The organism is Cupriavidus sp. 2SB (assembly GCF_005503625.1).
Lineage (GTDB): Bacteria > Pseudomonadota > Gammaproteobacteria > Burkholderiales > Burkholderiaceae > Cupriavidus.
Window position 1 is genome coordinate 1 of sequence record NZ_SCMX01000014.1, and the last position, 57671, is coordinate 57671.

The window sequence follows — 57671 nt, forward strand, 5'->3', positions numbered from 1 at the left end:
CCCCTCTCCCACTGCGCGGGAGAGGGGAGAAAACAAGCGGGTATTCAGCGTCCAGCCACCGCCCCCACCACCATCTGCCCCAGCATCCGCAACGCCGTCAAATCCTCACCCGTCCAAGCGTCCACGCCAGCCAGGTAATTGAACGTCCCGATCACCCGGCCACCATGACACAGCGGCACATTCACCACGCCGTTCAACCCCAGCTCCCGGATGACCGCGATGTCGTCGAAGACAGCAGCCAGCGCCTCGTCGCCCTCACCAACAAAGACCTCGCCACGCACCAGCAACTGACGCGTCCAGGCCGTGTCACCCTTGATCTTCTTGCCGCCGACCGGATAGGCAAGCGGGTCAGACGACCACAGCCGTTCGATTTCGTGACTCTCGGCGTGCCATGCATTGATCGTCAACAATCCCGGCCCGACGATCTCCAGCGTGGCCTGCCCCACTGCATCCATCACGGCCTCGGGCGTGGCCGCACCGCGCAGGCGATCGAACAGCGGATGCAGATGCGTCTGCCAATGGCCCAGCGTATCGACGCTTGCCATCATTCCCCCTGGATGCCGAGTTCCTTGATCAGCTTGCCGTAGCGCACGGCATCGTGGCGCAGGATCTTGCCGAATTCCTGCGGCGTCGATGTCGCGGTTTCCACGCCGATACCATCCATCTTGGCCTTGACCTCGGGCAGCGACATCACGCGGTTGATCTCCGAATTCAACTTTGCCACCAGCGGGGCGGGCATGTTCTTAGGACCAAATGCGCCGTACCAGACTGCCAGTTCATAGCCGGGAATCGTTTCGCCAACCGTCGGCACGTTCGGCAGCAGCGGCGAACGCTTGGCCTCCGTCACGGCCAGCAGCTTGAGCTTGCCGGCCTTCACGTGCGGCAGCGTCTGCGTGCCGGCCGAGAACAGCAGTTGCGTCTGGCCCGCCACCGTATCCACTACAGCGGGCGCGCCGCCCTTGTACGGTACGTGCAGCATCTGCACGCCAGCCATCTTCTCGAACAGCACCGCGCTCAGGTGATTGGTCGAACCAGGACCGGCGCTCGCATAGGCCAGCTTGCCGGGATTCGCCTTGGCATAGGCGATCAGTTCCTTGACGTTGTTCGCCGGCACCGACGGGTTCACGACCATCGTGTTAGTCACGTAGGCCAGCAGACCCAGCGGCGTGAAATCGTCCACGCCCTTGAACGGCATGTTGGCCATCAGCGCCGGGTTCATCGCGTGTGTGCTCATCGAACCGACGAGCAGCGTGTAGCCATCGGGCAGCGCACGCGCGACCATGGCCGAACCGATGTTGCCCGAGGCACCAGGCTTGTTGTCGACGATCACCGGCTGGCCCAGCGATTTGGTCAGGTGCTCGGACAGCACGCGCGCCAGGATGTCGGTGGAGCCGCCGGCCGCCCAGGGCACGATCAGCGTGATGGGCTTGGTGGGATACGCATCGGCGGCCCCGGCGAGGCTGGCAAACGATGCGGACAAAGCAGTCACGCCGCACAGCAGCGCCTTGAATACGGACTTCATGATGCAACTCCCCTTCTGTCTTCAGCGTTGTAGTAATCCTTCAGCGGCCCACGGCATAGCCCTGCATGCCGCGCGCATTGGCACCGGCGCGCAGCACCAGCCGGCCCTTTGCATCGCGCTCGCGCGTGCACGCAGACATGCGGCCTTCGGACCAGTCTTCTCCTACGCGAACTTCGTGCCCGCGTGCGCGCAGCGCATCGATGGTCTGCGCTGGCATGCGGCCTTCGACGGTGATGCGGTTCAGCGTGGTCTGGCGCGGCCAGAACGATTGCGGGAAGTGGTCCACGTGCCAGGCCGGTGCGTCGATGGCTTCCTGCAGGTTCATGCCGTGTACCGCGTGGCGCATGAAGAAAGCCAGCGACCATTGGTCCTGCTGGTCGCCGCCGGGCGTGCCGAACACCATGTACGGTTCGCCATCGCGCAGGCACATCGATGGCGACAACGTGGTGCACGGACGCTTGCCCGGTGCCAGCGTATTGGGCAGACCCGGTTCGAGCCAGGTCATCTGCAGCCGCGTGTTCAACGCGAAGCCGAGCGACGGAATCGTCGGGCTCGACGACAGCCAGCCGCCTGACGGCGTGGCCGCCACCATGTTGCCGTGTCGGTCGATCACGTCGATATGGCAGGTATCGCCGACAAAGACTTCACGCTCCGCCCATTCCGCCACCGGTGGCAGCGCGGCGAAAGTCGGCTCACCAATGCCGAAGCGCGTATCGGCAGCCGCCAGCGTGCGCTCGGCCACGGCAAGATCCGGCATGCGCGGTGCTTTGCCACCCAGCGTACCGGGCTGCATCGTCGGTATGGCGCGGTCACCGATCAACGCGGCGCGCGACGCCAGATAGTGCGGATTCAGCAGTGCGCCAAGGTGACTATCCTCGAACAGCGGATCGCCATACCACGCGGCGCGGTCGGCCATGGCCAGCTTGGCAGCCTCCGCGATCTTGTGGACGAACTCGGGCGACGTGGGTGCGTGGGCTTCAAGACCTGCGTGGCGCAGCATGCCGAGTTGCTGCAGGAAGACCGGGCCCTGGCTCCAGATATCGCACTTCGCCACGGTGTAGCGGCCGAAGTCGAGCGTGGGCGGCGTTTCCACCACGGGCCGCCAGTTCGCCATGTCGTCATAGCGCAGCAGGCCGGTGTGCTTCTCGCCCGTGGTGTCGCGCACGGGCGTGTCCTTGCAATAGGCGTCGATGGCTTCGGCCACGAAACCGCGATACCAGCCATCCATCGCGGCTTCGATCTGGCCGGTACGGGTATCGCTCTTGGACTGCGCGATCTCGACAATACGCGTGTAGGTATCGGCCAGCACCGGCAGCGTGTGCAGTGCGCCGGGGCGCGGCACCTTGCCATCGGGCAGCCAGGTTTGCGCGGAACTGTGCCACTCGTCACGGAACAGCGACTGCACGGCGAGGATGGCTTGCGAGATGCGCGGCACCAGTGGAAAGCCGTCTCGCGCATAGCCGATGGCCGGTGCCAGCACATCGGCCACGGACCACGTACCGTGATCGCGCAACATCGTCATCCATGCGCCAAACGCGCCGGGCACCGTGGCGGGCATCAGGCCGATGCCGGGCATCATCTCCATGCCCTGCGCGAGGAGCGCTGCCGGATCGGCCAGCGCCGGCGCCGGACCCTGGCCGCAGACCGATCGCATCGCGCGCTCGCGCTCGCTCCAGAACAGGATCGGCACTTCGCCGCCCGGACCGTTCAGGTGCGGCTCCACCACTTGCAGCACGAAACCAGCCGCCACGGCGGCGTCGAAGGCATTGCCGCCCTTCTCCAGCACACCCATCGCGGTTTGCGTGGCCAGCCAGTGCGTGGAGGCAGCAACGCCGAACGTGCCGACGATCTCGGGGCGTGTCGTGAACATGGGTGAATGACTCCTGTTGCAGGCAATTGACTTGTGATTCGAGTATAGGCAGGGAAAATAACTGCCAAGATCGAATAACTTATCGTTGCATTACCATTCGGTTATACGACTTTGCTGATTCGCGCCCCTATGCCCATCGCTACTGACAAGCTGCTGCATCAGATTGTGTCGCGCCTGCGCCTGCGGCATTTGCCGTTGCTGCTGGCGCTGGAGCGTCAACGTTCGATCTCGCGCGTCGCCGCCGAGCTCAATTTGTCGCAGCCCGCCGTAACCAAGGCGTTGCGCGAGATCGAAGACATCTTCATGACGCCGCTGTTCACGCGCACGCGCAACGGACTGGAGCCGACCGCCACGGGCGACGCGGTCCTCGCTCATGCGCGCACGACATTGGCCGATGCCGATGCACTGGGCCGCCAACTGGCCGTGATCGAGGCGGGCGGGCGCGGACGGCTGCGGCTCGGCGTGATCCCCTACACGGCCCGCGCGGTACTCGATGCCGCGCTGGCCTATGGGCTGGGACAGTCGCCGCGTATCTCGGTGCTGGTGCGCGAAGGCACCACCGACGAACTCGTCAACGCGCTGCGCGGCCACGAACTCGATTGCGTGATCGCGCGCTCGTTCTACGTGACCGGCGAGGACATCATGCAGCAGCCGCTGTATCGGGAAGAACCCGTGCTCGTGGTACCGTCGCAGGCGCAAGCGCGGCTGACGCGCGCTGGACTCGACTGGAAACGGCTGGCCGAACTCGACTGGATTTTGCCGCCGCCCCATACGCCGGTCCGCCGCACCATCAACACGATGTTCGCAGTAGCTGGTGTTGCACCACCGCTGCCCATCGTCGAAACCTACTCGATCAAGCCGATGGCGACGCTGCTACGCAGCCAGCCGGACACCATTACCATCGTGCCGCGTGCCGTGGCGGCGGAACTGGCTGAATTGGGCGACGCGGCGACGCTGCCGTTTTCGCTGAGCTGGGATTTGCCGTCGGTGGGGGTGATGTGGCGAAGAGAAGCCGAGGTGAATGAGATGGTGGCGGGGATGGTGGCGGCGTTGCGCGGAGTTTCGCTCCCCTCTTCTCCTTAGCTCCCCTCTCCCGCAGGGCGGGAGAGGGGTTGGGGGAGAGGGCTGGAGGTTCTGCTTGCCGACCACTTCGCAATTTAAACGGCTGGCCCTCTCCCCCGCAACGGGAGAGGCGCTCTCTCCCACGAACCTACTTCCAGTTCGCAGCCAATGTCGCCCCGAGCGCGGCCTGATACTCCTCGCTGAGCGTGGTCTGCCCCGGCGCGGGCGGTGCGAACTGCGCCATGGCCGACACCAGAGAATTGACCTGCGAGTCCAGCAACTGCTTGCCGTCCGACATGACGAACTTCTCGACGTGATTCGCGCTCGACGAGAACCATCCCACGATCGTCATGCTGTCCGAGGTGCCGATCTGGCCCACTACAAGGTCAGACCCGGATTGGCTGAACCAGACTTGATCGTAAGAGGTGTTCTGGTCGAACGACAGCGCATCCGCGTTGCCGGCAGTGCTGTCGTTTTCGACGACGCGATCCGCGCCACTACCTCGAACGAAGCGATACGTATCGTTGCCGGTGCCCCCCGTCAGCGTGTCCGCGCCTGAGCCGCCCGTCAGGAAGTCCCCGCCGCCACCGCCAAACAGCAGATCATTGCCCTCGCCGCCGTCCAGCTTGTCGCTGAAGATTCCGCCCGTAAGGCTGTCGTTGCCCAGCCCGCCTCCGATATTCACTCCGTAGAGGCTGCTGTTGCTTACGAAGACGTCATCGGCAGAGCTAAGCATGGTGAAGGCGCCCATCAGGTCCGCACGGGTCCAGATTGTGCCGTCGGCGAACGTGACCTGATCGATCTTGCGTTCAGGGTAACTATCGGAGTAGTAGAAGTCCTTCAGGGTGACACTGTCACCGCTGTTAAACGACAGCACCAGGTCCGATCCCGATCGACTGACGCTATCGACATCCGATGTGTTGAGATCGGTGAATTGCAGTTGATCGACGCGGCCAACGGCCGAGTCGCTCTGAACGACGGTGTCTTGTCCGAACCCCTTGCTGAAGACAAATGTGTCACTGCCGGCACCTCCATCAAGCGTATCGTCTCCGATGCCACCAATCAGGATGTCATTGCCACTCCCTCCCTTGAGGGTGTCGTTGCCTTCGCCACCATCGAGACGGTCATTGAGGTTGCCACCGGTCAGATTGTCATTGCCGCCCAGGCCCGCGATATTCGCACCGACGAGGTTGGATGCCGTCACGGTGTCGGCGCCCGCGCTCAAATTGGTCAATGCTGCCATCAGGCCGCTGCGGGTCCAGGTGGCATCAGTGAAGACCAGCTTGTCGATCTTGTACTCGGGATAGCTGTCGCTGTTGTAGAAGTCCTTCAATGTCACGCTGTCGCCGCTGGCGAAGGCAAGCACCACGTTAAAACCACTGCGTGTGATGCTGAGCAGATCGGTGCTGGCGAGGTCCGTGAACTGCAACTGGTCGACGCGACCCGAGCTCGAGTCGCTCTGGGTGATGGTGTCCTGACCGAAGCCCTTGCTAAAGACGAAGGTGTCGCTGCCCGACCCGCCATTGAGCAAATCATTGCCGACGCCCCCGATCAGCGTGTCGTCACCCGCGCCCCCGTTCAACGTATCGTTGCCCTCGCCACCGTCGAGGCGGTCATTGAGGTTGCCACCGGTCAGGCTGTCGTTGCCACCGAGACCCCGGATGGTGTTGGCCATTCCCGGCAGGGCAACAATGACGTTATCGTTTTCGTCGCCGTAGGTCACGACGTTCGCACGGATCGCCGCAGCATCCCATATCGTGCCATCGGGGAACTTCAGATTTTTGACCGTGCTAACGGTACCCGACTGGGTAAAGTAGGCGTTGATGGTCAAGGCATCTTGTCCATTCGCGTGCACCAGCACGAGGGCGTCGCCGACACGTCGCACGCTGAGGTCTGCTACGTTGATGTCGGTCAGCTCTACGGTATCGAGCTGGGCGCCCGAACTGTCTGCGCTACCAATGGTGTCACGCCCATAACCCGTACCGAAACGGAATACGTCGATACCGGCTCCCCCGTATAGCGTATCGTTGCCCGCACCGCCATCAATGATGTCGGCTCCATCATCGCCATAGAGCGTATCGTCCCCGGCATCGCCGAACAGCACATCATTGCCGCCAGCACCGTAGATGGTGTCATTGCCGGTGTCGCCGTGGAGCGTGTCGTTGGCGCTGCCAGCTACGATCACGTCGTCTCCGGGAGTACTGGCGATCGATTTGGCTAAAACCGTATCGAGCGTCCAGGTTGTGCCGTCCACGAACTTCAGTTGCTCAATGCCATAGTAGGCACCGTTATTGTTATAGAAGTATTTGTCGATGCGCAGCGTGCTGTTGGAACCGGCAATCGACAGGATGAGATCGTCCGTGCCGGCAACGCGACGCACGGTGATGTCTTCCGGTTGAATGTCGGTATCGAACAGGACGACATCGGTATTGGCGAGGCCATCGGACGACTCAGCGATGCGATCGTTGCCGGAGTTGCGGCCGAACAAATAGGTATCGCTGCCCGCGCCACCATTGAGCGTGTCGTTGCCGGAGCCGCCGTCCAATACATCGTTGCCACCACGGCCGTCCAGCAGGTCGTCTCCGTCGCCACCCGCAAGGGTGTTTGCAGCACCGCTGCCGATCAGAACATCGTTCCCCTCCGTGCCCTGGTTCACCTGGTTCAGTATGGCGTTGAAGTCCCAGACAGTACCGTCCGCGAACTTCAACTGTTCAATACCGTAGTAATAGCCGTCGTTGTAGAAGAATTTCTCGATACGCAAGGTGCTCGTACTGCCTTGGATCGAGATCAGCAGATCGTCGGTTGTGCCATCCCGCTTGACGATGATGTCGGCAGGGACAATATCTGCGTCGAACCGCACGACGTCAGTATTCGCGCCGCCGTCGCCGGATTCTGCGATACGGTCGTTACCTGAATTGCGGCCGAATAGGTATACGTCGCTGCCGGTGTTGCCGTTAAGCGTGTCGTTACCAGTACCGCCGTCCAGCACGTCATTGCCAGCCCGCCCGTCAAGCTTGTCATCGCCATCGCCGCCCGCGAGCGTGTTCGCCGCACCGCTACCGATGAGAATGTCGTTACTAGCAGTACCCTGGTTCACTTGGTTCAGCACCACGTTGAAGTCCCAGACGGTACCGTCCGCAAACTTCAACTGTTCAATGCCGTAGTAGTAGCCGTCGCTATAGAAGTAGTTGTCGATGCGAAGCGTGCTGTCGCTGCCGGCAATCGAAATCAGCAGCGTATCGGTGGTGCCGTCTCGCCTGACGATGACGTCCCCGGGTGCGATGTCTGCGTCGAACTGCACGATGTCAGTATTGGCGCTGCCATCGCCGGATTCGGCAATACGGTCGTTTCCGGAGTTGCGCCCGAAGAGATAGGTATCGTTGCCCGTATTGCCATTGAGCGTGTCGTTGCCCGCGCCACCATCGATCAGGTCATTGCCGCCACGACCATCGATCGTGTCGTTGCCCGCGCCGCCGCGTAGCGTATTGGCTCCGCCATTGCCGACCAGTACATCGTTGCCGTCGGTTCCAGCTAATGTCATGCCGAAGACGGTCTGATAGTCCAGCACAGTTCCATCGGCAAACTTCAATTGCTCGATGCCATAGTACGCGCCATCGCTATAGAAGTACTTCGAGATGCGCAGCGTGCTGGTAGAGCCAGCAATCGTGATGAGCAGGTCGTCGGTCGTGCCGTCCCGCTTCAGGATCACATCGGAGGGCAGTACATCGGCGTCGAACAGCACTACATCGGTATTGGCTCCGCTGTCGCCCGATTCGACAATGCGATCGCTGCCGGAATTGCGGCCGAACAGGTAATTGTCGCTGCCGATGCCGCCGTCAAGGTAGTCATTGCCCTCTCCACCGTCGAGCACGTCGTTACCGCCACGGCCCTCGAGACGGTCATCGCCCGCGCCACCATTCAGCACGTTCGCGCCACTGGAGCCGACGATCGTGTCACTACCCGCCGTACTCGCAAGCGTCTGGTTCAGCACGGTGTTGAAATCCCATACCGTACCATCTGCGAACTTCAGTTGCTCGATGCCGTAGTAGGCGCCGTCGCTATAGAAGTAGTTGGTAATGCGCAGCGTGCTGCTGGAGCCTGCGATCGAGATCAGGAGATCGTCGGTAACGCCGTCACGCTTCAGGACGATGTCCGTTGGCAGGATATCTGCGTCGAACTTTACGATATCCGTGTTGGCAGTGCTGTCAGCCGACTCAGAAATCGTGTCGTTGCCCGAGTTGCGGCCGAACAGGTATGTGTCGCTGCCTGCGCCCCCGTTGAGCGTATCGTTGCCGCCGCCACCATCGAGAATGTCGTTTCCACCGCGGCCCTCGATGCGGTCGTTGCCCCCAAGACCGTTCAGTACATCATTGGTGGCATAACCGTAGATTACGTCCGACACGTCGCGACCGAGAATGACCTGAGCTTTGACATCCGCGATGCCAAGCACGTCGCCATTGGCAAACTGGATTTGTCCTACTGCGGCTGAAGTGCCAGCGTCCTGCAGGAAATATCCCTTGATCAGCAGGAGGTCGCTGGTGCCGTTGATCGAGATGTATAGATCATCATTGGAACGCGTAAGCGTGACATCGTCCTTGCCAAGGCCGCCACCGATAACGACGGCATCCGATCCCACTGCGTCTGAGGACGTGTTGTCGATGGTGTCGTAGCCTGCGCCCGGCCCGAACAGGTACTTGTCGTTGCCTTTGCCGCCAGTGAGAGTGTCGTTACCAGCGCCGCCGTCGAGCACGTCGTCACCGTCGCCGCCCGAGAGCTTGTCGTCGCCACCGTTGCCAAGAAGAATATCGTTGCCGCCCATGCCGCTGATGGTTTCCGCGATAGCGTCTCCAGTGATGCGGTTGGCCGTGTCGTCTCCGGTAATGGCGGTTCCCTGAACAAAGCCAATCTGCGAGAGTAAGGCGCCGAATCCGTCGCCTGACTGAGCATCTGACGAAGTGCGCAGCGCTTTAAGTATTTCGTCGCCGATGAATCCGTTCTGACCGAGTGCTTGGCCGAACTCGATGATGTCCGCCCTGGCACCGTTTGGATCGCTCGCATAGCGCGCTTTCAACAGCGCCACGATGTCGCTCACGTCAAACTTCGGGGTGCTGTCTACCTCGGAAAACGTGAGGTCAAGTGCGTCCATGTAGTCGGCATATCGAGTCTGCAGAATCAGCTCGCCATACACGAAGTTTCGAAGATCCTGGTACATGCCGTTGATCTGGGCTGAGGCGTTGGGCCCAGGATTCCCAGTCCCAGCATTGGTGCCGGCTCCTTGTATGAACGACTCACCCAAGTAGTTCTCCAGCGCAACGAGCTTGCGTGCATCGTCCAGGTACTCGCCCCGGCTATGGGGATCTACCAACGCGGCACCCATCCATTTGTAGATGATCGCGTCAACGAGATCCCAGCGTGCAGGAGCTTCGGCGTTTGCAGCAAACTGGCTAACGAGTGCCAACAGTGTGCCACCAGTGTCCTTGAGTATCGCCTGATGGAGACTGCTGACTCGTCCCGATCCTTCAACGTCCGGCATCCCTGCGAGGGTCGACTCGTTGTCTTCTTCAGTATTGAGGTCTATCGTATCCGTGGGGTCGACATGGAACCAGACGTCCGTTACGGCGCCGATATGACCATCCGTGCCGGTATAGGAGCCCAGCAAACCATGCTGATTCTGGTTGCCGTCAACTTGGTTACTGGCAATTGCATCGAGCGAAATGGACGCCACGTTGGCGGCACCGAGCGACATGAGCTCGCCATCTTGCACGTTTCCGTCCTGGTTCTTATCTTGCCAGACGAGCACCTTGTCAAAGTCTACGTCGGCGGCATCAAACTTCCCATCGTGATTCGAGTCGAGTGCGCGCAATGCATCGAATCCATTGGGCGCGTTCCCATCGCCGCCTGGCGTGAACTGGCCAAATAGCTCGGCGCCGCTATCGATCTTGCCATCGCCATTGCGATCCATGACGAGGAGGCCGTCGTCCTTCCCTACCCATCCAGTACTTTCGGCGAATCCATCGCCGTCGTGGTCGAAGTAGATGCCATCTGCGCTGGATACAGTTTCCACGCCATCTCCGTCCAGATCGATGATAAGTGGGCTGACTGTCTGCGCATTGTTGTTCCATTTGTCCCTGAGGGAGCTGGAGATCGCGTCTTTGCCAGTTGGGGCATTGATGCCCAAGGCCTTATAGACTTCGGCTAAGGCGTCCGATGGCAGCATATCGTCGACGACATCACGGTGTCTCCATGCCGTAAGCAAAATTCCGAGACCAGCGACCAACACCGCTGCTTGAGGTGCCAGCGTTGCGCCAACGACCACACCGTATGCAGCAATCAAAGCTTCGGTCTTAAGTACGACTTCAGCAACATCTTCCCACTTGGCAGTACCCTGGTCCGTCTTGTCGAGCAGGTCGGCCATAGCTGCCACCCAAGCGGGCTGCCCGGTCAGGATTGTCGTATACGCGCCTGCCCACGGATTGCTCTTGGCCGCGATTTTCACAAGTAAAGTGCCGGCAATTCCAATTGCTCCAGCGATTGTCTCTAGTTTCTCAGCTGTGGATGACTTTGTTCCCGTCATGATTAACCTCTTATTTTATTAATAAAATATACGAACAGTAATCCCAAAAATTACTAGAAAAATACCTATTAATATTGAAGCAATACATATCCTGAACATGAATATCTCGATCATCGATGTTTCAGCTATCTGTCTCTCCTCGAATGACAAATCTTTCCTTGTGCGACGATCTCGGTATCTCTTTGTCATATCGCGACATCGCTTTGGAATATAGAAAACGCCGGTTCCAACAAGGACAAATATCGCGAAATAAATAATGCGTATGCCGATTGTCAGGAGTTCATCAGACATCATAGATTTAGCTATCGTTAAGGATAAGCCGCGTGCTGCTCAGCGCTCCCGCAGACTCTCACTCGTATGCTGGATAAGCGGCGACAGAAAGTATTCGATCAGCCGACGTTTGCCGGTCTTGATCTCCGCGGTGACGAGCATGCCCGGTGAAATAGCCACCTGCTTGCCATCCACATCGATCGTGTTCTGCTTCAACCGAATCCGAGCCGCATAGATCAGCCCGCGTTTTTCATCCTGAATTGCGTCATCGGACACTGTGGTCACGGTTCCGTCGATCGTGCCGTACTTCGTGTAGAGGAATGTTTCCACCTTCACGATCGCCGACTGGCCCGGTTTGACGAAGCCAATGTCCTTGTTCTCGAGCATTGCTTCGATCTCGACCGCGTTCTCGCTTGGCACCACCACCATGAGCGCCTGCGCTTCAGTGACGACGCCGCCGACCGTATGGACCGCGAGCTGCTGCACCTTGCCATCGACCGGGGCGATCAGGCTTTGCTGCTTGACGCGGACCGATGCTTTCGTGACCTCCTGCGTCAGCTCGGCTTCCTTCTGCTTGCCTTCATTGAGTAGTTCAAGATTGGTACGGCGCGTCTCCGCAACCAACGCGTTCATCCCGGCCTTGCCTTCGCGCAACGCCGCCTCCTGCTCCTTCAGGCGGCTGCGTTGGGTGGCGAGGTCCGCTTCCTGCTCGATGCGGATCTGTTCCTTTTCGAGATAACCGTGCTTGGAGACGAAGTTGCGATCTGCAAGATCCTTGAAGTCTTGCGCGCGCTGCTGCGCGAGGGGCAGCGTACGCTCCAGCTTGCGGACCATTTCGCGGGTGGATTGGGCTTCCGCCTCGCGTTTGGCCATATCGGCTTCGATGCGCGCGACCTTGGCCTGGTAGTCGCGATACTGTCCGTCGAGCCAGCCCTGGGCCTGCCGAAAGGCCGATTCGGACACACTCTCGATGTGCACGAGCTGCGGCGTGTGTCCCCGCTCGATGGTGTCGAGTATGGCCTGCGCACGTGCGACCTGCAGCCTTGCGAGTGCGAGGTCGTGGCTTAATCGCGCCTGATCGGCCTTGCTCGCGGTGGGATCCAGTTCGATCAGCGTTTCGCCGGCTCGCACGAATTGCCCATCGGTGACGTGGATTCCGGTAATTGTGGCAACTTCGACCGGCTGGATTACCTTCGTCCGGTCGTTCGGCACGATCTTGCCTTGCGCGGTGGCAACGATATCGATCTGCCCGAAGATCGCCCAGGTCAACGCTATCACCAGAAACGAGATCAGCAGCCACAGGGTGACGCGCGGGATAGGCGATGGCGGGCTCGCGGTCAGCGCTAGCGCTGCCGGGAGGAATGCGGCTTCATCGCGCCGGTAGGCGGGGCCGTCAAGGACCTTGCGGTCCCGCCATGCCAGGCTGAAGATCTTGCCGTAGTGTGCGAGCAGGTCGCCAAGGCCGCAGAGTTGCTGGGAAATGGTCATGACATTAACCCGTCTGGATTGCGTGGAGTTGCGCGTACTGACTGCCACGTTGTGCCAGCAACTCGGAATGCGAGCCGATCTCGACGATCTGTCCCTTGTCCATCACGACAATACGGTTGGCATCGCGGACTGCCGAGAGGCGGTGCGCGATGATGAGCACGGTACGCCCGTGACAGATGGCCTTCATGTTCTGCTGGATGACGCGTTCGGACTCGTAGTCCAGCGCGCTGGTCGCCTCATCAAAAATCAGAATGCGCGGGTTGCTCATGAGTGCACGCGCGATGGCGATGCGCTGGCGCTGTCCGCCAGACAACGTGGCACCGTGCTCGCCTACCTGCGTGTCATAGCCCTCCGGCAGTTCCGAGATGAACTCATGGGCACCGGCCAGTTGCGCGGCCTTCACGACGGCAGACAGTGGCGCGCCGGGATCGGTCAGGGCGATGTTCTCCCGGATCGTGCGGCTGAACAGCATGTTGTCCTGCAGCACCACGCCAATCTGCCGACGTAGTGATGATGCATCGGCCAGCGCGAGGTCGATATCGTCGATCAGCACGCGGCCACGCTCGGGCACGTAAAGGCGTTGCACGAGCTTGGTAAGCGTGCTTTTCCCGGAACCCGAACGTCCGACGATGCCGATGACTTCTCCTGGACGTACCGACAGCGATACGCCGCGCAACACCTCAGGCATGTCAGGGCGATAGCGAAATACGACCTCATCGAAGTTGATCGCGCCTTTCACTGAGGGCAGTGGCGATTTTGCGTTGGCGACCTCGGTGCGCGTATTGAGGATGTCGCCAAGTCGCTGGATCGATATGCCAGTCTGCTGGAAGTCGGTCCACAGTTGCGCAAGTCGCATCACGGGCGTGGCGACGTGGCTGGACAACATGTTGAAAGCGATGAGCTGACCGACGGTCAGGGCACCCTCAATGACCAGTTTGGCCCCGAAGTACATCGTGGCCACGGTGACGAGCTTGCTGATCAGCGTGACTCCGCCATTGGCGACAGTGCCGACGGTAGTGGTCTTAAAGCCCGCGCCGACATACTGGGCTAGTTGATCGTCCCACTTGCGGGTCCATTGCGGCTCTACAGCCATGGCCTTCACGGTCTGGATGCCGCTGATGGTTTCCACCAGAAACGCCTGGTTCTCTGCGCCACGGTTGAATTTCTCGTGCAGCCTGCCACGCAGCGTGGGTGTAAACAACAGCGACAGCAGGAAGTAACTCGGTAGCGATACCACTACGATCAGCGTTAGCCAGCCGCTGTAGTAGAACATCACCGCCAGGAAGACGAACGAAAAGACGAGGTCCAGCACCACCGTGATGGCGTTTCCGGTCAGGAATGAGCGAATGTTCTCGAGTTCCCGGATGCGCGCCACGGAGTCGCCGACGCGCCGCGCCTGGAAGTACGCGAGCGGCAGCGTCAGCAGATGGCGGAACAGTCGCGCCCCGAGTTCGACGTCCATGCGGCTCGTGGTGTGCGAAAACAGATAGGTGCGGAGTCCGGTCAGGCAGACCTCGAACAACGTGACGACCAGCAGCCCAATGGCGATGACGTCGAGTGTGGTGAAGCCGCGATGAACGAGCACCTTGTCCATCACCACCTGGAAGAACAGCGGCGTGACCAGTGCGATCAACTGCAGCACGAACGACACCACCAGTACCTCGAGCAGCAGCTTCCGGTACTTGACGACCGCAGGTATGAACCATGTGAAGTCAAACTTGGCGAGTTGTCCCGCAATCGATGCGCGGGAGCTGAACAGCATCAGCTCGCCTGACCAGCGGACCAGGAACTCGTCGTTGGTCAGGATTTGCGGACGACCTGTCAAGGGGTCTTGAATCAGGGCCTTGCCGTCATCGAATCGCGCGAGCACGAATGCCCTGCCGTCGCAGTCCAGCGCGACGGCGGGTAGCGGCTGCAGCGCGAGCCTTGCGGCAGGTGGCCGCGTGACCTTGGTAGTGAGTCCAAGGTGCTTGGCCGCCAGTCTGCATTCCTGCACAGTCATGCCATCAGCGGCACGAAACTCGTGCGCCATCTGGTCCGGGTCTGTGCTAATGCCGTGGAATCGCGCAATGATGACCAGGCATAAGAGGACGGAATCCCTCATGTGCTCGGCGTCGGCGCGAGTTCCCTCACCGCTGACGAGCGTCAGCGGAGGACTCGAGTCCACCATGTTGTTTGTTCTTTTATGCTGACCTGTTTATCGGCCAGTGACCCCTTCAATACGCCTGCTTGCGTGGCAGACGCCCCTGTTCTCTGTGCATTCCTATTCTGCGCATTGCTTTCACCACCCCGAAAGCAATGGCGAGGTAATACTAGAATTACTATTTGGCAATCACAAGCCCGTCGAAGTGGGGTATTGGATATATTTCTATTTATTGACAAATTTTTTGTTTATACGACATGCACCCTCAGTGTCCGATTGCCGCTTTGAAACGGTTTATCGAGACTTTGCTGCCTCCTGTACGATGGTCTGCCCATGCTCCGGGTCGCCGCGTCGACGCCGATTTCTCTGGGCTGGGATCTGCCGTCGGTGGGCGTGATGTCGGTGTAGTAGGCGGAGGTGAAAAGAGTGGTGGGAGGGATGGCAGAGGAGTTGCATGGGCTGTCAAGTTGACACACGCTACTGCTTGCTCCCCATGACCGCTGCCGGTTTTGGCGCCTGCACCTTCCAGTAGAAAATGCACCGCCAAGAGTTAGCTAAGAAATCGCATCAATCATCAACACGCATGAAAACCGTATCCCTCTATTTCCTCACGGCCCTCGCCGAAATCCTCGGCTGCTACCTGCCCTACCTCTGGCTACGCCAGAACGGCAGCCCCTGGCTGCTGCTCCCGGGCGCGATCTCCCTCGCCGTCTTCGCCTGGCTGCTCACCCTGCATCCCGACGCCTCGGGCCGGGTCTATGCCGCTTATGGCGGTATCTATATAGCGGTCGCCATCGCCTGGCTCTGGCTGGTAGACGGCGTCCGCCCCTCCGTCTGGGATATGACAGGTGTCACAATCGCCGTCGCCGGCATGGCCGTGATCGTCTTTCAGCCTCGCTAAGATCAGAGTTAAAGGCGATTTACCGGTCACTTCCCACTGACAAAAACCGTCAATTTATGCATCATTCGCCTCACCCCTCCGCGGTGGGGTGACAAATTTCGACAGATACATCCGGTTACACCTGACAAGAAATCTCACATTTCTGTCCTTGGATGCCGATAAAGGGCCGATACGGGCAATTTTGGACCCTGGCACACCTGTTGCTCTATTGATTCCCGACAGCAACACGCTGTTCTCTACAAATTACAGGGGTCAATTCCATGAAAAAAGCACGGATGGGAATCCACCAACGGGTCCAGAAGGGTTTCACGCTGATCGAACTGATGATCGTGGTCGCGATCATCGGTATCCTGGCTGCTATTGCGATTCCGCAATATCAGGATTACGTGGCTAAGTCGCAGATGGCACGTGCCGTTGGCGAAGTCTCGGCCTACAAGACGGCTATCGAAGACCGCATCAACCAGGGTGCCACGACGCTTGCCACGGGCGACATCGGCTTTGTCACGTCCAATCTCTATGGTGACCCCACGTTCTCGTTCACCACGGGTACCGGCGTAGCCTCGATGGAAGTCACCATGGCTCGCGATGACGCTACCAAGAAGGTGGCGAACAGCGCAGTAAATGGCGCCAAGGTCACGATCAGCCGTGACACCAACGGCACGTGGACCTGCGCGACGACGGCTCCGGGAGGGACCACTGGCTGGAAGCCAGTCTACGCACCGAATGCATGCCCGGTTGCTACCGCTCCGCAGACTCCTGCACCGGGTCAAACCTGATACTGAAGAACTCGAAAAACCCCCTAGCCTTTCCCTAGGGGTTTTTTCTTTCTACCCCACCTCCCCCCGCATCCCAATCTCCGCAATCAACTTCCCATACCGCGCATTCTCAGCCGCCACCATCTGGGCAAACTGCGCCGGCGATTCACTCTTCCGTAGTTCCCCTGCATTCGCTTTCGTCGACGCATCGAGCTTGCCGCTGCTCTGCAATGTCGATACCGCATCGAACAGCCGCTTCGTCAGCGCCGCAGGCAAACCCGCTGGCGCAAACAGTCCACTCCAGTTATCGAGCACGAACCCTGGCGGCAGTACCTCGCCCAGCGTCGGCACATCCGGAAAGTAGACCGAGCGAGCCGCCGATGACACCGCCAATGCGCGGATCTGTCCGTTGCGTAAAAACGGCGCGGCCGTCGCCAGCACGGGCATGCCGAACTGGGTCTGGCCGCTGATCATTGCAGTCAGGATTTCGCTGGCGCCCTTGTAGGGGATGTGCACGGCGTTGGTATGCGTCTGGTGCAGCAGGCTTTCCACGGCGAGGTGCGAGACCGCACCCTTGCCGCCCGAGCCGTAGTTCAGCGCGCCGGGCTTCTGCTTCATCGCGTCGATCAGTTCACGCGCGGTCTTGTACGGCGACGAAGCGGGTACAGCCAGCACCACGGGGCCGCCCGATACCGACGAGATGGCCGTGAAATCCTTGGCCGCGTCGTACGGCGGATCGCGATACAGGTGCACGTTGATCACGTGCTGGTTGGCCAGCACGCCGAGCGTGTAGCCATCGGGTTCGGCGCGCTTGAGTGCGCGAGCGCCGATGATGCCGCCTGCACCGCCGATGTTCTCGACCACCATCGGCTGGCCGAGCATCGGGCCGAGTTCGGCGGTCAGGCTGCGGGCCATCGAATCCGGCGCGGTGCCTGCGATGAACGGCACGATCACGCGGATCGGGCGCGAGGGATAGTTGGCGGAGGGGGCGGCTGCAAAGCCGGTGCGGGTCACGATGCCGCCCAGTGCGGCAGCGCCCGTCGTGGCAAGCCACTGACGTCGGTTCATGTCTGGTCTCCTGTTATGGCCGGCGCGCGGTCTGGTGCCGCGTCGCCGTGGGTCTTGGTCAGGCCGAAGCGGGGTCGAGGATGGCCTTGGCGATGGTGTTGCGCTGGATCTCGCTGGTGCCCGTGAAGATGCGGAACATCCGCAGCTTGCGCCAGGTCTGCTCGACGGGATGGCCGCGCGTCACGCCGAGGTTGCCGTGGATCTGCACAGCCTTGTCGGCCACTTCGAAGCAGCGCTCGGAGACGAACAGCTTGCACGCCGCCGCCTTCATGCGCAGGTCCGCGCCCGCATCGGCCAGCATCGCGGTCTGGGCGATCATGCTCTCGCACGCCCACAACGCCGCCGCCATGTCGGCCAGCATATGCTGAATGGCCTGAAAGCGCGCAATCGGTCCACCGAACTGGCGACGTTGCCCCGCGTATTCCACCGATGCTTCGTACGCACGCATCGCCAGCCCCAGCATCGACGGGCAATGCAGTAGCCGGTTCACGTTGATGCGCGACATGCCCAGCTTGAACCCCCTGCCCTCGCCGCCGAAGATATTGGCGCGCGGCACGCGCACGTTCTCGAAATGGATGTCCGCGTCGATATGCTGGCCCGACATCGGCACATACTCGGTGCTCACCGTCACGCCGGGCAGGTCGAGATCCACCAGCACCGCCGTGATCGATGGCGGCGTGGTCGAGGCATCCGTCACGCACATCACGATGGCGAAGTCTGCAAACGGTGCGCCGCTGATGTAGTGCTTCGTGCCGTTGATGACGAGTTCGTCGCCATCCACCACGGCGCTCGTGCGGATGCTTTGCGCGTCGGAGCCCGAGTGCGGTTCGGTCAGCGCGAAGCATGTCGATTTCTGGCCGCGAATCACGGGTTCGAAGTAACGCGCCACCTGATCGGGCGTGGCGTACTTCAGCATATTGCCCACGCGCGGCGGGCCGCCGAGATCGCCGAGCACATGGGGCGCCAGCGCGGCGCCGCTTGCAGCGAGGTCGGCCTTGAGTGCGCATTGTTCGGCGATATTGAGGCCGCGCCCGCCCAGTTCCACGGGCAGGCACGATGCATACAGCCCCAGTTCGCTGGAGCGTCGCCACACACCGCGCAGCACGTCGCGCGGCCATGCATCTTCGCTGCCGAGGCCGAGTTCGCGTTCCAGCGGACGCAGTTCCTCGTCGATGTAGCGCTGCACGGCGGCGCGGGTTTCGATCAGTACCGGATTGTTCAGATGGTCGAACATGGTGGCGCCTCCTTAGTTCACACGGCGGCTTTCACCGGCCCAGTACTGCTCGCGCACGAGCTTGCGCGCCAGCTTGCCGCTGGCGTTCTTCGGCAACTCGGCCACAAAATCCACACTGCGCGGCGACTTGTAATCCGCAATGCGCGCGCGGCAATGGCCGATCAGGTCCGCCGCACTCGCCTGCCGGCCCGGCCACAGCGCCACCACGGCCTTCACGGTCTCGCCCCACGTTTCGTCGGGCACGCTGATCACGCACGCCTCCATCACGTCCGGATGCTGGTATAGCGTGGCTTCCACCTCGTTCGGATACACGTTGAAGCCTCCCGAGATGATCATGTCCTTCTTGCGATCGACGAGGTACACGTAGCCTTCTGCATCCACGCGCGCCAGATCCCCCGTGTGCAGCCAGCCATCGATCAACACTTCGCGCGTCAGGTCCGGCGCGCCCCAGTAGCCCTGGAACACATCGGCGCCGCGGATCACCAGTTCGCCGATCTCGTCGCCGCTGACTTCCTCGCCGTGCTCGTTGACCACGCGCACTTCGGTCTCGCCCAGCGCACGGCCACACGATGCCAGGCGTTCCGGATGCGTTTCCATCGCGATGGCATGGTCGGTTGTGGAAAGCCGCATCACGCCCGATGTGGATTCGCTCGTGCCATAGCCCTGCGAGAGGATCGGACCGATGCGCTGCCACGCCTCGCGAATACGCGCCGGCGCCATTGGTGCCGCGCCGTAAGCCAGCGTGCGCAGGCTGCTCAAGTCCGCCGTGGCCAGCGTGGGCTCGGCCAACAGCATGTTGATCATCGCCGGCACCATGAAGACGTGCGTGAGCTTGAGACGCGACACGTCGGCCAGGAATTGCGCCGGATCGAATTTCTCGAACAGCACCAGCGTGGCACCGAGGAAAAGATAGGGCTGCATCAACATGCCGGAGGCATGCGTGATCGGCCCGATCAGTGCGAGACGATCACCGGGACGCGCGGGACGATCCATCGTCAGGATCAGCTTGCGCAGCGACGCCAGGCGATTGCCATAGGTCTGCATCGCGGCCTTGATCTTGCCGGTGGAACCCGACGAGAAATGCAGCACGGCAAGGTCGTCGGGCTGCGGCGCGTAGTCGATGGGTGTGTCCGCGCCCTGCTCGATCAGGCTTTCATAGGCGCCGTAGCCGGCGGTGCTTCCCGCAATCGCGAAATAGTGTTCGATGCTGCCGAAGCCCGGCGTTGCACCCGAGTACCCCGTGTAGCCCGGTCCGGCGATCAGCACGCGCGGCGCGCAGTTCTCGACCACATCCGAGGCCTCGCTGGCCGTGAAGCGCGGATTCAGTGCCGCCTTGACCAGCCCGGCCTTGTACAGCGCGCATTCGATCTCCACCACCTCGGGGCAATTGCGCGACTGGATCGCCACGCGGTCCCCTTTCCGCAAACCCAGCGCGAGCAGCGCGTTGGCAAGGCGCGTGGATCGCTCGTCCAACTGGCGGAAGGTCAATACGCGGTCGCGGTACAGCACGGCGGGGTTGTCGCCCCAATAACGCGCCGCGCGCCGCAGGAAATAGGCGAATGTCATCGGAAGTCTCCTTGCCTCTGGTTTTTTGTCGTGTGCGCCAAGTCTGTAAGATGGCAGCCATCACTACAATGCCGCATCGGGAATGAAGGCATAACCAACAGGAATGTGATGGAGACTCGGGATATGGAATATGTGCTCGCGGTGAGCACTCACGGCGGCATTGGGCGGGCGGCGGAGGCGCTGGGCATGACGCAACCGGCACTGACCAAGGCAATCCAGCGTGTGGAAGCGCAATTGGGCGTGCCGCTATTCGAACGCACCACGCTCGGCATGCGCGTGACGCAAGCCGGTACGGTGTTTCTGGAGCGGGCGCGTCGCATCCGGCTCGAATACGAGGACGCGCTCAAGGAGATGCGCGGCATCCAGACCGGCGAACAGGGCCTGCTGCGGCTCGGTTACTCGCCATCGATGCCCACCGGGTTGGTGCTGGGCGCCTGCCAGCAACTGATTCGCGAGCGGCCCGTGGCGCGCCTGCGGCTGACCATGCGCGTGGCACGCGAACTGATGGATCTGGTGCAGGCCGGTGAAGTGGACCTGGCCGTGGCGCCGCTGCCGCGCCAGCCCAATCCCGCGCTGGCTTCGAAGGAACTTTTCACGGACCGGCTGGCCGTGGTGGCCGATGAAGACCATCCGCTACACCGTCGGCAGAACCTGGGACTGGCCGATCTGGTCGGCCAGCACTGGCTACTGCCCAGTGCGCATGTGCTGGTGCGGCAACAACTCGAAGCGGCGTTTGCCGAACTGGGACTGCCCGCGCCCATCCTGCGCGTGGAGACCGATTTCGGCAGCACGACGTTGTTCGACCTCGTACGCGGCACCGAGATGCTGTGCATCGCGGGGGCAACGGGCAACAGCACACGGGCAAGCCTGCGGCCGATTGCCCTGCGCGCCGATGCGCTGGACCTCGGCCGCCGCGTCGGCGTGATGTCACGCGCAGGCGCCTACCTGTCGCCGCTGGCGCAGCGCATGATCGACATCCTCGAATCGCACATCGCGTAGTTATTGCAGTGTGCGGAGGTAGGCCAGCAGGTCGTCCAACTGCCGCGCATTGCTCATGCCCCAGAAACGCATCTTGGTGCCGGGCACGACCTTGGCGGGAGATTGCAGGAAAGCGCGCAGGGTGTCATCGGTCCAGACGACTGTCGATGTCTTCATGGCATCGGAGTAGCGGTAGTCATCGGTGCCGCCCGCCTTTCTTCCGATGATCGCGTTGAGTTGCGGGCCAAACGCACCGCGTGCGGAAGGACCGACCTGGTGGCATGAGGCGCAGCGGGTGGTGAAGATGTCACGGCCGGCGGTGAGATCGGCGGCTTGGGATGTTTGAGCGAGCGCGATGAGGGCGACCAATGCCGCGAGCCGACTCCCCACTGCCGGTTTGCTCCCCTCTCCCGCTTGCGGGAGAGGGGTTGGGGGAGAGGGCTGGCGGTTAATCATCGAACGTGTTGGGGCTTGCTTCATGAAACGATTGTTTTGGATATTTGATGCGCCTGCCCTCTCCCCCGGCCCCTCTCCCGCGTTGCGGGAGAGGGGAGAAAACCGAGAGAAGGGCCAAAGACTCCGATTATGTAACAGCATGTGAGCCTGTGCAGCCTGAGGCCGAAACCACCTCACCCCGCTGCTTATAATGCCCGGCCGGTCAACCACCGCGCCCCCCTCATGCGTCGTATCTCCTGGCTCGTCATGAGCCTCGTCATCGCTGCGCTGATGCAAGTGCCCGTCGCGTTCTCTGCCGAATCGGCAGCCCGATCCGCGTCCGAGGCCGAAGCGCAGCAGATTCCCGTTCTCACGCACGCCGAAGCCGTCGCCGAACTCAAGCGCCTGCAGTCCGAGCAGGATCGCATCAAGCAACTTGCCTCGGGCACGTCGGGCGACCTGCGCCTTGGCGATCTCAACGAAACGCTGCGGCAACTCGACGACGATGTCGACAAGCTCAACGCCTCGCTCACACCACAGCGCGCCCAGATACAGGCGCAAGTGGATCTGCTCGGGCCCCCGCCCGATACCGCCACTGCACGCGAAGCACCTGCCGTGGTGCGCCAGCGCGCCGAACTCAATGCGCGCAAGGCGCAGCTCGACGATGAACTGAAGCAGGCCGCCGACAGCAAGGACAACATCGCCCATCTGCGCGACCAGTTGGCCAAGCTGCAGCGCAGCCGGCTCAAGGATCAGCTTGCGCTGCGTTCGGACAGCATCCTGAATCCTGCGTTCTGGACGCCGCTGTTCAAGCTGGGCGAAGAAGATCGCATGCGGCTTGGCAATTTCACCGACGAGATCAAGCCGATGCTGCGCGAAGCCTGGGAACCTGGGCAGCGTGGCAAGACCATCCTCCTGCTGGCCGTGGCGCTGGCCGTATGGTCGCTTGGGCGGCGATTGCTGGAGCGCGGCCTGGCGTGGTTCTGCCTGCACCAGTTGCCCGAAACACGCTTGCGGCGCAGCGCGCTAGCGCTTGCGACGGCATTGACCACCGTCGTCACGACAGCCGTCGCCGTGCGCATCGTCTATGCGGCGTTCACTGGCGGCGAAGAATTACCGGCTAGCCTGCAGGACCTGATGGCCGAGATCGCCAAGCTGACGATGACTTCCGCACTGATCGCCGGACTGGGCCGTGCATTGCTGTGCACGCAGCATCCGTCATGGCGATTGCCTGCGCTGGCCGATCCGGTGGCGTTGGCGATGAAGCCCTTCCCCACCGTACTGGCTGGTCTGCTGCTGCTCGCGGGCACGCTCGAACAGTTCAATCGCATGGCCGATACCAGCGTGCAGGTGACGCTGCTTGGTCGTGGGCTGGTGTCGCTGGTGGTGGTGCTGACGATTGGTGCGGCGTTGCTGCGCGCCAATCGCGTGCGCAGCGAACTGGTGGCAGCGGGCGAGCGTCCCGAGGAACGCGCCACGCTGGCCGGGCTGATCCACGCGGCGGTCACGCTGATCGTGATCGTGGGGTTCGGTGCGCTGCTGATCGGCTATATCAGCTTTGCGCGCTTCCTGACCTATGAACTGGTCTGGTTCGATATCGTGCTGTGCAGCCTGTACCTGCTCACACAACTGACGCGCGATACTTGCGAGGCATTGTTCTCGGCGAATCACCGCAGTGGCCGCGTGATCAAGCAACTGTTCGGCGTGGACGATTCGCACCTGGAGCAGGTGTCCACGGTGCTGTCCGGTATCGGCGCCAGTGCACTGCTGCTGGTGGCGGTGCTGGCGCTGCTGACCGGTGGGTTCGGCACCACGCCCGCTGACCTGCTCAACACGCTGCTGACCGTGCTCGGCGGCGAGAAGCTGCGCAGCATGAACATCATGCCGGACCGCATCCTCAACGCGGTCATCGCGCTGATCGTCGGCGTCTGGTTGCTGCGTTCGGTGCGGCGCTGGCTCGACGCCGAGATGCTGCCCAAGCTCTGCAAGGAGCCAGGGTTACGCGCTTCGCTGATCACGCTGTTCAGCAACGTGGGCTATGTGCTGCTGGTGCTGCTGACGCTGTCGCTGCTGGGCGTGAAATGGGAAAACCTGGCGTGGATCGTCAGTGCGCTGTCGGTGGGTATCGGCTTCGGCCTGCAGGAGATCGTGAAGAACTTCGTGTCGGGGCTGATCCTGTTGACCGAGCGCCCGGTGAAGGTGGGCGACATGGTGAGCCTGGCCGGCGTGGAAGGCGATATCCGCCGCATCAACGTGCGCGCCACGGAGATTCAGCTTGGCGACCGTTCCACGGTCATCGTGCCGAACTCGCAACTGATTTCGCAGAACGTGCGCAACGTCACGATGAGCAACAGCACGCAGGGCGTGGCCACGCTGCAACTCACCTTCCCGCTCAACACCGACCCCGAGGCCGTGCGCGACCTGTTGCTCGATGTCTATCATCAGCACGAGACCATCCTCGATATCCCCGCGCCATCGGTCACGTTCAGCCAGTTGGCGCCGAACGGCATTACGTTGAGTGTGACGGGCTACGTGAGCAGCCCGCGGATTGCGGCGGGCACCAAGAGCGACCTGCTGTTCGAAATCCTCAAACGACTGCGCGCCGCGAACATCTCGCTCTCGGAGCCGCAAACCCTGCGCGTGGAAAACATGGCGGCGCTGGGCATGTAGTGCCACGGATGGCGCCACCGCAGCTATCGGCCGGGGCCGTCGTGCCCCGTCCAGATATCGGAACCGTCATCGCACGTGGATAGCGCGATCATTTGCTGGCAGTGCTGGCATCTGTAGACAAAAACCTGCCTCCCGGCGTGCCGCCCATGCGGCAAGCCGTCATCCGTTCGTAACAGTCTCGGGTGTGGCGGAACATAACCCGGACGGCCCAGCAGGCTCTTGCAAAGTTCGCAAGGAACCATGGTGCTCTCCAAATACTGCATTCGGTCGGCGCAACAACAAAGTCTCGAACAATGCAGACATTGGTGCAGCGCAGCAAAAATTCAGTATAGGCGCACGATCGTTCGGTTGCCACGGCGCAAACGGCCAATAGACTAATCCTTCGCCTGCCTGGCGAAACGGTCGGTGGCAGCAAGCAATTGATCCATGATGCCGGGCTCGGTCCACGCATGGCCCGCACCCTCGATCAGATGGAAATCGGCATCGGGCCACGCCTTGTGCAGCGCGTAGGCGTAGCGCACCGGACATGGCATGTCATAGCGGCCATGCACGATCACGCCGGGGATGCCCGCCAGCTTGTGCGCATCGCGCAGCAGTTGTCCGTCCTCCAGCCAGCCGCGATGCGTGAAATAGTGGTTCTCGATGCGCGCAAAGGCCAGCGCAAAATGACCCTCGTCGTGTTTGGCGCTGTTGTCGGGATTCGGCAGCAGCGTGATGGTCTCCCCTTCCCACACACTCCAGGCGCGGGCGGCCTCCACCTGCTTGTCGATATCGTCGCCGGTCAGCAGTTTCCGGTACGCCGCCATCATGTTGCCGCGCTCGGCCTCGGGTACGGGCGCCTGGAAGCGCGCCCACTTCTCCGGAAACATCTCCGACACGCCGAACTGGTAATACCAATCCAGTTCCGCCTGCGACACCGTGTAGACGCCGCGCAGTACCAGTTCGCTCACGCGCTGCGGATGCGTTTCCGCATAGGCCAGCGCCAGCGTGGAACCCCACGAGCCGCCGAACACCAGCCAGCTTTCCACGCCGATTGTCTCGCGGAGCTTCTCGATATCGGCCACCAGATGCCACGTGGTATTGGCTTCCAGCGACGCATGCGGCGTGGATTGCCCGCAGCCGCGCTGGTCGAACAGCAGCACGTCGTAGCGCGCCGGATCGAACAGGCGCCGATGATCGGGCGAAATGCCGCCGCCCGGCCCACCATGCAGGAACACGGCCGGCTTGGCGCCGCGCGTGCCTACGCGTTCGTAATGCAGGACATGGCCGTCGCCCACGTCGAGCGTGCCGGTCTCGTAAGGTTCGATGGCAGGATAGAGCGAGCGCAGTCCGGTCATGGCGGCAGATGGGTAGGCGAATCGGAAAAACAAAGTGTAGCGCGATGAACTGCAGACTTGCGCGGCGTCTTAAGCTTCGTTTAAGTTTCCGGCCCTAGATTGAAGCCGTACCGCAACCGAACCGAAAAGGTGACGCCATGACCCCCCAAGACGCGCAAGCACTGGAATCCTTCCTGAGCCAACTGACCCAAGCGCGTGCCGAAGCCAAGGACCCGCAGGCCGCCGCGCTGATTGCCGACGCCGCCGCGCGCCAGCCCGACACCGCCTACCTGCTGGTGCAGCGTGCCATGCTGCTGGACCGCGCGCTGCAGAATGCGCAGGCGCAGATACAGACGCTGCAGGGCCAGCTTCAGGCGTCCCAGGCCGGGACTTCGCGAGGCTTTGTCGATAACGACTCGGCATGGGGCGCCAGCGCAGGCCGCGCATCCACCGGATATCCGCAGCAAGGCGCACCGCAATATCAGCAATCGCCGCAGTATCAGCAGCAACCGCAGTATCAGCAACAACCGCCGCAATACCAGGCGCAGCCCGCCCCGGCCGCCGCACCCGCGCGTGGCGGCTTCCTGAGTGGCGGGATGGGTGGCACGCTGGGTTCCATCGCCACCACGGCGGCGGGCGTGGCCGGTGGCGCGATGCTGTTCCAGGGCATCGAGAACCTCTTCCACCATGGCAGTGGCGGTGGCGGCTTCCTGGGCGGCGGCCAATCCTCGCCAAACGAAACCGTCGTCAACAACTTCTATGGGGACGATGGCACGGGGAACAACGGCAGCAACGGGAACAACGACCTGCTGGCCGATAACGGCAACCTGGACAACGGACTCGACGACTATGTCGACGACAACAGCCAGTCCGACGATTCGTTCTTCTGACAAGGCGGTAACGGGCGCCGTGTAGGACGGCGCCCGGTTGCATACCTCTGGCCAAAGCAGGCACCATCTCCGCATTCGGGAACCCCCGTCGGAGCCGGTGCCATGAAGACCTTCCACTGCAATCGCTGCGGCAACCTGGTGTTCTTCGAGAATGTGGTCTGCGAACGCTGCCAGGCCATGCTGGGTTTCATTCCGGCGCTGTCGCAGATCGCGGCGTTCGAAGGCAGTGACGAGACCGGATGGATCAGCCTTCATCCCGACGCCAAGGGGGCCCGCTTCCGCCGTTGCCACAACTATCAGGTGGAAGCGGTCTGCAACTGGATGGTGCCCGCCGAGGACGAAAGTCCGCTGTGCGAAGCCTGCCAGCTCACGCATACCATTCCCAACCTCGACGTTCCGGACAACCGCCTGTTCTGGTATCGGCTGGAAACCGCCAAGCGGCGGCTGCTCTATACGCTGCTGTCGCTGCAATTACCCGTGGTGTCGCGCGACGACGATCCCACGTCTGGCCTGCAGTTCGATTTCCTGGCCGCCACCGAACCGCACGAGGCCGTCCTGACCGGCCACGACAACGGCCGCATCACGATCAACATTGCCGAGGCCGATGACGCGCATCGCGAGCAGACGCGCAACCAGATGGGCGAAGCCTATCGCACCCTGCTCGGCCACTTCCGGCACGAGGTCGGGCATTTCTATTTCAATCGATTGATTGCCGGCACGCGGCGGCTGGAACCGTTCCGCAAGCTGTTCGGCGACGAACAGGCCGATTACTCGGCGGCCTTGAAACGGCATTACGAGGAAGGACCGCCTGCCGACTGGCAGGCGTCATATATCAGCGCCTACGCCACGATGCATCCATGGGAGGACTGGGCCGAGACCTGGGCGCACTACCTCCATATGGTGGATACGCTCGACACCGCCGTGTCATGCGGGCTGGTACTGCAGCCCGACAGTCCGCAGGAACCCACGCTGACCGACCAGACACCGGTGGAGGATGCCAGCTTCCGCAGCCTGATGAATCGGTGGTTTCCGCTGACCTATGTGCTGAACAGCCTGAACCGGAGCCTGGGGGCGCCGGACAGCTATCCGTTCACGCTCTCGCCAGCCGTGGTGGCCAAGCTCGAATTCGTGCATCGTGTGATCGATGCCGCCGCGCGGGAGCATGGCGCTCCCGATGCGGTGGCGACACATGCAGAAGAGAAGGCGATCAAGCCGGCACCGTAAGATCGCAGCGGCGCGTGCTCATCAGCGACCACGCGAAGACAGCCAGACCACCCAGCGCCAGCAACACACCCACCCAGCCCGTGGACGTATAGCCCATGCCGGCCGCGATGGTAATGCCGCCGAGCCACGCGCCGAGGGCATTGGCCAGGTTGAAGGCCGAATGGTTCAGCGCTGCCGCCAGCGTCTGCGCATCGCCCGCCACATCCATCAGGCGGATCTGCAGCGGCGGGCCGAGCGCAACGGCCGTGCCCACCAGCATCACATTGAGCGACGCCAGCCACGGATACGGCGCCGTGAACACGAACGCGCCCAGTACCAGCGCAGACCACACCAGCACGCCGCCTACCGTAGGCATCAGCGCACGGTCCGCCAGCTTGGCGCCGACGAGATTGCCCGCCACCATGCCGACACCGAACAGCGCCAGCACGATGGGGATGCCGCTGGCGGGCATATGCGCCACTTCCAGCATCGTCGGCTTGACGTAGCTGAACACGGCGAACATGCCGCCAAATCCAATCGCACCAATACCGAGCGTGAGCCACACCTGCTTGCGCGCCAGCGCGGAGAGTTCGCGCAGCGGGCTGGCATTCCGGTCCGCCGGGACGAACGGCACCCAGCGCCACACCAGCAGCACGGTCAACGCGCCGATGGCGCCGACAATCACGAACGCAGCACGCCAGCCCAGCCATGTGCCGATGCCCGCCGCGATGGGCACGCCCACCAGCGTGGCCGTGGTCAAGCCGAGCATGACGAGGCCCACCGCCTGTGCGCGACGCTCGCGCGCCACCAGGCTGGCCGCCACCAGTGCGGCCACGCCGAAATAGGTGCCGTGCGGAAAGCCGGTCAGCAGGCGCACGGCAGCCATCGAGACATAATCCGGCGCCATGGCACTGGCAAAGTTGCCGATGGCGAAGAACGCCATCAATGCGATCAGCAGATTGCGGCGCGGCCAGCGTGCGCCAAGCACGGCCAGCAGCGGCGCGCCGATGACCACGCCCAGCGCATAGGCACTGATCAGGTGGCCGGCTTCGGGGATGGTGATCGCCAGGTCTTTCGCCGCATCGGGCAGCAGGCCCATGATGACGAATTCACCGGTGCCGATGGCGAAGCTGCCTACGCCAAGCGCCAGCAATGCGCGGCGGTCCGCGGCGCGGTCACGTGGCGTGTCGGCGTGAGACAAGGCGAGTTCGGGGAGATTGTCGAAATTTCCGGAGGGAGCTGACATGTACGGGGGCGCGAGACTTGGGTTTTGGCATTGCGCCGCGCGCTGATGGGCGGATCTTGCGTCCGGCCTCGGGGGCTCCAGCGTGTCTCGGGTGCGGCGTAAAGGCGCTATTGTGAAGCAAAACCGCGATTCCTGCCGAGGTCGCCTTCACGTCATCCACGGCGCCATGCGCCCTGCCGGGCGCTCATGTGGGAAAGACCACAGAGCCAAAATCGCGCAAAAGGGCCTCGCCCTATGCTGAAGTCATGCGGCGTCTCCGCACTGTCTTCACGAGAGACGGCGAGCCGGAATGCCGCCCGGACAACGATTGGGGAGACGATATGTTTCGGCGTAGCGCAGTGCTGATAGCAGCCATCGGCATGGCCTGGGTGCTGCCCGCATCCGCCCAGGGATGCCAGTTCGACATGCAATGCAAGGGCGAGCGGATCTGCCATATGGGCATGTGCATGGCGCCCGATGCCGACCCGGCCAGCGCCGACGCGGCATCGCGATCGTCGCCCTCGTCAACCTCGTCGGCCACGTCTTCCCCACCCGCACCGTCCGCATCCTCATCTCGAAACGGCGCGGCAGCGGCGCCACCTGCGATGTCGACCGCGAGCCATCTTGCACCGCAGCCCGCGCCGCGCAGTTGCTGCACGGTAGCCGGCCGGCTCAAGCTGCCGCCGCCGCAATCGGGCGATGCGCCGCTCGTGGTGGGCGATGCGTGCCAGGGCGTCACCAATTCCGGCAAGCCGGTGCCGGGCACGGCGTGTAACTAGGAAGCGCCGACCGACTGCGTCGCGTGCGGCAGCACATGAGCGGGCAAGGCCACGGCGGGTCAGGCCGGCGCTACAATGCCCGCTCCTTGCCTCGAAAAATCCCGCCATGCTGCCCGACGGCGACGCCCTGCTCCTGCTTGTGACCCGTGAGATGCCGTATGGCAAGCATCAGGGCACGCTGATTGCCGACCTGCCCGGCAACTACCTGAACTGGTTTGCACGCGAGGGATTTCCGCCCGGCGAGATTGGCCGCCTGCTGGCCTTGATGCACGAACTCGACCACAACGGGCTATCGCACCTGCTCACGCCGCTGCGCGCACAGGCCCGCCTGAACAGGAGTCCTCGATGAAGGTTTGCATTGTCGGCGCTGGCGCCATTGGCGGCTGGGTCGGCACGAAACTCGCCGCCTCCGGCGCCGCGCAGGTCAGCGCCCTGGCGCGCCGCGACACACTCACCGCCCTGCGCACGCATGGCTGGCGCATGCTCGAACGCGGCACGCTGGTGCAGGCACCGGTGCATGCCGATGACGATGCGTCACGCCTCGGTGTCCATGACGTGGTCGTCATTGCCGTCAAGGGACCCGCGCTGCAGCAGGTGGCTGCGCAAATCCGTCCGCTGATCGGTCCCCACACGCTGGTGGTGCCCGCGATGAACGGTGTGCCGTGGTGGTTTTGCCATGGACTCGATGGCTTCGGCAGCCGGCCGCTGACCTCGGTCGATCCAGGCGGCCAGATTGCGGCGGCCATCTCCTTCGAACAGGTGATCGGCTGCGTGGTGCATGTGAGCTGCGCGGTGCCCGAGCCCGGGCTTGTCGATCACAAGATGGGGAACCGCCTGATCATCGGCGAACCGTTCGGCGGGAGCGATACGACAGCGCGTGTCCGCCAACTCGGCGCGCTGTTCGCGCAGGCGGGAATCGACGCGGAGATTTCGGAGAATGTGCGCCAGGACATCTGGTTCAAGCTCTGGGGCAACCTCACGATGAACCCGATCTCGGCCTTCACCGGCGCCACCGTCGATCAGATCCTGGCGGACCCGCTGACGCGCGCCTTCTGCACATCGGCCATGGAAGAGGCTGCAGCCATCGGCGCGCGGATCGGATGCCGCATCGACCAGTCTCCCGAGGATCGCCACGCGGTCACCGCGAAGATCGGGGCCTTCCGCACCTCGATGCTGCAGGATGTTGACGCAGGCCGCGCCATCGAACTCGACGCCATCGTCGGCGCCGTGCATGAAATAGGGCGCACGCTCGGCATGCCCTGCCCGAGCATCGACGCCCTGATGGGCCTCACGCGGCTGTTCGGCCGCGTGCATGGCCTGTATCCCGAGGCTTCCGCCCCGGGTTGATGACCTGACTACTTGACCGCCTGCGCCGGCGTGGAATGCGCCGTGCCGGGCGGGATCTGGTAGCTCCAGGTCTCCGAGAGCGGCTTGCCGTTCGACACCAGTGCCTCGCGCAATTCCACCACCTTGTTCGGATCCTTGACCTTGATACGCAACGTCACGCGATAACCCTTGGTCACCGGGTTCGGTTGCAGCACGTTCTCGATGACCTCGGCGTTATCGCCCACGCTGAACGATGCCTGTACTGCGTTGGGCGACAGGCTGGGCAGCGCACCGCCTTCGAAATCCACCACGAAGCCGAGGCTGCCGTCGAGATGGCGGATCAGGTTGGCCTGCGTGATTTCACCGGCGGTGCGCAGCGTCTGCTTGACCCATGCGAGGTCCTTCGTCACCGTGCCGCGCTCGTCCATGGTCCAGCGGATCGTGTAGTCGGCCTTGATCGGCGTGCCCTTGGGCGGCAACTGGTCAGGCGTCCAGAACGACACGATGTTGTCATTGGTCTCGTCCGGCGTGGGAATCTCCACCAGTTCCACCTTGCCGCGGCCCCAGTCGCCCTGCGGCTCGATCCACGCGCTCGGGCGCAGGTCGTAGCGGTCCTTGAGATCCTCGTACGCAGAGAACTCGCGGCCACGTTGCATCAGGCCAAATCCGCGCGGGTTGTTCACCTGGAACATGCTCAGCGCCACGTACTTGGGATTGTTCAGCGGACGCCAGATCCATTCGTTGTCACCGGTGTGGATCGACAAGCCATTGGAGTCGTGCAGCGCCGGACGGAAATTGTTGGCGTCGCGCATCTGGTTGGGGCCGAACAGGAACATGCTCGTCAGCGGCGCGATACCCAGCTTCTTCACGGGACCGCGCATGAACACGCGCGCCTGCACCTTGAGCACGGCATTGTCGTTGGGATTCAACTCGAAACGGTAGGCGCCGGTAGCACTGGGCGAATCCAGCAGCGCATAGAAAACGAGTTGCTTGTCCTGCGGCTTCGGACGTTCGATCCAGAACTCGCGGAACGCCGGGAATTCCTCAGGCTCGGACAGTCCGGTGTTGATCGCCAGCCCGCGCGCCGACAGGCCGTAGACCTGACCCTTGCCAATCACCCGGAAATAGCTCGCACCCAGCACGCTCATGACTTCGTCGAGCTTGTCGGACCGATTGACCGGGTACATCACGCGGAAGCCTGCATAGCCGAGCTTGTTGGTGGCTTCCTTGTCCAGCTTCAGGTCACCGAAATCGAAGCGGCCCGGCTCGTAGCGGATTTCCTGCACGCGGTTGCCCACCACTTCGCTGATCCGCACGGGCGTGCTGAAATGCATCCCCTGATGGTAGAAGCCAAGCTTGAATGGCGTGGCATCGCCCTTCCACTCCACCTGATCCATCTTCGGCTGGATCTTGATGTAGTCAGCAAACTGCATCTTCGCGAATACGGGCGGCAGGTTGCTCACAGGAGCAGCGTACGGCTGGTCCGCCAGCTTCCTGGCACGCGCCGTGACATCGTCGAGCGAAAACGCGTGGACGGGTGCGGCAGCGCTCACGCAGCCAGCAAACGCAATGCCCCACAAGGCAATTTGCATCCGGTTACGAAACGACGCGGCGCGGCGGGCAACAAAAACGGATAGCACCAATCAATCTCCAGGTTCACATCGGCAAAAAGCCACGAATCAGCCATTCTAAGCACTGTGCAGGCACTGTAAGGCTGTAAACTTGCGGCGCAGTTCAGAAAAATAACCGATTTCGCCCGACGTGCCTGTCAGACGCGCGGCGACAGCCGCGAGCGCGGACCTGCTGCACCATGGCGGGGCCAATCTCCGGCAGTCTGCCCATCAGAGACTACGAATAATGCGAATGCTTTCCTCGCTGGCGCTGGCCGCCAGCCTTGCCTGCGCGCCCATGTTTGCCGGCGCTGCACCTGCCGCTTCATCCGTTGCCGCTACCCCCGCCGCTGTCCGCGCGCCGATGGCCGACAAGCAGGCGTTCGTCGACGACCTCGTGCGACGCATGACGCTCGACGAGAAGATCGGCCAGCTTCGCCTGATCAGCATCGGGCCGGAGATGCCCGCCAAGCAGTTGATGCAGGAGCTAGCTGCTGGCCGCGTGGGCGGCACGTTCAATTCCGTGAACCGCGCCGAGAACCGTCCGCTGCAGGAAGCTGCCATGCGCAGCCGCCTGAAGATCCCGATGTTCTTTGCCTATGACGTGGTGCACGGCCATCGCACGGTCTTCCCGATCAGCCTGGGCCTGGCATCGAGCTGGGACATGGGCGTGGTCGAGAAAGCCGCGCGTGTGTCCGCCGTGGAAGCCTCCGCCGACAGCGTGGACGCGACCTTCGCCCCGATGGTGGATATCTCGCGCGACCCGCGCTGGGGCCGTACCTCCGAGGGCTTTGGCGAAGACCCCTTCCTGGTCTCGCAATGCGCGCGGGCCAGCGTGAAGGGCTTCCAGGGTTCGTCGCCAGCGAATGCCGATAGCGTGATGGCGTTCGTCAAGCATTTCGCGCTGTATGGCGCCGTGGAAGGCGGCCGCGACTACAACACCGTTGACATGAGCATGCAGCGCATGTACCAGGACTATCTGCCGCCGTATCGTGCCGGCCTCGACGCAGGCGCGGGCGGCGTGATGATCGCGCTGAACTCGGTCAACGGGCAGCCCGCCACGTCCAACAAATGGCTGCTGCGCGATCTGCTCCGCAAGGAATGGGGCTTCAAGGGCGTGACCGTCAGCGACCATGGCGCCATCGACGAGTTGCTGCGCCACGGCGTGGCCCGCGATGGCCGCGAAGCCGCGAAGCTCGCCATCGAGGCTGGCGTGGACATGAGCATGGCCGATTCGCGCTATCTCGAACAACTGCCCTCGCTGGTGAAATCGGGCGAGGTGCCGGTGAGCGTGCTTGATGACGCCGTGCGCGAAGTGCTGGGCGCCAAGTACGACATGGGCCTGTTCGCCGACCCGTTCCGCCGGATCGGCAAGGCCGTGGACGACCCGGCCGACATCGATGCGGAAAGCCGCCTGCATCGCACCGAGGCCCGCGAGATTGCGCGCAAGTCGCTGGTGCTGCTGGAAAACCGCAACCAGACGCTGCCGCTGAAAAAGTCGGGCACAGTGGCCGTCATCGGACCGCTGGCCGATGCGCCCATCGACATGATGGGTAGCTGGTCCGCCGGAGGCAAGCCCAAACAGTCGATCACCTTGTTGCAAGGTATGCGCGACGCGCTGGCCGGCAAGGGCAACGTGGTGCATGCGCGTGGGGCCAATATCACCGACGACGCACGCGTGGTGGGCTACCTGAACTTCCTGAACTGGGATAACCCCGAGGTGGTGCAGGACAAGCGGTCCAGCGGCGACATGATCGAGGAAGCCGTGCGCGTGGCGCGCGGTGCCGACACCATCGTCGTGGCCGTGGGCGAGACGCGCGGCATGTCTCACGAGGCATCGAGCCGCTCCAGCCTGGGCCTGCCGGGCAGCCAGCTGACGCTGCTCAAGGCGTTGAAGAGCACGGGCAAGCCCATGGTGGTGGTGCTGATGAACGGCCGCCCGCTGACGATCAACTGGGAAAAGGAAAACGCCGACGCGATCCTGGAGACCTGGTACGCGGGCACCGAAGGCGGCCACGCCATCGCGGACGTGCTGTTCGGCGACGAGAATCCGTCCGGCAAGCTGCCGCTGACCTTCCCGCGCTCGCTCGGGCAGATCCCGACGTACTACAACGCACCGCGCATCGGCCGCCCGTTCACGCCGGGCAAGGCACCGAACTACACCTCGCAATATTTCGAGGAAGACTACGGCCCGCTCTACCCGTTCGGCTACGGACTCAGCTACACCACGTTCAGCATGTCGGACGTGCGGCTATCGGCTCCGAAGCTGGCGCGTGGCGACAAGCTGACGGCCAGCGTCACGGTGAAGAACACCGGCAACCGCGCTGGTGAAACCGTGGTGCAGTTGTATCTGCAGGATGTCGTGGCCTCGACGATTCGCCCGCTGATGGAGCTGAAGGATTTCCGCAAGGTGATGCTGGCCCCGGGGGAAACGCGCGTGGTGGAATTCCCGATCGACGAAGACAAGCTGAAGTTCTACAACGCCAAACTGAACTACGTGGCGGAGCCGGGGGAATTCAATGTACGGGTGGGATTCGATTCGGCGGAGGTGAAGGAGGCGAGGTTCAGGTTGGAGTGAGGGTGGCCAATCGCTCCCCTGCCGGTTTTCTCCCCTCTCCCGCAAGGCGGGAGAGGGGTTGGGGGAGAGGGCCGGAGGTTCTGCTTGCCGACCGTGTCGCGATTTGCACCGCTTGCCCTCTCCCCCGCCCCTCTCCCACTTCGCGGGAGAGGGGAGCAAACCAAGAGAGAAGGAGTCAGGCTTTCACCGCTCCCCATCCAACAGCTCGTTCAACACCTCGTCAAACGCCGCCTGCGCACCTTCCAGCATCTGCAGCGCGGCGTCGAAGGTCTGAAGGGCCAGCTTCGACGGTTTGCCGCTGCCCTCGGGCGGATACTGGCTCTGCAGCGCGGTAAATGCCACCTGCACCTGGCGCGTGGCATTGACCACCCGCTCCATGATCTGCGCCTCTTCGGCGCGTTTCTGTTCGTCGCTCATTGGAAGGCCCCCCGGTGGCCGCTTTCGATATGCGGCATATCGTACAAGAACTCGCGGCAGTGCTGGGCTGTCCAACGCCGCATTGCCGGATTTTCGGATAGTCTGGGCAAGCTTGCCCATCTGTAGCCCCTAACCCATGTCATCGTCGATATTGCGCAGGACCCTTGCCGCCACGGTCGTCACGGCCAGCGGTTTCGTCTGTTACTGGACCTTTCTCGCCGTCAACCAGGAGCGGCTGCTGTTCGATGCGCGCCGTCGCCCGCCGCGCGACCTGCCCGAAGGCATCGAGGCGTATTCGCACCCGGTGCCGGGCGGCCTGTTCCGCGGCTATACCTACCGCGCCAGCGAGGAAGGTGTGCGGGACCTGCTTTTCTACCTGCCAGGGCGGGGCGAGGACGTGCTGGAAACGCTGCAGTTCATGAAATGGCTGCCGCCCGGCATGGGCTTTGCCACGTTCGACTATCGAGGACTGGGCCACTCGGACGGCATGCCGTCCGAGGCCGCCGCCGTGGCCGATGCCAGCCAGTTCCTGCTCCACATTCGCCGTGCGTTCCCCGGCGTGCGCGTCCATGTGGTGGGCCGCTCGTTGGGTACCGGGGTGGCCATCCAGTTGGCGGACCTGCAGGATTTCGAGAGCCTGCAACTGATCACACCCTACGATTCGCTGCTGGAAATCGTGCGCAAGCGCTTTCCGCTGGTGCCGCTGCGCCAATTGATGCGCCACCATTTCGACTCCATCGCCCATTGCAAGAAAGTGGTCCAGAGCACCAAGGTCCTGCTGGCCGAGACCGATGACGTGGTGCCGCACGAATGCTCCGAGCGATTGATGGCGGCGTGGCCCGGCCCCGTGGCGGTCCAGACCATTGCCGGCACGGATCACCATACCATCGTGGAGCGGCCGGAAACCTGGCTCGCACTGTGTGAATTCGCGCGACAGGTGCCGCATCAGCCGCCCCTGCGCATCCGGGCCGAACCGCCCGAAGATGTCACCGATACCGGAGTGCCTTTGCCGCTCGCCGCTGCACGGTAGAATGCGCGCCATGAAAAAAATCGTAGTCAAGGCCGCCGGTGTGATGGCCGGGCTGGCAGCCGCCAGCGTATTGCTGGCCGGTTTTGCCGCCGTCATCAGCCTGCAGCAACTGCCTTCGGTCGATGCTTTGCGCGACTACCGCCCCCAGGTGCCCCTGCGTGTCTTCACCCGCGACAACGTGCTGATTGGCGAATTCGGCACGGAGCACCGTGAATTCATCCCCATCGAGCGCATGCCGAAACTGATGTCCGAGGCGCTGCTCGCCGCCGAGGACGACCAGTTCTACAGCCACGTGGGCGTGGACATTCCCGGACTGGTGCGCGCCGCGCTCGCCAATATCGGCGAAGGCTACGCCCAGGGCGCCTCGACCATCACGATGCAGGTGGCGCGCAACTTCTATCTCTCGCGCGAGAAGACGCTGTCGCGCAAGTGGTATGAAATCCTGCTGGCTTGGCAGATCGACCGCTCGCTGTCCAAGGACCGCATCCTTGAGCTGTACATGAACCAGGTCTATCTGGGCGAGCATGCATACGGCTTCGGCAGCGCCGCGCAGACTTATTTCGGCAAGCCGCTCGATCAACTCTCGCTCGCGGAAACCGCCGTGCTGGCCGGGCTGCCCAAGGCGCCCTCGACGATGAACCCGGTGGTCAACCTGCCGCGTGCCAAGCGCCGCCAGGAATATGTGCTGAGCCGCATGCTGGCGCTTGGCATGATCTCGCAGGACCAGTACCGCGCCGCACGCAATACGCAGATCGTGGTCAATCGCGATGCCAACGGCCGCTTCGACGGCCATGCCGAATACGTGGCCGAACTGGCGCGGCAACTCGCCCATGACCGCTTCGGGGACGAGGCCTATACGCGCGGCCTCAATGTCTACACCACCGTTTCGTCAATGCACCAGACCCTGGCCTACGACGCCGTGCAGGCCGGGCTGGCGCGCTACGGCAAGCGGCACGGCGCAGGGAAGTCCTCCGCAGCTGCCCCTGCCCTGCCACAAGCCGCGCTGATTTCGCTCGATGCGGAAACCGGCGCCATCGAGGCCATGGTCGGCGGCGCCGACTTTGCCACCAGCCGCTTCAACCACGCCACGCAAGCCCAGCGGCAGCCGGGCTCCACGTTCAAGCCGTTCGTCTATTCCGCCGCGCTGGAGCGCGGCATGTCGCCGGGCACGCTGATCAACGACGCGCCGCTCGACAATTCGCCGCACTGGAACCCGTCTAACGACGACAACCGCTTTGTCGGGCCGATCACGGTACGCAACGCGCTGGCCGAATCGCGCAACCTGCCGGCCATCCGCACGCTGCAGGCCATCGGTATTCCGTACGCGATCGATTTCGCCGGCAAGTTCGGTTTCTCGTCGAAACGGCTGCCGCCGTACCTGCCGATGGCGCTTGGCACCGGCACCACATCGCCGCTGCGGCTGGCCGCGGCCTATGGCGTGTTTGCCAACCAGGGCCATCGCATCGAGCCGTACCTGATCGGCAAGATCACGGACGGCGACGGCAACGTGCTGTTCGCCGCCGACGATACCGCCCCGCCGCGCGTGATTTCGGCGCGTAACGCCTTCGTGATGAACAGCCTGCTGCAAAGCGTGGTGGACGAAGGCACGGGCAACGCCGTCAAACGATACCTGCGCCGCGACGATATCGCCGGCAAGACCGGCACCACCAACGACGCCGTGGACGGCTGGTTCGCGGGCTACGCGGGACAGGTGGTCACCGTGGCGTGGATGGGCTTCGACGATAACCGCAGCCTGGGCCGCCACGAATTCGGCGCCACCACGGCGCTGCCGATCTGGGCGTCCTATATGGAAGGGCGGCTTGCCGGCGTGCCTGACGCGAACTTCCCCACCCCGCCGCAGTTGGCGCGCATGAATAACGATTGGGCCTATGCCGAGAACGCCGATGGCATGCATGGCATCGCATCGCTGGGCTTCCCGCCGCCTGCGGTGGCCGATGTGGCCCCGGATGCGACAGGCCAGGGCAACATGGCCGGCGGTGCGAGCATCACCCCTGCCAACACCGCGCCGACGCCGCCCACCTCCGCCAGCCCGCTCTGACCGATTCTCCGATGCTCGCCGCCACGCATATGTCCGCCTACGCCACGCCGCTGATCTGGGCCGTCGCTGCCCTGGCCACGGCCGGCGTGCTGTTCCGGCCGTTCCGCCTGCCCGAGCCGTTCTGGGCAATGGGCGGCGCGCTGCTGCTCTGCGTGGCCGGATTGCTGCCGTGGCGCGATGCCCTCGATGCCGTGGCGCGCGGCATCGATGTGTACCTGTTTCTCGCGGGCATGATGCTGATCTCCGAACTGGCGCGCAAGACGGGCCTGTTCGATCATGTGGCGGCGCTGGCCGTGCGCAGTGCGCGGGGATCGGCGCGGCGGCTGTTCGTGCTGGTCTACGGCTTCGGCATCGCGGTCACGGCCTTCATGTCGAACGATGCCACCGCCGTGGTACTGACCCCCGCCGTGCTGGCCGCCACCCGCGCGGCGCGCGTCAAGCATCCGCTGCCCTACCTGTACGCCTGCGCCTTCATCGCCAATGCGGCCAGCTTCGTGCTGCCGATCTCCAACCCCGCCAACCTCGTGCTATTCGGCGAGCGCCTGCCGCCGCTGATGGGCTGGCTGGCCCGCTTCGCATTGCCCTCGGCCGTGGCCATCGTCATGACGTTCGTCGCGCTGTACTGGACGCAGCGCCACGCATTGGCCGAGCGCATTGCGGAAGATGTGGACACCCCCCCGCTGACCCTGCAAGCCTGGATCACCACGGCCGGCATCGTGCTGACCGGCGCCGCGCTGCTCACCGCCTCCCTGCACGGCAAGGACCTGGGATGGCCCACCTTCATCGGCGGCGCCATGACGCTGGCCTGCGTCGTTGCCACGCAACCGCGCCTGCTGCGGCCTGCGCTCACCGAAGTCTCCTGGGGTGTGCTGCCGATGGTGGCCGGGCTGTTCGTCCTGGTGGCAGGCCTCTCCCAGACCGGCTTGACCGATCAACTCGCGCACTGGGTGCGTGAGCTGTCTGTGCGTGAAGGCGGCGCGGCGGTAATGGGTGCGGGTCTGGCGGGCGTGGTAGTGGGCCTGGTTTCGAACATCGTGAACAACCTGCCTGCCGGGCTGTTCGCGGCCTCCGCACTGGCTGCGGGCCATGCTTCGGAAACCGTGACGGCTGCCGTGCTGATCGGCGTGGATCTGGGCCCGAACCTGTCCGTCACTGGCTCGCTGGCCACGCTGCTCTGGCTGACCGCCTTGCGGCGCGAAGGGCACAATATCAGCGCCGGCACCTTTCTGAAAACCGGCGCCATCGTGATGCCGATGGCCCTGCTGCCTGCGCTTGCCGTGCTGCGCTAGGCGGACAGCGGGCCGCGCCAAGTTGTGGCACTGGGCCAACTGCCATATAGTGAAGCACCGCGCACCGCGCCTTTTACCCGCCCGATCCAGCGGTCAGACATGTCACACAAGGACCATCCCGACGGGCCGAAGCACGCCACTGCCACGCCAGTATCGGATCGCATCCGCGCCCGCATCGCCGCTTCCGGCGACCGCTTCCACGCCAACGACAATATCGCCCGCCATATCGAACATGGCGAACTGGATGCCCTCCAGGCCGAAGTCGAGGCACGCATGGAAGAGGTGCTGCGGACCCTGGTCATCGATGTCGACCAGGACCACAACACGCGCGAGACGGCCCGCCGCGTGGCAAAGATGTACCTCAAGGAAATCTTCGCCGGCCGCTACGCCAGGCCGCCCGAAGTCACCGAGTTTCCGAACGTCGAGCAGTTGAACGAGTTGATGATCGTGGGCCCGATGCGCGTGCGCAGCGCCTGCTCGCATCATCTTTGCCCGATCATCGGCAGCCTGTGGGTGGGCGTGATGCCGAACCGCCATTCGAACCTGATCGGGTTGTCCAAGTACGCTCGGCTGGCCGAGTGGATCATGTGCCGGCCGCAGATCCAGGAGGAGGCCGTGGCCCAGGTAGCGGATCTGCTCCAGGAAAAGATGAACCCGGACGGGCTGGCCATCGTCATGGAAGCCGAGCACTTCTGCATGCACTGGCGCGGCGTGCGCGACACGGACGCCAAGATGACCAACAGCGTCATGCGCGGCTCCTTCCTCAAGGACGACAAGCTGCGCCGCGAATTCCTCACGCTGTTGAATTTGAATCGTCGCTAAGCCAGAGAAGGGGAAAGGGGATAACGATGCTAGTTCGCCTGCTCTACGCCAGCCGCGCTGCGGTGCCATTGACGGCCGAAGTGCTCGACGCGATCCTCGACACAAGCCTCGCACGGAATCCGCCCAACGGCATCACGGGCGTGCTGTGCCACAGCAACAGCGTGTTCCTGCAAGCGCTGGAAGGCAGCCGGGAAGCGGTCTCGCGCCTCTATCTCAACATTGGCCGCGACGCCCGCCACAAGGAAGTGGTGCTGCTGCACTACGAGGAAATTGCCGAACGGGCGTTCTCGGGTTGGTCAATGGGCCGCGTCAATGCCAACAAGATCAACGCCGCCATGCTGCTGAAATACTCGGCGCAGGGCGAACTCGATCCCTACCGCATGCCAGGTGCAGCATCGTTGGCACTCATGAAGGAATTGATCGCGGGCGCGGCCATCGTCGGGCGCAGTCCGGAACGCGCCCGCCACTGATTGCCTTCGGTCTGACGTCCGCTCAGACAGACACCTGGCCGAACAGGCCGCATTCGAGATCGCTCTCGAACTCTTCCACCCAGGCAGTGCCCGGTCCGGCGTCATAGACGCTTTCGGCGCCGGTCTTCTGCCTTCGCACCGTCACCTGGCGTGCCGTGGTGCCGTTGGTATCTGAAAACTCGAACTCCTGAAGCGCAAGACCTACTTGCCGGAAGACGGCTTCGATGTCTTGTTGCTCGTTGGCGGGGAAGTCGGGGAACAGTCGCATTGCCATGGCACACCTCCATGCGGGGGTTGTACGGCGCGGCCCCTGCGTAGAGGGTACGGCGCGACACGAGCATGCCACGAATTCCGCGGCGACGTGATGCGCTGCGAAAGACCATGCCCGCGCTACATGTATTGCGGCGCCAACGCGGCATGGCGGAGGTCTTCCCGCCCGAACAACCGCCTCGCTGCTGCCATCCCGCGGGCCCATCCAAGCGCCTCGGAATATCGGGATATGTACCCAATCCCAGAAATAAACGAAATAAAATTAAAGAAAATTTAAATCAGAATTTCACTTTATCCACATCCAATCATCATTGGATAGTTAAATAGTATTTCACCTAAATAAAGCCGTTCCCGGCCCTAACGGATGGCGATCCCATTCATTTAGCAAGACAAAGCCGCGCAAGATATTTTTGAAATCTCTCATTTTTAAGTCCTTGGCGATAGCCCGGCGGGGTATACCCATTTAGTGTCGAGCCTCACCTCTATCAAACAGGACAGACGATGCGCAACAAGTTCTCCAAAGAGCGGAGCGCCAGCGAACGCAGTCAGACGTTGCTCCAGACCGCCCGGGCCCAGGCCAACGCACTACAAGGAATGTATCGCGATACGCTCGGGACCTTCCTGGATTCACCCAGCTGCGTGCCGGTACCGCGCGCCGCCCGCGCCCTGTTCTGGCTCGGACGCCTGCGGCAATGGCGTGCCATCGACGTTGGCACGGGCGCATCCGAAGCCAACTGGCTGTCGCTGCATCTTGGCGTCGTCGAATCCGTAGCCGGTACGCATGCCCTGGCCATGCACCGGGACCAATGGAGCGGCCCCAATCGCCGGCATACGTACGAGCGCGACATGTCGTTGCAGATTGCCATGATGCTCGCGCTGGGCTGGAACGAAATGGCGGCGTTTGCCCTGCAAGCGTGGTTCGGGGTGGAGAAGACTGTGGCCGGACAGAGTTGCCTGACAGGGATGACCGGGATGATCGTCGGCGTCGCAGGCGACGCGCTGAAGATAAGCGTGCCGGCGAGCAACTTCCAGCGCAGCGATGCATTGCTCGGACACATACTTGAGAACTGGCAATCCGACGACGCGCAATTCTCGCCCCTCGCAAATTCCCTGGCGGAGCGCCACATGCTGCAGTGCCGCCTCGACACCGATCAATCACTGTTTGACTTCGACCATCCGATCGAACAGGCCATGCCCGTCGAACTGCTGATGCTGCTCAGGCTGCGCGGCAACACCGAGATGCCCGCATGGCTATCTCTCCATGCTGCCCTCGCGCATCCCGCCGCCGTGCTCGTCCAGAGCAGCCCGCCCGTGCAATCGCAGCGATGCGCGGCGTTCATCGAACGCGTCAGCCGGCTGTTACCCCAATATCGTGGCCTTACAGACGCCATGGCGCGACAGGGGAACCTTATCCAGACTGCTGCTGCGTAACGCGCCGCCCACCCGGACAAGGCCCGCCGACAGCGTGATCGGTGGCCTTCACTCGTCACTTTTTCGGCGAATCCAAAGAATCTGCTATTTAATTATCTGACAACCGTGAGCAGAATGTCGCGCTTGTCTCCGTCGGCATCGACGGGTGCCAAAAGCTCATCGCATGTAACTGGAATTCTTCGCATCCTCTCCAACATTTATTGCGACATATCAAAGCGACACCACGCATGCTTCCGGGTCGCCAAGCAAGTACCGCCAATTCCAGTTTGAATCCATCATAATTTGACGATTCACAATCTGATATTCAATCAAATTGTGATTTTCCGTTCATGGTGGAGTATTTTTCCTATGTTCGCGAAAGTACGATTCCTTCGGCGCAGCGTTTCCGATCCGGACGCCGCTACGTTTATGCAAATAAGGACAATTGAGGCATGCCTGCAAAAACCATTCGTGTCGCCCTGGCAGATGATCATCCTCTCGTCGTCACCGCACTGCGCGATTGCCTGCAACGCACGCCCGGTTTCCAGGTGACGTGCGAATGCACCAACGGCAGTGAACTGGTTGGCGCGCTCGCGCAGAATCCGGTCGATGTAGCCGTGACGGACTTCAGCATGGGCTACGGGGACACATCACTGGACGGGTTCAACCTCCTGCGCCGGCTCACACGCCTGTATCCGGAAACGCGCATCGTCATCGTGAGTGCGCAGAACAATGCGGGCGTGGTGACGCGGGCCATGAAACTGGGCGCGCGCGCGTTTGTCAGCAAGGAAGACGAACTCGACGAAATCGTGCGCGCCTGCATCCATGTCACCGTCAGCAGCGGTTACTTCTATTCGCCCTCGATCCGCGCGGTGCTGGATAACGCCGCCACCGTCACGGCACCCACCACGGAACTGACGCTGCGCGAACTTGAGGTGGTGCGGCTCTACGCGCAAGGCTTCCAGCTCAACGATATTGCCAGCAAGCTGGGGCGCTCGGTGAGCACGATATCGAGCCAGAAGACCGTGGCCATGCGCAAGCTCAACGTCCAGACCAATACGGATCTGATCCGCTACGCCTACGAGAATGGATTGATCTGATCGGCCATCATGCAGCAGATCCTTGACCGTACGCAGGAGTCGCTGTCGCAGGCATTCGAGACCCTGGCGGCGAACGCCAGGCGGCAGCAGAAGCTCTATTACGCGACGGTTGCGCTGCTGGTGGCCATCGTGATGGTGGCGGCGCTGCTGCTGGCCGGCCTGGCTGCGGCCCGGCACCTCGACATCCGGCGCGGCCATGTTGCCCAGTACGTGAGCACCATTTCGTTGCAGCTGCAGAGCGAATCCTCGTTCCTGCGCCGCACGGCGCTGACGATCCAGTATTACGCTGCCGCCGCCAGCACGGCCCCGCCCGATCCCACGCTGCTCGCCGACCTGCGGCGCGACGGCATCGCCGTGGCGGCCGACCGGCGCTACGTCATCCTGGTGCCCGCCGCCACCCGCCGCGCACTGGGTAGCCAGTTGCCAGAACGACTGTGGCAACTCCAGCAGATCGCCACCGCCACGCTGACCACCCAGACTGCATTCGGACTCGACCATCTGGCCTATGTGGTGGATGCCGATGCCACCTACGCCATCGTGCTCTCGCCATCGCCGATGACCGATACGGCGCTGGCCCTGCTTGGCGCCGAGCGGCTGGCGGGGCTGCGCGACATTGTTCGCCCCGGGGACAGTGCGCAGCCGCAACCGGACTCGCAACGCTGGCTCGGTCCCATCGACGATCCGATCACCGGACATCGCAGCATGCTGGCCTCCAGCACGGTCTTCACGCACGACGGCAAATCGGTCGTCATGACCGCGAGTGTGCCCGTGGAGTCGTTCCTGGCAGGGTTGAAACGACCAAGCGACCCGGCGACGCTGCTGCTCGTCGGGCACGATGCTGGGACCATCGACGTCTCGCCGCACATGGTGCCGCAGCAGGCCGAGCGCATCCTGGCACGGGTGCGCCAGGTGCCGGGCGAGTCCATCGACGTGACCGCGCGGGGCCTGCTGCTCAACCAGCCCCTTGGCGACTTCGGGGCACTGGTCTATGCCCTTTCCTACCGCACCCTGCTGGCGGCAATCGTCACGGAACTGCTGATCATCGGTGCCGTGGCCGCCCTGCTGATACTGGCGCTCATCCTGACAGCCCGCTACTGGGACATCCATCTGCTGCGGCGCAGCCATGCGGAAGCGGCCAGGGCGCTCGACAACGAGACCATCAACCACATCCTGGTCAGTGCCACGCCAGTAGGACTCTGCATCGTCCGGCGGCACGACCACCGGATACTGACTTCGAACATGGTGGCGGATACGCTGCTGGGATGCACACAGGACGCGCCCCTGCCTTCTCACATCGCCGATGCCATGCAGGCGCAGCCGGCCATTTCCCAGATCACGGTCCCCGCACACGTGCCCGAGACCGGCCAGTTCCTGTCGATCACGTACGCACCCGTTCGATACCGGGACGAAGACGTGCTGTTCTGCGCCATCCAGGACGTCACGGCGCAGCACCAGCTGGAGCACCAGCTGCGCGCGGCACGCGAGGCAGCCGAATCCATGATGCGCGCGCGCTCCAACTTCTTCGCGTCGATGAGCCACGAGATCCGCACGCCGCTGAACGCGCTGCTCGGCAATCTCGAACTGCTGGCCCGATCCGACGGCATGGCGTCGCAAGCGCCGCGACTGCGCGCGCTCCAGGTAGCCTCGGACGGTCTGCGGCGGATCGTCAACGACATCCTCGACTTCTCGAAGATCGACGCCGGCGAGATGAAGCTCGTCAACGAGCCGTTCCGGCCCATCGACGACCTGGAAAACCTGGCGATGTCCTATGCACCGATGATCGCCAACCGCCCGACGCTTTTCTATGTGCATCTGTCGCCCACGCTCGACACGGCGTTGATTGGTGACCGCACACGCATTGCGCAGATCGTCAGCAACCTGCTCAGCAACGCGTTCAAGTTCACGGCCTGCGGCAAGATCATGCTCAGCGCCGAAGTCGTGGCCGATACCGAGGGCCGCAACGTGCTGGTCTGCCGGGTACGGGACTCGGGCATCGGCATGCCGCCAGCGCTCGTGGCGCGGGTCTTCCAGCCCTTTGTGCAGGGCGAGGCCAGTACGTCGGCGCGCTATGGCGGCACGGGGCTGGGCCTGTCGATCTGCGCCCGACTGACCGAGATGATGGGCGGACATATCACGGTCGAAAGCGTCGAAGGCGTGGGCACGGCATTCACCTTCGCGATTCCACTGCCAGCGGCTCCGAACCAGGTGGCCCGGCACGAGTACGAGGTGCATGGCAGCCGTGCCATGATCCTCTGCCAGGAAGCCGAATCGGGCACCATGCTCGGGGCCTGGCTCGAACAGGCCGGATGGCGCGTGCAGACCTTTCACCAACCGGCTGCGGCCCAGGCGTGGCTGCGGAACAATCGCCCTCATATCTTGATGGTGACCGGCGAATACGGTCTGAAGACAGTGGCGGAACTGCGGCAGATCCATCCGGCCCGCGCGGTCTGGATCACGCTCAATGGGCCGGAGCGCGCGGTGAAACGCCAGGATGGCGTCTTTGAGGTCACGACGTTTTCCCACACGGCCCTGCTCGCCGCGGCAGTCACCGCGCTCGATGACGAGGGCGATGGCGGAGATGAAGACGGCCAGGGCGCCGACGACGACGGCGATATCGCGGAGCGCCCGTTGACCCCGGCGCTTCCCGCCACCGGTCTTCATGCCGCGCGCCGCACGATACTGGTCGCCGAGGACAACGCGCTGAACCAGACCTTGATCGCGGAACAACTCGAATCGCTGGGCTGGCAACCCACCGTCGTGGGCGACGGCCGGCAGGCGCTTGACGCGCTGGCGCAGCACGCCTCGGACATCGACGTCGTACTGACCGACATTCACATGCCCGTGATGGACGGCTATGCACTGCTCGCGGCCATCCGGGCGAGCTGGCCCGACATGCCGGTATTGGCATTCAGCGCCGTCACGCATAGCGAACAGGCCGGCGAATGGCAGGCGCGCGGATTCACCGGGTATGTGGCAAAGCCGGCCTCGCTCGCCACGCTCGGCGCGGCACTTGGCGCGGTGCGCCCGAAGCAGGCCGCCGTCACCAGCCGGCACGCCGAAGCCGACCCGGACGTTTCCCACGAATCCGCATTGCCGGCCAAGGAGCTGGCCCGATACTGCGGACTCCTGCGTGATCATTTGCAGCAGGACGCGCCTGAACTCGCCAGCATCCTGGTCCGGCGCGACGTGACGGCGCTGCAACACTGGGCACACCGGTCGGCCGGCGCGTTTCTCGTGGTAGCCGCCCATAGTACGGTGCGCGCGTGCCGCACCGTGGAACGCATTGCCGAAGCGGCAGGCGGAGCCTGGACGCCGGAGCTTGCGGCGGCGGCCGAAACGATGCAGGTGGCAGTCAATCAGTTCCGCGAGGCAGGACACGAGGCGGCACACGACACCTCCGGTGCCACGACGGCCACATAGGGGGGGCGGCGAGTCGGGCGCAGAATCGGCGCCCTCAGGATTTGCGCGCTCAGGCGGGACAGGACGATAATGCGACGCTCAAGCTCCCGCCCCTCCCCGCTTCATGTTGCCTCACCAAGGTCTTCCGCAGCCACAGCGTACCTGGGCCATCCTGACGGTGTTCTGCGGCCTGGTCATGGCCGTACTCGATGGGTCGATTGCCAATATCGCGCTGCCGTCGATCTCCCGCGAACTCCAGTCCGACCCCTCACGAACCATCTGGGTCGTCAACGCCTACCAGTTGACGGTCACCGTATTCCTGCTTCCGCTCTCCTCGCTGGGTGACATTCTTGGCTACAAGCGCGTCTATCGCGTCGGGCTCGCCACGTTCCTGGTGGGGTCGCTGCTGTGCGCGCTGTCCGTCAACCTGCCGATGCTGGTGGCGGCGCGCGTGATCCAGGGGATTGGCGGCGCGGGCATCATGAGCGTCAACACCGCACTGGTGCGCTATATCTACCCGCCGACGAAACTGGGCCGGGGGATCGGCCTCAATGCGCTCATCGTCGGGGTCACCATTGCCATCGGACCGTCGCTCGGCGCCCTGATCCTCGGGTTCGGCAGTTGGCAGTGGCTGTTCGCCGTCAATGTGCCGGTTGCCATCTTCGCGCTGGCCATCTCGAAGCGCGCCCTGCCGGAAACACCGGCGGAACCCCACCCGTTCGATTATTCCAGCGCGGTTCTCTCCGCAGTGGTGATCGGCCTGTTCATCCTGGGTCTCGATGGTCTTGGGCACGGCGCGTGGCGGCTGATCGCGGCCGCGAGCCTGGTGTCGTCATTGCTGCTGGGATGGTGGCTGATCCGCCGGCAACGAGGACGTCCTGCGCCGCTGGTACCGGTTGACCTGTTCAGGAGCCGAGCCTTCGTGCTGGCCGTGGGCACCTCGTTCTGTTCGTTCATGACGCAGATGCTGGCCTTCGTCTCTCTGCCCTTCTACCTCGAATACCAGCTGGGGCGCAGCCTGCAGGAAACCGGGCTGCTGATCACGCCATGGCCGCTGATGGTGGCCCTGATGGCGGCGTTGGCGGGCCGGCTGTCCGATCGGTATCCGGCCAGCATCCTTGCCGGGATGGGACTGGCCATGCTGGCCACGGGTCTTGTTGCGCTCTCGCTGCTCGGGCCGGACGCATCGAGCCTCGATATCGCCTGGCGTACCGCACTGTGCGGCATCGGCTTCGGCTTCTTCCAGTCGCCCAACAACCGCGCGATGATCTCGGCCACGCCGCCTGCGCGCAGTGGCGGTGCAAGCGGTGCGCAGGCCACCACTCGCCTGTTGGGACAAACCACGGGCACGGCCGTAGTGGCGCTGCTGTTCAGCCTCGATGCCACGGGCGCGGCGCGCATCGCGCTGTACGTGGCCGCCGCGGTGGCCACCATCGGCGCCGTTGTCAGCCTGAGCCGGCTGCGCATGGCGTCCGCCGGTCAATCCTGACGTCCGCGTTCATCGCCGCGCAGGCGGATTGCCAAGACGCCGCTCACGATGTTCGAGTCTTTCCAACCGCTCCAGGCGCTGCAGCCAGTCCGCACCATCGCCTCCGCCATCGGCCCCCTCCGGAAAGGTCAGGCCGCCGTGGCCGCCCGCATCGCTGATGCGGTTATGGTCACCCTCCACGGAAATCACCGTGCACCCCGCCAGCAGGATGGCGGCTGCCGCCATCGTTTGCGCCCATCTCATGGAATACCTCCACGCCCGGGGGCAGGGAAACAAAAAACCGGGGAAGGCGCCGCCCTGCCTGGCCGCGTCGTCCCCGGAACCGCTACCGGCTCATCGCCGGTTACTCAGGGTCCCCGTGCCGCTCAGGCCGGACCTTCGTCCAGCCACGGACGGGAGTCGCCGTCATCCACCGTCGAGGTGTACGCGGGATCGCCCGGCTCCTGATCGGCGCCCACCCACCACTTGGCGCGGTACTTGTGCAGTCCCTTGCCCTGGTAGTTGTTGGTCACCTCGGAACCCGCGTCGTAGGCCTGCGGACGCCACGTGCCCTCGCCACCGGAACTACCGCCCGCCAGAATCTGGAGAGTGACGGTATCGGTGTCGTCGTCGCCCGTACCGGCGTCGCCCGTTACCTTCAGCGTGATCTGGATGGTGGTGTCGCGGTCGACGATCGGCGCGTTGGCTGTGACCGAAATCTCGTCGGCGCCGTCGAACGACAGGCCCGGTGCCGTCCACGCATACAGCAGCGGGGCAGGACCGGTGGATTCCACACCAGACAGCTGGATCGGCGCGCCGCTTTCGTACTGCGTGCGGCCCGTGATCTTGGCCACCACGTCGCCCGGTTCGTCCTCGCCCGGCACCACGGTCAGGAAGATGGCGCTCTGGTTGGTCTCGGCGCCATCGTTCACCGTCAGCTTGACCCAGTAGTCGGTCACGGCACTGACGGTCGGCGCGGTGCCTTCCACCAGTTGGGCGGTGCTGTTATGGAACGGCAGGTCCGGCGCGTCCCACAGGTAGGTCAGCGCATGGCCGTCCGGATCGAACGATGCCTCGGCAGACAGCCCGTACGGCGTGCCGGACTCCAGCAGCACCGTGATACGCGAAGTAGGCGGCTGGTTGGTCTTGGTCTTGACCTTGAACGTCTGGCTGGCCGTGGCCGTACGACCCGCTTCGTCCGTGACGGTCAGCGTTACCGTGTAGGTGTGCTCGGGCGGGCCAACGATGCCCTCGGCCACCGGGCCCGTCCAGCCATCGAGGAACTGCAGGCCCGTGGCGCCCCACTTGTACGTCAGGCCGTTGCCGATCGAACGCAGCGCGGAGAACTTGACCGAATCGCCGACAAAGGCTTCCGTGGGACCCTCGATCACGGCCACGGGCGGCTTGTCCTGGTCTTCCACGTTGATGCCGTTGAAGTAGAACGGCTCCATGTCCACCACCTCTTGCGTCGGCGTGGCGCCCAGCCCTTCCCGCGCGGCGTTCAGCAGCACGCCGCTGTCCATGTCGATGGTCCACGTGAACAGTCCGCCCAGGTTGTTCTCCAGTACGTAGCGGCCCTTCTCGCGCACCGAGCGCGGTGTGTCGATCGACAGGAACAACTCGCTCTCGGCGTTGTAGAGGTAGTCGGCGTCGGCCACCGTGTCCGTGTACACGTTGAAGCCGTTGATGCCTGACTTGGCCTCGAGGTCGAGGTAGTTGTACAGGATGTCGTAGAACTCGGTGGCGCCCGATTCGTACGTACCCGTGGTCGTGCCTGCGCCTCGGTCGTAGGTACCCGCCAATGGCGACCATGACGACACCACGGCACCGCGTCCGCTGCGGCTGTAGGCGGCATAGCCCACGAAGATGTTCCGCGACGGCACGCCCTCGCCCAGCAGGTATTGCACCGCGCGGTCGATACTGAAACCTTCCGGATCGTCGAGGTCGAGATCGTACAGGTTGGTGTGGTGGGCCAGCTTCGGCGCCCAGGGGGTGCCGAAGAAATCGTAGGTCATCAGGTTGATGCCCTCGACCCCCGCAGCCAGCATGCCCGGGATGTCGGCCGCGATCAGCGTGGCGTGGGCTGCGCCGGTGGCAATGCTCACGCGCACGTGGGGCAGGCGCTGCTTGATGCCGCGCACCAGATGCTGGAAGTTCGTCGCATCGGCCGGGCCATGCGGATTGCCCGCACCGGGCATGCCGGGGTATTCCCAGTCAAGGTCCACCTCGGTGAACATCGGGAAGCGGTCAAAGATGTACGCCAGGCTCTCGATCAGCGTCTGGCGCCTGGTGGCGTCGGCCGCCACCTCGTGGAACGCGCCGCTCATGGTCCAGCCGCCCAGGCTGAACGACAACTTCAGCTTGGGATTCTGCTTCTTGAGCTTGGCCAGTCCGCCCAGCACGCCCTGCGCCTTGGCCTCGTTGAACAGGTCCTTGTAGTCATTGCTGACCCAGCCCGTAAAACCGACGTTGCGGAACGACGCCACATCGCCCCACGCATCGGTGAAGGTGGCCTCATTGAGTTTCTTGCCGAAGTCCACGGCTGCCTGGTCGATCGTGAAACGCTTCTCGCCCTGGTCGCCCACGATGCCCGCAAAGCCAATGATCAGGCGGTCGTAGGCCGAAGCGTCCAGCAGCATCAGGTCCGTGCCACGGCCGGCTGCCGAGTTGGCGAAATTGCCATCGAGACGGCCGTCGTATTGCGACCAGTCGGTGTAGTAGCCGAACACTTCGGTGCTGTTCTGCGTCGTGCCGTACTTGTTGTACACGCGCTTGGCCACGCGCGTGGACGTGTACGAGAAGTCGTTGACTTCCGTGGCCGGATCGAAGCTGTTCTGCTGGTAGGTCTTGTCCGACGCGCCTTTCGAAGCCGGAATCGACGGATCGCCGGGATCGCCGTCGTAGACCAGCTTGCTGTTCGTGCGTCCGCTCTGCAACGCATTGCGGCGGCCCGCGAAACGGCTGCGTACCGGGCGCGCCGGCGCGGGATCGCTGGGATCTCCGCTCCGGAACACGCGCGATGCCAGGCCGACCCGAGGCTGGGTGGCCTGACCTGCCGGCTGCTTGCTGCTGTTACCAGATTTCTTTGTCATGACGTCTGTCCTTGCAGATTGATTTGGCGCCGCCGGTGCGCCACGGCATTTGCTCGAAAGATCGCAGTCGGCGACGGAATGCATCTTTCCGATTTCGCCGCTGCATTGACATGGATACGGCATGGAATATCGACGGTGACAAGTTATCCATCGATCCGCAGGCGGCAATCGACAGCCACGCGTCGGTTATCTCGATTTTCGGCACGCGCCATTTCACGGAATATGGGACACCCCGGATCCATGCGGAAAATGGAAAACGTGGATAGCGGAAAATCCATCGCTACTGCAATGACAGAAACGTCGACATACCCGATTGGGTTATGATGAAGCGCCTTCCGCGCTGACAGTATTCAATTCCGTCAAATCATCATGTTGTGACATTCGGCCAATGCGCGAGGCATTTCTGTTTGCACCAGAGATGACAAGCACCCCGGGCGGTAGATTGTTTCGCGAATGCGGAATATTCCAGGAGAGCCGAGCATTAAGCTGTCACCCGAGCGGGTCAGATACGGACGGAAATATCTTCCATGGGAGCTATTTCTGCGTATCGATACGCTTGTCGTCCATCGATGACGACATGGGGTGAGACGAAATGATCCGGAATGGCGACTCGGTTTTTTTTGATTGGGAAACGGACCGCGTATTACGTGGAGGGGTGGAAGCCAAGATAACGGGACAGCAGAAAAAACTGCTACGGCTGCTGGTGGAAGGAAAAGCGCCCGTTAAATCGCGGGATTATCTCTTGAAAGGAGTATGGGGGAAACGCGCAGCACTGGTTGACGAACTTTATCTCGTGCAACTGGTGTACCGCTTGCGCAAGGCGCTGAGTCCCGTCAGCCTGGATGCCCACATCGTGACCGTGCCGCGTCAGGGCTACCGGTTTCTTCCGGTGGCGTACACCACCACGGTGTCGCCGCCGCCTCCCGATCTGATTGCCGAGCCGGAATCGGGTCTGGAACAGGCGCGCGGCCTGGCGCACGTGCTGGCGCGGCTTGGCATGCCGATTTCCTCATCGCCATCTCTTGCTGCGTTCGCAGATAACGACGACACCATGCATATCGACGAGATGCAGGGCATCGTGTCGTTCAACGGCATTGTCGCCAAGTTGACGCGCTTCGAGTTGCGGCTGCTGATCGTGCTCAAGGATCATGGCGAGGCGGTCATGTCCAGGACGCAGATTATTGCCTCGGTCTGGGGCCCCGAGGCGATGGTCGACGAGAACTGCCTGACGCAACTCGTCTCCAGGCTCCGACGGGCGCTCCATCCATTGGGGCTGGATACCTGTGTGTCCGCAGTACCCAAGATCGGCTACCGCTTTCGTTCCCAGACTGGCTCGGCGGCGCGTACGTTCTGAGTGGTAGCGCGACTGCCTTCGCGCTATTCCGTCCGCATTCCAGCAGATTTCCGCCATGCCGCTCAGCGGTCCGGCGAAAATCCGCTTCATCGTGACGCCACTACTCAGCCTTGGCGCCCGAGTCCTTCACCACCTTGGCCCATTTGGCGATCTCGCTGCGTTGATACTCAGCCAGTTTCTCGGGCGTACCCAGCACGGGGTCAAGCCCGATGGTCTTGAGCTTGGCCTGGACATCGGGCAGCGTGAAAATGCGGTTGAGTTCCGTATTGAGCTTTGCCACGACATCCTTGGGCGTATTGGCTGGCGCAAATACCGCGAACCACGACGTGGCGTCATAGCCAGGCAAGCCCTGCTCGGCAATCGTCGGAATATCCGGCGCCGATGCCGAGCGCTGCGCGCTTGTCACACCCAACGCGCGCAGCTTGCCCTCCTTCACCACCGGCAGTGCCGACGGCAGGTTGTCGAACATCATCGTGATGTGTCCGCCCAGCAGGTCCGGAATGGCCATCGCCCGGCCCTTGTATGGCACGTGCGTGATCTTGGTCCCGGCCATCGTATTGAACAGTTCGCCCGCCACATGCAGCGAGGTGCCGACGCCCGGCGTACCAAACGTCAGTTGACCCGGTTTCGACTTGGCCAGCGCAATCAGTTCCTGCACGTTTTTCGCCGGCACCGAAGGATGCACCACCAGCACGTTCGGGGTGGATGCCAGCAGGATGACCGGCACGAAGTCCTTCACCATGTCGTACGGCATCTTGCTGTAGAGCGCGCCGTTGATCGAGTGCGTGCCCACCGTGCCGAGCGCCAGCGTATAGCCATCGGGCGGGGCCTTGGCCACAGCCTCGGCGCCAATGTTGCCGCCAGCGCCGGGCTTGTTGTCCACCACGATGGGCTGGCCGAGGCCGGTCTTCTCGGAGACGATGCGCGCGAGGATGTCCGGCGCCCCGCCGCTCGGAAAGCCCACCACGATGCGCATGGGCTTGTTCGGATAGGCATCGCTGGCCAGCACGGCAGGGGCCCACGTCGATGCAGCCGTAGTGGCTGCCGCAGCGGCCAGCATCCCCAGCACCTGCCGGCGCCGGAACATTCGATCACGCATGGTCTGTCTCCTGAATCTTTCTTATGGATGGGTGAAACCGGTACTACGTGCTACACGACGGTATTGCCGAACTCCTTGGTGACCTGATCCTGCAGACGGCGCATGCCGCGCAGCCAGCGATCATAATCCTGACCCTTGCGGCGATAGTATTCGAGTACCTCGGGATGCGGCAGGATCAGGAAGCTCTCGCTGGCCACGCCTTCCAGCGTCTTCTCGGCAACGTGCTCGGCCGTCACCGATCCGGCCTGCAGGAACCCCTTGCGCTCGCCTTCTTCGCCGAACAGCATCTTGGTCTGCACCCCTTGCGGGCAGATGCAGCTCACCTTGATGCCCTGCTCGCCGTAGGTGATCGACAACCACTCGGCAAAGCCGATTGCCGCATGCTTGGTTACCGCGTACGGGGCCGAGCCGATCTGCGAAAGCAGCCCCGCCGCAGATACCGTGTTGATGAAGTAGCCGTCGCCGCGCTCCAGCATCTGCGGCAGCACCGCCTTGGCCGCATGGATATGCGCCATCACATTGATTTCCCAGATACGCTGCCAGTCGTCCGCCGTCGCCTCCAGCCCCTTGCGCAGGATGATGCCGGCATTCGAGCAGAAGATGTCCACCTGGCCGAAGCGCCGGGTCGCCACATCGACCAGTCCCTGCACGGCTTCCGCATCGGCCACATCCACCCGTTGCGCAAAGACCTGGCACTCGGGCGCGGCCTCGGCAGCTTCGGCGGCCACGCGGGCAGCGCCCGCTTCGTCCAGGTCGGCCACGGCCACGCCGCTTGCACCCGCGCGTGCAAACGCCAGCACCAGTGCGCGGCCAATGCCGGTACCGCCCCCGGTCACGATCACTGTCTTGTTGCGAACTTCCATCATCGTCTCCTGTTCATGTTCAAGTTGAGTGTTCGGCTACGCTGGCTGCCATAGCCGCGAGGCCAGCGTGGCCGCCAGCTCGCGGATACGCGGCCCGAGATTGCCTTCCAGAATTTCCGGCGACAGCCGCGTCGAGGCGCCACCCACGTTGACGGCCAGCACTTCCGAGCCGTCGGGCAGGCACACTGGCGCTGCGGCGCCGCTGACCGAGCGATCCCATTCCGCATGCGCCACGCAGAAACCTCGGCGCGCATGCTCGCGCAGCGCACGCTCCACCTTGGTACGCACGCCGGGCCAACGCGAGCCATGCTGCCGCTCCAGTTCCGCGAGCACCGCCGCGCGCCGCACCGCAGGCAAGCCAGCGAGCCATGCGCGGCCCATTGCCGACGTGGCCATCGGCAGACGCGAACCGGGCGTCAACCGCATCACCAGCGCGCCGCGCGGCTGGCACACCTCCAGGTAGAGCATGTCGTGCCGGTCCGGTACGGCCAACGCCACCGTGCATCCGGTGGCAAACGCCAGCGACTGCATCAACGGCTGCGCCACCTGCCGGATGCCGGCGCCGGACAAGTATCGCTGGCCGGGCACCATGGCACCTTGACCTATCCGGTACTTCTCCTGGCTCTCCACGTAAACCAGATAACCGAGCGTGGCCAGCGTGTAGGTGAGCCGCGACACTGTGGGACGGGGAATACCCGTACGCCGCGACAACTCGGCATTCCCAAGATAGTCATCATCGGGGCCGAAGGCGCGCAGAAGATCGAGTCCACGCGCCAGCGCGGTGACGAAATTACGGTCCTCGCCATCCACGGGCACGGCATTGCCCCACGGCAATGCGGCGTTGGCGGGTTGTGGAATCGAGGTCGTCCGTTTCATGAGCGATTGATATCAGTTTCCATGCCCGCCCACGTCCGCTATTCAAGGAAAACATAGGGGTCATAGGCGCTGTAAATATGCGCGCGGACGCGCACCTCCAAACGCGCGATCACGCCACTTGCACGCTGAAATCAGGGAATACACCGACGATGTACGGTACTTCGCGGTCGCCCTATTTCGCGTATCGGAATAGTACGTCCGATTGCTTGACGCTTGCCAAAACGCTATGCAAAGTCGCCTCAAACGAAAACGAACGACCGTGCGAGAACGACACGGCGACAGAGACCGCAGCGGGTGCCGTCACGGCAACCCCACGCAAGGAGACAGCGCATGGCATTGTTTTTCCAGCAGTTCCTCAATGGCCTCACGCTCGGCGGCGTCTATAGCCTGGTGGCATTGGGGTTGACCCTCGTCTACGGCATCCTGCACGTACCCAACTTCGCGCACGGTGCGTTCTACATGGCGGGCGCCTATGTGTCGTACTACGCAATGACCACGCTCGGCCTCAACTACTGGCTGGCCATGCTGGCCGCCGCAGTGGTGGTGGCCGTGCTGTCGATGCTGGCCGACCGGCTGGTCTTTCATCCGCTGCGCAATGCGCCCGAGGTGCACGACATGATTGCCGCCATCGGCATCCTGCTGTTCCTCGAAGCGGGTGCGCAGGCGCTGTGGGGCGCGGACTTCCACCGCATGCCCACGCCGTACGGCCAGATGGTGGAACTGTTCGGCCTGACCGCGCCGTTGCAGCGTCTGCTGATCATCGTGGCCGCGTTCGGGCTGATGGTGCTGCTGCATCTCTTCCTCACACGCACGGTCACCGGCTCGACGATCGTTGCCATGGCACAGAACCGTGAAGGTGCCGCGCTCGTCGGCATCGACGCCACGCGCGTCACGCTGCTTGTCTTCGCCATCTCGGGCGCACTGGCCGCGATCGCCGCCACGCTCTACGCACCGATCAACCTGGTCTACCCGAGCATGGGCAACCTGGTCATCACCAAGGCGTTCGTGATCATCATCCTCGGCGGCATGGGCAGCATTCCCGGCGCCATCGTGGGCGGACTGATCATCGGCATGGCCGAGAGTTTTGGCGGGTTCTATATCTCGACCGACTACAAGGACATCATCGCCTTCCTGCTGCTTGTGATCATCCTGTCGGTGCGTCCGCAGGGCCTGTTCGCCAGCAAGGCCGC

The 57671-nt window shown here is 63.2% G+C and carries 43 protein-coding genes (1 of these 43 running past the window's edge); 23 read left to right on the forward strand and 20 right to left on the reverse strand.

Annotated features, from left to right (window positions below; genetic code table 11):
• Window positions 1–44 precede the first annotated feature (44 nt).
• Genes FFS21_RS09060 through FFS21_RS09070 form a run of 3 tightly spaced genes read right to left on the reverse strand, consistent with a single transcriptional unit; the run spans window position 45 to window position 3392 of the window.
• On the reverse strand, window positions 45–548 hold the full coding sequence (locus FFS21_RS09060) for a GAF domain-containing protein (protein WP_137924493.1): 504 nt from the start codon (window positions 546–548) through the stop codon (window positions 45–47).
• Window positions 545–1522, reverse strand: a complete 978-nt coding sequence (locus FFS21_RS09065) for a Bug family tripartite tricarboxylate transporter substrate binding protein (protein WP_137924494.1) — start codon at window positions 1520–1522, stop codon at window positions 545–547. The genes FFS21_RS09060 and FFS21_RS09065 overlap by 4 nt, the downstream gene beginning before the upstream one ends.
• A gap of 40 nt (window positions 1523–1562) precedes the next feature.
• Window positions 1563–3392, reverse strand: coding sequence for a gamma-glutamyltransferase family protein (locus FFS21_RS09070; protein WP_137924495.1), 1830 nt, complete (start codon window positions 3390–3392; stop codon window positions 1563–1565).
• A 129-nt stretch (window positions 3393–3521) separates the two neighbouring features.
• Here FFS21_RS09070 and FFS21_RS09075 point away from each other — a divergent pair, with 129 nt between their 5' ends.
• Window positions 3522–4475, forward strand: coding sequence for a LysR family transcriptional regulator (locus tag FFS21_RS09075; RefSeq protein ID WP_137924496.1), 954 nt, complete (start codon window positions 3522–3524; stop codon window positions 4473–4475).
• Window positions 4476–4602: 127 nt separating this feature from the next.
• Here the strand turns inward: FFS21_RS09075 and FFS21_RS32440 are convergent, their stop codons facing one another.
• The 3 genes from FFS21_RS32440 to FFS21_RS09090 all read right to left on the reverse strand — a co-directional run bounded on the left by FFS21_RS32440 (window position 4603) and on the right by FFS21_RS09090 (window position 14890).
• A complete protein-coding gene (locus FFS21_RS32440; RefSeq protein ID WP_137924497.1) occupies window positions 4603–11028 on the reverse strand; it encodes a calcium-binding protein in 6426 nt (2141 codons plus the stop codon).
• Window positions 11029–11358: 330 nt separating this feature from the next.
• Window positions 11359–12786, reverse strand: coding sequence for an HlyD family type I secretion periplasmic adaptor subunit (locus tag FFS21_RS09085; RefSeq protein ID WP_137924498.1), 1428 nt, complete (start codon window positions 12784–12786; stop codon window positions 11359–11361).
• A gap of 4 nt (window positions 12787–12790) precedes the next feature.
• A complete protein-coding gene (locus FFS21_RS09090) occupies window positions 12791–14890 on the reverse strand; it encodes a type I secretion system permease/ATPase (RefSeq protein ID WP_137924499.1) in 2100 nt (699 codons plus the stop codon).
• Between the two features lie 622 nt (window positions 14891–15512).
• Between FFS21_RS09090 and FFS21_RS09095 the strand changes: the two genes are divergently transcribed.
• Window positions 15513–15830 carry a YnfA family protein gene (locus FFS21_RS09095; RefSeq protein ID WP_137924500.1) on the forward strand — a complete coding sequence of 106 codons (318 nt, stop codon included), beginning with the start codon at window positions 15513–15515 and terminating at the stop codon, window positions 15828–15830.
• 260 nt (window positions 15831–16090) lie between these two features.
• Window positions 16091–16606 carry a pilin gene (locus FFS21_RS09100; RefSeq protein ID WP_212745223.1) on the forward strand — a complete coding sequence of 172 codons (516 nt, stop codon included), beginning with the start codon at window positions 16091–16093 and terminating at the stop codon, window positions 16604–16606.
• Between the two features lie 51 nt (window positions 16607–16657).
• Here the strand turns inward: FFS21_RS09100 and FFS21_RS09105 are convergent, their stop codons facing one another.
• The 3 genes from FFS21_RS09105 to FFS21_RS09115 are packed head-to-tail and all read right to left on the reverse strand — an operon-like array spanning window position 16658 to window position 20453.
• A complete protein-coding gene (locus FFS21_RS09105) occupies window positions 16658–17653 on the reverse strand; it encodes a tripartite tricarboxylate transporter substrate-binding protein (protein ID WP_137924501.1) in 996 nt (331 codons plus the stop codon).
• Window positions 17654–17711: 58 nt separating this feature from the next.
• Window positions 17712–18887 (reverse strand): acyl-CoA dehydrogenase family protein, encoded by a 1176-nt coding sequence (locus tag FFS21_RS09110; protein ID WP_137924502.1) that lies wholly within the window; start codon window positions 18885–18887, stop codon window positions 17712–17714.
• 12 nt (window positions 18888–18899) lie between these two features.
• On the reverse strand, window positions 18900–20453 hold the full coding sequence (locus tag FFS21_RS09115) for an AMP-binding protein (protein WP_137924503.1): 1554 nt from the start codon (window positions 20451–20453) through the stop codon (window positions 18900–18902).
• Between the two features lie 108 nt (window positions 20454–20561).
• Between FFS21_RS09115 and FFS21_RS09120 the strand changes: the two genes are divergently transcribed.
• Window positions 20562–21452, forward strand: coding sequence for a LysR family transcriptional regulator (locus tag FFS21_RS09120; protein ID WP_137924504.1), 891 nt, complete (start codon window positions 20562–20564; stop codon window positions 21450–21452).
• Here the strand turns inward: FFS21_RS09120 and FFS21_RS09125 are convergent, their stop codons facing one another.
• Window positions 21453–21800, reverse strand: a complete 348-nt coding sequence (locus FFS21_RS09125; RefSeq protein WP_249359241.1) for a c-type cytochrome — start codon at window positions 21798–21800, stop codon at window positions 21453–21455.
• 309 nt (window positions 21801–22109) lie between these two features.
• Between FFS21_RS09125 and FFS21_RS09130 the strand changes: the two genes are divergently transcribed.
• Complete coding sequence (locus FFS21_RS09130; protein WP_137924505.1) at window positions 22110–24536, forward strand: DUF3772 domain-containing protein; 2427 nt, start codon at window positions 22110–22112, stop codon at window positions 24534–24536.
• Between the two features lie 374 nt (window positions 24537–24910).
• On the opposite strand, the gene pip is transcribed toward FFS21_RS09130, so the two are convergent.
• Window positions 24911–25873, reverse strand: a complete 963-nt coding sequence (gene pip, locus FFS21_RS09140) for a prolyl aminopeptidase (RefSeq protein ID WP_137924507.1) — start codon at window positions 25871–25873, stop codon at window positions 24911–24913.
• A gap of 137 nt (window positions 25874–26010) precedes the next feature.
• Between pip and FFS21_RS09145 the strand changes: the two genes are divergently transcribed.
• Window positions 26011–26742 (forward strand): DUF2076 domain-containing protein, encoded by a 732-nt coding sequence (locus tag FFS21_RS09145; RefSeq protein ID WP_137924508.1) that lies wholly within the window; start codon window positions 26011–26013, stop codon window positions 26740–26742.
• Window positions 26743–26844: 102 nt separating this feature from the next.
• Window positions 26845–27966: a zinc-binding metallopeptidase family protein gene (locus FFS21_RS09150; protein ID WP_137924509.1), complete on the forward strand. Its 1122-nt coding sequence runs from the start codon at window positions 26845–26847 to the stop codon at window positions 27964–27966.
• On the opposite strand, the gene FFS21_RS09155 is transcribed toward FFS21_RS09150, so the two are convergent.
• Complete coding sequence (locus FFS21_RS09155) at window positions 27950–29191, reverse strand: MFS transporter (protein ID WP_171020355.1); 1242 nt, start codon at window positions 29189–29191, stop codon at window positions 27950–27952. The two genes, FFS21_RS09150 and FFS21_RS09155, sit on opposite strands and share 17 nt — an antisense overlap.
• 320 nt (window positions 29192–29511) lie before the next feature.
• Between FFS21_RS09155 and FFS21_RS09160 the strand changes: the two genes are divergently transcribed.
• The 3 genes from FFS21_RS09160 (at window position 29512) to FFS21_RS09170 (ending at window position 31296) form a co-directional block, all read left to right on the forward strand.
• Entirely contained in the window at window positions 29512–29949 is a 438-nt protein-coding gene (locus FFS21_RS09160) for a hypothetical protein (RefSeq protein WP_137924510.1), read from the forward strand.
• Between the two features lie 106 nt (window positions 29950–30055).
• Window positions 30056–30298 (forward strand): DUF3820 family protein, encoded by a 243-nt coding sequence (locus FFS21_RS09165; protein WP_137924511.1) that lies wholly within the window; start codon window positions 30056–30058, stop codon window positions 30296–30298.
• A complete protein-coding gene (locus FFS21_RS09170; protein ID WP_137924512.1) occupies window positions 30295–31296 on the forward strand; it encodes a 2-dehydropantoate 2-reductase in 1002 nt (333 codons plus the stop codon). The genes FFS21_RS09165 and FFS21_RS09170 overlap by 4 nt, the downstream gene beginning before the upstream one ends.
• Before the next feature lie 8 nt (window positions 31297–31304).
• Here the strand turns inward: FFS21_RS09170 and FFS21_RS09175 are convergent, their stop codons facing one another.
• The gene (locus tag FFS21_RS09175; RefSeq protein WP_171020356.1) at window positions 31305–32867 is read right to left on the reverse strand and encodes a glucan biosynthesis protein G; all 1563 of its coding nucleotides are present in this window, start codon (window positions 32865–32867) and stop codon (window positions 31305–31307) included.
• A 271-nt stretch (window positions 32868–33138) separates the two neighbouring features.
• Here FFS21_RS09175 and bglX point away from each other — a divergent pair, with 271 nt between their 5' ends.
• Window positions 33139–35463, forward strand: a complete 2325-nt coding sequence (bglX, locus tag FFS21_RS09180) for a beta-glucosidase BglX (RefSeq protein ID WP_212745224.1) — start codon at window positions 33139–33141, stop codon at window positions 35461–35463.
• Window positions 35464–35646: 183 nt separating this feature from the next.
• Here the strand turns inward: bglX and FFS21_RS09185 are convergent, their stop codons facing one another.
• The gene (locus tag FFS21_RS09185; protein WP_137924514.1) at window positions 35647–35880 is read right to left on the reverse strand and encodes a hypothetical protein; all 234 of its coding nucleotides are present in this window, start codon (window positions 35878–35880) and stop codon (window positions 35647–35649) included.
• Window positions 35881–36016: 136 nt separating this feature from the next.
• Between FFS21_RS09185 and FFS21_RS09190 the strand changes: the two genes are divergently transcribed.
• The 5 genes from FFS21_RS09190 (at window position 36017) to FFS21_RS09210 (ending at window position 41550) form a co-directional block, all read left to right on the forward strand.
• Complete coding sequence (locus FFS21_RS09190; RefSeq protein ID WP_137924515.1) at window positions 36017–36910, forward strand: alpha/beta hydrolase; 894 nt, start codon at window positions 36017–36019, stop codon at window positions 36908–36910.
• A 10-nt stretch (window positions 36911–36920) separates the two neighbouring features.
• The gene (locus FFS21_RS09195; RefSeq protein WP_502705158.1) at window positions 36921–38969 is read left to right on the forward strand and encodes a penicillin-binding protein 1A; all 2049 of its coding nucleotides are present in this window, start codon (window positions 36921–36923) and stop codon (window positions 38967–38969) included.
• 29 nt (window positions 38970–38998) lie between these two features.
• Entirely contained in the window at window positions 38999–40258 is a 1260-nt protein-coding gene (locus FFS21_RS09200) for an arsenic transporter (protein WP_137924570.1), read from the forward strand.
• Window positions 40259–40357: 99 nt separating this feature from the next.
• The gene (gene folE, locus FFS21_RS09205; protein WP_137924517.1) at window positions 40358–41080 is read left to right on the forward strand and encodes a GTP cyclohydrolase I; all 723 of its coding nucleotides are present in this window, start codon (window positions 40358–40360) and stop codon (window positions 41078–41080) included.
• A gap of 26 nt (window positions 41081–41106) precedes the next feature.
• Window positions 41107–41550, forward strand: a complete 444-nt coding sequence (locus FFS21_RS09210) for a BLUF domain-containing protein (RefSeq protein WP_137924518.1) — start codon at window positions 41107–41109, stop codon at window positions 41548–41550.
• Between the two features lie 22 nt (window positions 41551–41572).
• Here the strand turns inward: FFS21_RS09210 and FFS21_RS09215 are convergent, their stop codons facing one another.
• A complete protein-coding gene (locus FFS21_RS09215; protein WP_137924519.1) occupies window positions 41573–41824 on the reverse strand; it encodes a hypothetical protein in 252 nt (83 codons plus the stop codon).
• A 497-nt stretch (window positions 41825–42321) separates the two neighbouring features.
• On the opposite strand from FFS21_RS09215, the gene FFS21_RS09220 reads away from it, so the two are divergent.
• The 4 genes from FFS21_RS09220 (at window position 42322) to FFS21_RS09235 (ending at window position 49218) form a co-directional block, all read left to right on the forward strand.
• The gene (locus tag FFS21_RS09220) at window positions 42322–43251 is read left to right on the forward strand and encodes a hypothetical protein (protein WP_237380590.1); all 930 of its coding nucleotides are present in this window, start codon (window positions 42322–42324) and stop codon (window positions 43249–43251) included.
• A 431-nt stretch (window positions 43252–43682) separates the two neighbouring features.
• On the forward strand, window positions 43683–44330 hold the full coding sequence (locus FFS21_RS09225; protein ID WP_137924520.1) for a response regulator: 648 nt from the start codon (window positions 43683–43685) through the stop codon (window positions 44328–44330).
• 9 nt (window positions 44331–44339) lie between these two features.
• Window positions 44340–47750 (forward strand): ATP-binding protein, encoded by a 3411-nt coding sequence (locus FFS21_RS09230; protein WP_137924521.1) that lies wholly within the window; start codon window positions 44340–44342, stop codon window positions 47748–47750.
• Between the two features lie 103 nt (window positions 47751–47853).
• Window positions 47854–49218 carry an MFS transporter gene (locus tag FFS21_RS09235; protein WP_137924522.1) on the forward strand — a complete coding sequence of 455 codons (1365 nt, stop codon included), beginning with the start codon at window positions 47854–47856 and terminating at the stop codon, window positions 49216–49218.
• A gap of 9 nt (window positions 49219–49227) precedes the next feature.
• On the opposite strand, the gene FFS21_RS09240 is transcribed toward FFS21_RS09235, so the two are convergent.
• Together FFS21_RS09240 and FFS21_RS09245 are read right to left on the reverse strand one after the other, a co-directional pair.
• Window positions 49228–49461, reverse strand: a complete 234-nt coding sequence (locus FFS21_RS09240) for a hypothetical protein (RefSeq protein WP_137924523.1) — start codon at window positions 49459–49461, stop codon at window positions 49228–49230.
• Window positions 49462–49583: 122 nt separating this feature from the next.
• Entirely contained in the window at window positions 49584–52289 is a 2706-nt protein-coding gene (locus FFS21_RS09245) for a glycoside hydrolase family 18 protein (protein ID WP_137924524.1), read from the reverse strand.
• Window positions 52290–52399: 110 nt separating this feature from the next.
• Here FFS21_RS09245 and FFS21_RS32250 point away from each other — a divergent pair, with 110 nt between their 5' ends.
• A complete protein-coding gene (locus FFS21_RS32250) occupies window positions 52400–52555 on the forward strand; it encodes a hypothetical protein (protein WP_212745225.1) in 156 nt (51 codons plus the stop codon).
• Window positions 52556–52881: 326 nt separating this feature from the next.
• Complete coding sequence (locus tag FFS21_RS09250) at window positions 52882–53643, forward strand: winged helix-turn-helix domain-containing protein (protein WP_137924525.1); 762 nt, start codon at window positions 52882–52884, stop codon at window positions 53641–53643.
• 100 nt (window positions 53644–53743) lie between these two features.
• On the opposite strand, the gene FFS21_RS09255 is transcribed toward FFS21_RS09250, so the two are convergent.
• From FFS21_RS09255 to FFS21_RS09265, 3 genes are read right to left on the reverse strand one after another with little or no spacing between them, the layout of a single operon-like run.
• Window positions 53744–54742: a Bug family tripartite tricarboxylate transporter substrate binding protein gene (locus FFS21_RS09255; RefSeq protein WP_137924526.1), complete on the reverse strand. Its 999-nt coding sequence runs from the start codon at window positions 54740–54742 to the stop codon at window positions 53744–53746.
• Between the two features lie 50 nt (window positions 54743–54792).
• Complete coding sequence (locus FFS21_RS09260) at window positions 54793–55605, reverse strand: SDR family oxidoreductase (RefSeq protein WP_137924572.1); 813 nt, start codon at window positions 55603–55605, stop codon at window positions 54793–54795.
• A 36-nt stretch (window positions 55606–55641) separates the two neighbouring features.
• Window positions 55642–56481 (reverse strand): IclR family transcriptional regulator, encoded by an 840-nt coding sequence (locus tag FFS21_RS09265; protein ID WP_137924527.1) that lies wholly within the window; start codon window positions 56479–56481, stop codon window positions 55642–55644.
• Window positions 56482–56811: 330 nt separating this feature from the next.
• Here FFS21_RS09265 and FFS21_RS09270 point away from each other — a divergent pair, with 330 nt between their 5' ends.
• On the forward strand, window positions 56812–57671 hold the 5' portion of the coding sequence (locus FFS21_RS09270) for a branched-chain amino acid ABC transporter permease (RefSeq protein ID WP_137924528.1). The gene runs 4 nt beyond the window's last position; only the first 860 of its 864 coding nucleotides appear in the window; its start codon is at window positions 56812–56814; its stop codon lies off the right edge, out of view.

Coding starts and splice junctions, on each gene's coding strand:
- FFS21_RS09120 (WP_137924504.1), top strand. CDS start 20,562: ATGGAGACTCGGGATATGGAATATGTGCTCGCGGTGAGCACTCACGGC.
- FFS21_RS09220 (WP_237380590.1), top strand. CDS start 42,322: ATGCGCAACAAGTTCTCCAAAGAGCGGAGCGCCAGCGAACGCAGTCAG.
- FFS21_RS09240 (WP_137924523.1), bottom strand. CDS start 49,461: ATGAGATGGGCGCAAACGATGGCGGCAGCCGCCATCCTGCTGGCGGGG.
- FFS21_RS09210 (WP_137924518.1), top strand. CDS start 41,107: ATGCTAGTTCGCCTGCTCTACGCCAGCCGCGCTGCGGTGCCATTGACG.
- FFS21_RS09255 (WP_137924526.1), bottom strand. CDS start 54,742: ATGCGTGATCGAATGTTCCGGCGCCGGCAGGTGCTGGGGATGCTGGCC.
- FFS21_RS09195 (WP_502705158.1), top strand. CDS start 36,921: ATGAAAAAAATCGTAGTCAAGGCCGCCGGTGTGATGGCCGGGCTGGCA.
- FFS21_RS09175 (WP_171020356.1), bottom strand. CDS start 32,867: ATGCAAATTGCCTTGTGGGGCATTGCGTTTGCTGGCTGCGTGAGCGCT.
- FFS21_RS09155 (WP_171020355.1), bottom strand. CDS start 29,191: ATGTCAGCTCCCTCCGGAAATTTCGACAATCTCCCCGAACTCGCCTTG.
- FFS21_RS09070 (WP_137924495.1), bottom strand. CDS start 3,392: ATGTTCACGACACGCCCCGAGATCGTCGGCACGTTCGGCGTTGCTGCC.
- FFS21_RS09265 (WP_137924527.1), bottom strand. CDS start 56,481: ATGAAACGGACGACCTCGATTCCACAACCCGCCAACGCCGCATTGCCG.
- FFS21_RS32440 (WP_137924497.1), bottom strand. CDS start 11,028: ATGACGGGAACAAAGTCATCCACAGCTGAGAAACTAGAGACAATCGCT.
- FFS21_RS09065 (WP_137924494.1), bottom strand. CDS start 1,522: ATGAAGTCCGTATTCAAGGCGCTGCTGTGCGGCGTGACTGCTTTGTCC.
- FFS21_RS09250 (WP_137924525.1), top strand. CDS start 52,882: ATGATCCGGAATGGCGACTCGGTTTTTTTTGATTGGGAAACGGACCGC.
- FFS21_RS32250 (WP_212745225.1), top strand. CDS start 52,400: ATGGATACGGCATGGAATATCGACGGTGACAAGTTATCCATCGATCCG.
- folE (WP_137924517.1), top strand. CDS start 40,358: ATGTCACACAAGGACCATCCCGACGGGCCGAAGCACGCCACTGCCACG.
- FFS21_RS09095 (WP_137924500.1), top strand. CDS start 15,513: ATGAAAACCGTATCCCTCTATTTCCTCACGGCCCTCGCCGAAATCCTC.
- FFS21_RS09200 (WP_137924570.1), top strand. CDS start 38,999: ATGTCCGCCTACGCCACGCCGCTGATCTGGGCCGTCGCTGCCCTGGCC.
- FFS21_RS09150 (WP_137924509.1), top strand. CDS start 26,845: ATGAAGACCTTCCACTGCAATCGCTGCGGCAACCTGGTGTTCTTCGAG.
- FFS21_RS09105 (WP_137924501.1), bottom strand. CDS start 17,653: ATGAACCGACGTCAGTGGCTTGCCACGACGGGCGCTGCCGCACTGGGC.
- FFS21_RS09225 (WP_137924520.1), top strand. CDS start 43,683: ATGCCTGCAAAAACCATTCGTGTCGCCCTGGCAGATGATCATCCTCTC.
- FFS21_RS09145 (WP_137924508.1), top strand. CDS start 26,011: ATGACCCCCCAAGACGCGCAAGCACTGGAATCCTTCCTGAGCCAACTG.
- FFS21_RS09190 (WP_137924515.1), top strand. CDS start 36,017: ATGTCATCGTCGATATTGCGCAGGACCCTTGCCGCCACGGTCGTCACG.
- FFS21_RS09245 (WP_137924524.1), bottom strand. CDS start 52,289: ATGACAAAGAAATCTGGTAACAGCAGCAAGCAGCCGGCAGGTCAGGCC.
- FFS21_RS09165 (WP_137924511.1), top strand. CDS start 30,056: ATGCTGCCCGACGGCGACGCCCTGCTCCTGCTTGTGACCCGTGAGATG.
- FFS21_RS09170 (WP_137924512.1), top strand. CDS start 30,295: ATGAAGGTTTGCATTGTCGGCGCTGGCGCCATTGGCGGCTGGGTCGGC.
- FFS21_RS09090 (WP_137924499.1), bottom strand. CDS start 14,890: ATGAGGGATTCCGTCCTCTTATGCCTGGTCATCATTGCGCGATTCCAC.
- FFS21_RS09110 (WP_137924502.1), bottom strand. CDS start 18,887: ATGTTCGACCATCTGAACAATCCGGTACTGATCGAAACCCGCGCCGCC.
- bglX (WP_212745224.1), top strand. CDS start 33,139: ATGCTTTCCTCGCTGGCGCTGGCCGCCAGCCTTGCCTGCGCGCCCATG.
- FFS21_RS09060 (WP_137924493.1), bottom strand. CDS start 548: ATGATGGCAAGCGTCGATACGCTGGGCCATTGGCAGACGCATCTGCAT.
- FFS21_RS09230 (WP_137924521.1), top strand. CDS start 44,340: ATGCAGCAGATCCTTGACCGTACGCAGGAGTCGCTGTCGCAGGCATTC.
- FFS21_RS09185 (WP_137924514.1), bottom strand. CDS start 35,880: ATGAGCGACGAACAGAAACGCGCCGAAGAGGCGCAGATCATGGAGCGG.
- FFS21_RS09130 (WP_137924505.1), top strand. CDS start 22,110: ATGCGTCGTATCTCCTGGCTCGTCATGAGCCTCGTCATCGCTGCGCTG.
- FFS21_RS09115 (WP_137924503.1), bottom strand. CDS start 20,453: ATGACATTCGCCTATTTCCTGCGGCGCGCGGCGCGTTATTGGGGCGAC.
- FFS21_RS09075 (WP_137924496.1), top strand. CDS start 3,522: ATGCCCATCGCTACTGACAAGCTGCTGCATCAGATTGTGTCGCGCCTG.
- FFS21_RS09100 (WP_212745223.1), top strand. CDS start 16,091: ATGAAAAAAGCACGGATGGGAATCCACCAACGGGTCCAGAAGGGTTTC.
- FFS21_RS09260 (WP_137924572.1), bottom strand. CDS start 55,605: ATGGAAGTTCGCAACAAGACAGTGATCGTGACCGGGGGCGGTACCGGC.
- FFS21_RS09215 (WP_137924519.1), bottom strand. CDS start 41,824: ATGGCAATGCGACTGTTCCCCGACTTCCCCGCCAACGAGCAACAAGAC.
- FFS21_RS09235 (WP_137924522.1), top strand. CDS start 47,854: ATGTTGCCTCACCAAGGTCTTCCGCAGCCACAGCGTACCTGGGCCATC.
- FFS21_RS09160 (WP_137924510.1), top strand. CDS start 29,512: ATGTTTCGGCGTAGCGCAGTGCTGATAGCAGCCATCGGCATGGCCTGG.
- pip (WP_137924507.1), bottom strand. CDS start 25,873: ATGACCGGACTGCGCTCGCTCTATCCTGCCATCGAACCTTACGAGACC.
- FFS21_RS09085 (WP_137924498.1), bottom strand. CDS start 12,786: ATGACCATTTCCCAGCAACTCTGCGGCCTTGGCGACCTGCTCGCACAC.